This window comes from Pseudovibrio exalbescens DSM 16456 (assembly GCF_000422785.1).
Taxonomy (GTDB): domain Bacteria; phylum Pseudomonadota; class Alphaproteobacteria; order Rhizobiales; family Stappiaceae; genus Pseudovibrio; species Pseudovibrio exalbescens.
This window is the reverse complement of the sequence record NZ_AUGS01000014.1, coordinates 1-57,671: the sequence shown is the minus strand read 5'-3', so window position 1 is coordinate 57,671 and position 57,671 is coordinate 1. Positions and strand designations below refer to the sequence as shown.

Here is a 57,671-nt window from a genome sequence, read left to right as displayed (position 1 = left end):
AGAGAGATCCCCCTCACCAGCGCCGAGTTTTCGCTGTTGGCAGCATTCCTCTCCGCTCCAAGGCGTGTCTTGACCCGCGACCAACTTCTCGAGATCACCCGCGGACATGATGATCAAGTCTTCGACAGATCCATTGACGTCCTGATCCTGCGCTTGCGCCGCAAAATCGAGCCCAACCCTCATGCACCACGGTTTATCTGCACCAAACGAGGTGCAGGTTACATCTTCAATGCAGATGTCGAAACGCTTTGACCGGCAAGTACCTGCTGAACAACCTCCGCAAGCTCGTATTCGGCTACAGGTTTCTGTAGGCAGATAAAGGGCGTATCGCGCACTGCTCCTCGCTCTGCCGTGGTCAAAACCACCGCTATATGCGGATGAAGCTCAATCACACGTTGAGCAAGACTCACACCATCCCACCGCCCTGGCATCGCCACATCGGAGTAGAGCAGTTTGAAATCCGAGTCCCGCTCCAACAATGAGAGCGCCTGCTCGCCGTTGACCGCACAAACCACCTTGTAGCCCAAGCCGCGCAGTTGCTCGGCCGTCAGATCCAGAAGCTCCACATCATCATCAACCACTAAAATGCGTTCTCCATGCCCGTTCGTTGTCGCCAAGCCGCTGTCAGCCCGATCAACATTGCCCTCACCTGCCGGGAACCGCATGAAAACACTGGTGCCGAAGCCCGGCCTGCTGCGCACATCGATGGATCCACCGGATTGGGTGACAAAGCCATAGATCATGCTCAGACCCAAGCCGCTCCCTTTTCCCTTCGGCTTGGTGGTAAAGAAAGGCTCGAACACCTGAGCCAGAGCGGCCTGCGGGATACCCTCGCCGTTGTCGGTTACCTCCACCTCGATCTCTCCCCCACGTGTTTTGCGCGTAGAAATGATAATCCGACCACTGTCTGCTATGGCATCGCGGGAATTGATCGCCAAGTTCATCAGCGCGTTTTCCAATTGCCCCGGATCCACAACGACCTCCGGAAGCCCTTCTTCCAACCGGGTCTCCAGGATAATACGCCCACCAAGACTGGTATCGAGTAGATCCATTACCCCTTGTATCAACTGGTTCAAGTCAACCCGCTCGGGTTTCAACTCCTGTTGACGGGAAAACGAGAGCAAGCGTTCCACCTGTGCGGTCGCCCTGCCAGCCGCACTCAGCGCCTTGCCGACTCGATCATGCACAATGGGCAGGTCAACGGACTCGCGCTTGGCAATATTGAGATTGCCCAGAATCACCGCGAGGATATTATTGAAGTCATGGGCGATCCCGCCGCTCAACTGACCGACAGTTTCCATTTTCTGGGCGTGCCAGAGTTGCTCTTGTGTTGCCCGTTGTTCGGTCACATCCATATGGATCGAAACAAAGCCGCCCCCGGGAATAGGGTTGCTACGCAGCTCAATGACCTTGCCATTTGGAAACAGGATCTCGAAACGCTTCGCAAGTTCTCCGCGCCCCATGGCCATTTCACCCAAGGTTGTTTCTTCGTGCGTTGCCGAGAATACCCGCAGCCCTTTCTTGGCAAGTTCCTCGTGTACATCATCGATAGGAGTCCCAAGTGAGACCAAATCCTCATTCAAACCATAAAGGGAGAGAAACCTTGGATTCCACGCCACCATGCGCCCGCTCGCATCATGAACGGTAAAACCATCGTTCATGTTGTCGAAAGTTGCGACAAGCAACCGAGACTTCTGCGCCAACTCCCGATCCAGAAACTCCATACGGAACACCATGTCCTTGAACACGGTAAAAGCGCGGGCCAAGGCGCCAATCTCATCTTCACGCTCCACACCCGGCACTTCGGTATCCCGTTCTCCGCGTGCCAGTTTCGTCATGGCATCGGTGACGGCAGTCAAGTTCACATCGATGGGCCGCACGATAAACAGATAAGACAAGGCCGTCATGAAGGCCAAGATCAGCAAACTTCCGATAATGAACTGCCATGTTTGCCACAAGAAGAGATCACTCAGGTTATCGGTTACAGCGCTGAGAGAAGCACGATCAGCAGAAATCATTGCATCCACGGCCCTTTTGAGCGCAGCGGAAATATCACGCGTCGTAGATGTTGCTCCCTGAATATCGTCAATAACGCGTTGCTTTTGTGCTTGTAACTCGAACATGCCCATGGATGTGGTCTGGTTGGCCAGCACGGGCAGATGTACCGTAACCGCATCTTTCAAACCCAAAGGCAGTGACCCAACAGCGCTTTGGAGCTGCCTTAAGGCTCGTTCGTAGTGCCCCGCCTGAAGTGTTACTTCGCTGGCAATACTGGCCCGTTCCACCAAAAGTGCTTGGGTCATGGCGACACTGAGCAGCCGTTCCGTTGCTATCAGAGACTTCTGGCTTGAAAGCGCGGCCTCAAACAAAGGGTCAGGCGCGTCACTCTGGCGCTGAAGCATGGCATTAACGGCCAGAATAGACGGCCCAAGCGTTTGGCGTAGTTGATCCTGAACATCCAGAAGCTGGGTTCGCTGATTTTGTATCGCTCGAACCAACGTCGTTTCCGCATCAAGCAAACCGCGCAACCGGGATAACTCACCAACCAACTGCTCCGATAAAGCGGTGATCTGGGTCTCCAGCCTACCCTCCACAGGGAACCGGCTGCTTAGATACGCCGTTTCCTGCCGCAATACGGCGAGATCTGCGTCAATCTGAGCTTGGATCGCCTCCCGATCCCGCCTGGTCGTTGCGGCAACGAAGCTCTCGCCACGTCGTTGCAACCGCTCGCCTATGCGCGCAATCGTCAACGCGGACGCGGTCTTCGGCAATTCCTGTTCGGTGATATTGCTGACTTCCTGCCGGATCTCACGCATGGACCAAATCGCAGCAACACTGGCAGCCAGCACGGCACTGACTGCCAGACCAAGGATCATCAACAGCTTGGATCTGATCCGGCGCGGCTTCATGGTCCCACCTCCGCCAGCCCCATCAGGGCGCGATAGTGCCGCAACTGGCTCTCACGCCCCAGTCGATCGGTGATCTCGTCCCATTGAACTGCCGCTGTATTCAGGGCTTCATCGATGCTCGCAGTTCCCGCCAACACCGCACGCAATTGCGTATCCAAGGCACCCATATACGCCCGATAGCCGGGTACGCGCAGTTCATGGGCGACCTGCGGAGCACTCAAGCTATCCTTGAGCACATTCAAATATTGCTCGGCAGCCGCCTTACCCATCATTTCTCCCCACCCGACAGCATTGGTCAAATGAGTACTGCGATAAGGATTGATGCCGGTGGAGCCATCGCGCAGGTCTTCAAGACTGTTCGCAGGTGATCCGTACCAATCGACAAAAGCCCAAGCGCGCTCTTGATCGGTTGTAGACGCTGGCACCACAGCCACCCAGCCCCCGAGTGCCAGAAAAGGCACTGCGCGAGCGTGGCCCAACATATCCCAATTCTGCTGGTCCGGGTTCCATACACGGCGACTACCCGGCAGCTCGAAAAATCCCACATTGCCGGCAACGGCAGATGTTTCCGGATCTGTGGTTAAGACGCCAAGATCGCTCCAGTCGATCGCCATCGCGGCCTCCCCACTTGCAAACCGTTGGCGCACACTGTGACTGTCCAACGCATCCGCATCGGGCGGTCCGTAGCTTTTCAAGCGTACATATTCTTCCACGGCCCGTTTCCAAGCCGGTGAGTTGATCGTTGGCGCCATTGTTGTCGGATCAAAAAACAGATATCCGGGAAACTGTGGATGACTGGCATAAGGTACAGCGTGACTGATCAAGTACCACATCCGCTGCCCCCCTTCCGCGTAAGCCTCCAGGGTTCCGAAAATCCTTCGGCCGCTTTCATCGGTCTGCCCATCAAAAAAGCCGGCAATTTCGATATACTCAGCCCAGGTTCGCGGTGGCTCCAAAGGACGGCCATACTCCCTTGCGAAGGCCTGCTTAAATCTCTGGCTTTCAAATAGATCTTTCCGATAGGCTCCAATGTGAACGTCGCCATCGACTGTCATTGCCAGCCAACGCCCATCCCACTTCATCAACGGCTCCTTGTAGACGGGCTGGATGAGTGCGGTCGCCAAGGATTTCAGTTGGGCATCTGGGACTTCAGAAAGAAACGGCGCAAAGTCGGGAACCCATGCGGGCGGAATGATCAGCACGTCACCGGGGTGAGTACCGGTGACAAAACTGATCATGATTTCATCGTAAAGATTCTTGAATTGAAGTCGGCGTAGTTCAACCGGACTTCCCGTCAACTCCGAGAAGGTGCCGGCGTGACGAAATGCAGGGCCCGCGATCGGCGCTCCGTCACGGGTCACCACCACAAGGGGTTCGTCAGCCGCAACCGCGCGCGCGAGGCCCAGAGCGAATATTACAAAAATTACAAAAATCCGAGCGTAGTTTGACATCAACCAACAATCTCTCAGCCCTATCCTTTCCTTCAGAAATCGCAGAGTTCCAAGCGAAATACGTCGTTACGACGGGAGGAAAGAGTGGCGATCTTAAACGCTAACCTAATCAAATTACAGTCACGTGCGTCCACAAAGGATGAGGCAATCGATGAAGCCGTGGGCTTGCTGGTCAATGAGGGAAAGATTGATCAGCGTTATGGCGCTGCCATGCGAGAGCGCGAGACCGTTGCCAATACATTTCTGGGCAATGGCATTGCCATACCTCACGGGGTCCCAAGCGCGCGTGATCTCATCCACGATACAGCCATTAGCGTTGTTCAAGTTCCTGCTGGCGTGGATTGGGGTAACGGTGATCAGGCCCGTCTGATCGTGGCCATTGCCGCGAAATCCGATGAACACCTCGAGATCCTGGCAAACCTCACAGGCGTTGTGGGTGATGAAGTCCTTGCTGAAAAGCTCATCGCAACCAAAGACAAGCAGGAAATCCTTGCAGCTCTTACCGGTGCAGAAGCCCAAGGCACCGAGGCACCGATAACAAGCACCACGCCCCCAGCACCCCTTGAAGGATTTCCCGAGAGCTTTGAGGCCGTCATCACAGGCGCTCACGGCCTGCACGCCCGGCCTGCAACAAATCTCGTGAACCTCGCCAAAGGGTACTCCTCCCAAATCCGCGTCTCTTTCGGCGACAAGGTGGCCGATGCAAAGAGCCTGATTTCTTTGCTCAAGCTGGGGGCGGGTCATGGCGCTGACATCAGGGTTTCTGCGAAGGGTGAAGATGCGCTAGCCGCCCTTGCGGCCTTGCAGCAAGCCATCGCAACTGGTCTTGGCGATGAAGAAGAAGGAGAAGCTCCAAAAGCTGCCGAGGACACCGTGTCCACGGGTAGCATGACAATGCGCACTTGGGAGGGGGCCGCACTGGAAGGCGTTGCCGCCTCTCCGGGGCTTGCTGTCGCGCCCGTGCTTCAGTTTGGACGGGAGAAGCTCGTTTATTCTGACACCGCAGAAAACAGCGAGTATGAACGTGCAAGCTTGACCAAGGCAATTGAAACAGCGCGCGAACAACTGGAAGAACTTTATGCCGACGTATCGAAATCTTCCGGCGTCAAGCATGCTGAAATCTTCAAAGCCCACCAGGAATTTCTAGAAGATAGTGACCTTCTGTCTGCTGTCGACGCTCTCATCTCGTCAGGCAAAAGCGCCCCGGCTGCCTGGGACGCCGAAATAAACGCACAAGCAGATCAGTTGGCAGCCATGGACGACGCACTTCTGGCTGCACGCGCGACAGACATGCGTGACGTGGGGCGCCGAGTACTCAAACTCCTCGCCGAGCGGGTAGAAGCCTCATCCAACCTGCCAACCGAACCCTGCATCATTGTTGCCGAAGACCTCACCCCTTCGGAAACTGCAGAGCTTGATCCAAGCCTCATTCGCGGCCTTGCCATGGCAGCAGGCGGCCCAACCTCCCACACTTCCATCATCGCGCGGTCATTGGACATTCCTGCGGTTGTGGGCGTTGGCAAAAGCATCTTTGATCTGCCCGAGGGCAAAACCATCCTGCTGGACGGCACGCAGGGGCAAGTGGTGACAAGCCCAAGTGAGGCGGATCTGAAAGCCGGGCAGGCTGCAATATCTGCTCGCGAAGATGAACGCGATGCCCAGAAGAGGGATCGTTTCAAACCCGCGTTGATGCGCGATGGATCGCGCATTGAGGTTGTTGCCAATATCGGCGAGGCATCCGAAGCCGCCAAGGCTGTTGACGCAGGGGGAGAAGGTGTAGGTCTGCTGCGCACGGAAATTCTGTTCGTGAACAGGGAAAGCGAACCTACAGAAGATGAACAGGCGGCCACCTACACTCAGATGGCCAGAGCGCTGAATGGCCTGCCGATCATCATTCGCACGTTGGACGTCGGCGGTGACAAGGAGATCCCTTACCTAACCATGCCGCAAGAGGATAACCCGTTTCTCGGTGAACGCGGCATCCGCTTTTGTCTGGCACGTCCCGAATTGTTCCGCAGCCAACTGCGGGCCATTTATCGCGCTTCCGCCCACGGCTGTGTGCGCATCATGTTCCCCATGGTCTCTCAGTTGTCAGAGCTTCTGGAAGCCAAGAAAATAGCCGAAGAAGTGCGCCTTGAAGTCGGTGCGGATCCGGTCGAAATCGGCATCATGATCGAGGTTCCCTCAGCTGTCGCCATGGCCTCGGTCTTTGCCCAACACGTCGACTTTTTCTCGATCGGCACAAATGACCTGACACAGTACACACTGGCGATGGACCGCCTGCATCCGCTGCTTGCCAAGCAGGCCGACGGGCTGGATCCAGCGGTGTTGCGCTTTATTGACCAAACCGTGCGGGCCGCAGATGCCGCAGGCATCTGGGTCGGGGCCTGTGGCGGGATAGCTGGTGATCCACTGGGGGCAACACTGTTGACCGGTCTTGGCCTTAAAGAACTCAGCATGTCGATCCCAACCATTCCCGAGATCAAGGCGCTCTTGCGTTCACAAAGTCTCGCCGACAACAAGCGTCTTGCGCAAAAGGCCCTCGAGCAATCCAGCGCTGCTGATGTGCGTGCTTTGATGGGAGGTGCCCCATGAGTCCCAAAAATCCTCGCGTTGCCACCATCACCTTGAACCCCGCGATCGACCAAAGTGTCATTGCACCAGGCTTTACCATAGACGCGGTTAATCGTGCGCAGAGCTCGCAAAAGGATGTGGGAGGAAAAGGCATCAACGTCGCCTCATTCCTGAACATCATGGGGCATGAGGTCGCCGCAGCCGGTTTGTTGGGCGCCGATAATGACGGCTTGTTCAGACGGCATTTTGAGGCAACTGGCATTGCTGACATATGTACACGGGTACCCGGTGAAACGCGCACGAACATCAAGATACTGAGCCCGGACACCAATCAGGTAACGGACCTCAATCTGCCCGGCATCACAGTCGCACCGGCTGAGCTGGAGCGGGTTAAGCTGGCGGTCGAAACAATGAAGCCTCAAGGCCTCCAATGGCTGGGGTTGTGCGGCAGCCTGCCAAAGGGGCTGCCAGATACCACCTACCGCGATCTGATCCGTTGGGCGCATGATCATGGCCTTCGGACGGTACTCGATGCCAGTGGCCGCAGTCTCGAAGTCGCTCTCAATGTGCGCCCGGACATCATCAAGCCCAACAACCACGAACTGGGCGAAATACTGGGCACGCCTTTGACCACCCGTGATGAAGTGGCACGGGCAGCCCGAGACCTCGCGTCTGACGGCATCCGTTTGGTCGCCGTTTCCATGGGAGCCGACGGGGCCGTTCTGAGCACCCGAAACGCAACGGTTCATGCGCAGGCCCAAGCCCCCAATGTGATCAGCACCGTAGGGGCCGGCGATGCCATGGTCAGTGGACTGGTGATCAGTCAACTGGAGGAGCTTTCGCTGGAAGAAACCGCCCGTCTGGCCACCGCCATGTCACTGGGAGCACTGGGCGAAACTGGACCGCGCCTGCCTGCACCTGAACGTATTTGGGAGCTGGCAACCACCGTCACCGTGACAGCCCTTTAAGAACACGCATGCCTTCTCGGAGAGAAAAGCCATGACAAAAATCGTTGCTGTTGTCGCCTGCCCGACAGGCATCGCGCACACCCATCTTGCAGCTGAAGCTCTGCAGGAAGTCGCCGCCCGCAAAGGCATCCAGATCGCAGTCGAACGGCAGACCTCGCAAGGGGTCATGAACACCGTGACGCCTGAGCAGATCGCTGATGCTGATGTGGTTCTGATAGCGGCAGACATTCACGTCGACCCGGCCCGGTTTGGGGGAAAGCACATCCTCACCACGACGACACGAGAAGCAATTCTCAACACGTCGCAGGTGCTGGATGACACGCTGGGCCTAATTGCGGAGGAAGTACCATCCATGTCTGACCAAGTCGTCAAAGACACTAACGCCACACAAAACCTGAGGATTGTGGCCATAACTGCCTGCCCTACGGGCATTGCTCACACCTTCATGGCAGCAGAAGCGCTGAAGAAGACCGCTACGTCACTGGGGCATGAAATCAGCGTCGAAACCCAAGGGTCCGTCGGATCCAAGACCCCACTCAGTGATGAGGACATCGCGGCAGCGGATCTGGTTATCATTGCAGCGGACACTTATGTGGACGACAGCCGCTTCAAGGGTAAGAAGGTTTACAAGACCGGCGTGGGAGATGCCGTGAAACGAGCTCAGGCAGTCATTGAAGAAGCCCAAGCACACGGCGAGGTTCTCGGTGGCGGCGCGGCTGGTGGTTCCAGCTATGAAGAAAACATCGCGGCTGCCAAAGCCGCGAAGAAGTCTCAGCTTTCCGGCGCTTACAAGCACCTGCTCACCGGGGTGTCCTACATGCTGCCGCTGGTAGTGGCCGGTGGCCTTATGATTGCCCTGTCCTTCGTGTTCGGAATCGAGGCTTTTGAACAGGAAGGCACGTTGGCCGCAGCACTGATGTCGATCGGCGGTGGCGCGGCCTTCGCGCTGATGGTACCGATCCTCGCCGGCTTCATCGCCTTCTCAATCGCAGACCGTCCCGGCTTGGCGCCCGGTCTCATTGGCGGCATGTTGGCGGTCAACCTGGGTGCCGGCTTTCTTGGCGGTATCGTTGCCGGTTTCCTTGGTGGCTACGCTGCCAAATGGGTACGCGACTACATCCACCTGCCTGGCCATCTGGATGGGTTGAAGCCGGTTCTTGTCATCCCGCTCTTGTCATCGCTGGTGGTTGGTCTTCTGATGATCTACGTGATTGGCGCTCCGGTCGCTGCAATCATGAGCGCATTGACTGAGTTCCTGCAAGGCATGGGCACCCAGAACGCGGTTCTGCTCGGCATCCTGCTTGGCGGGATGATGGCCGTGGACATGGGCGGGCCAGTGAACAAGGCCGCATACACTTTCGCCGTTGGCCTTTTGACCTCCGAAACATATGCGCCAATGGCCGCCGTAATGGCTGCCGGCATGACGCCGCCGCTCGGATTGGCCATCGCAACCTTCATTGCAAAAAACCGGTTCACCGCAGATGAGCGTCAGGCAGGCAAGGCAGCCGCAGTACTTGGCCTGTCCTTCATCACGGAAGGAGCCATCCCCTTCGCGGCTAAGGACCCACTGCGGGTCATCCCGTCCATCATTGTGGGCTCTGCGGTAGCTGGTGGTCTCTCCATGTTCTTCGGTTGTCAGTTGTTGGCACCTCATGGCGGGATCTTCGTGCTGGCCATCCCTAATGCCGTCGTACACGTGGGCATGTATGCAGTTGCTATCGCCATCGGTACCGCAGTGACCACTGCCATGCTGGTTGCCTTGAAAAAGCCGGTTGAAGTCGAAGCGCTACCAGCCTGAACAGCGCCAGACCCATAACCTCCAAACAGGGCCCCGGATTAAACGTCCGGGGCCCTTTGGCATGCCATCTACTCGTTCAACAGATTGAATGCCCCAGTCGACAACGTCACGCAGACGTGATCGCACCATGGTTGATGTGTTTGTGGAACGGTTGACGACATCCACAAGCCGGCCCATCTCTAGCCAAGTCGTGGGCATGCACTTGCGCTGTTTACGGGCCATGGCGCATGACACGCAACATAAATGAATTTTTCTGGTTTAAACGCTGGCTTCTGCGCGTTTTACGGGTATGGTTTCACCCCTGAATTTGGGATTGGCGTCTACGAAAAGACGCCAGTTCGTGCGACAGACACACCGCGTTTGTAAAAGGAGATCGGGCGACCATGAGCGAAAAAAGCGAGTACCAGCCGCCGAAAGTCTGGGTTTGGGAACAAGGCGAAGGCACTTGGGGTAGCATCAACCGGCCGATTTCCGGGGCAACCCACGAAAAGGAATTGCCGCGCGGCAAGCATCCTTTTCAGCTTTATTCCCTCGGCACACCCAATGGCCAGAAGGTCACCATCATGCTCGAAGAGCTGTTGGAACTGGGCGAAACCGGTGCAGAATATGACGCATGGTTGATCAAGATTGGCGATGGCGATCAGTTTAGTTCCGGTTTTGTTGAGGCCAATCCAAACTCCAAGATCCCCGCCATGTGGGATTATTCCGGAGACAAGCCGATCCGGGTGTTCGAGTCCGGCAACATCCTGCTTTATCTTGCAGAGAAGTTCGGCCTGTTTCTGCCGACAACACCAGCAGAGCGTACTGAAACGTTGAACTGGCTGTTCTGGCTACAAGGGTCCGCGCCATATCTGGGTGGTGGTTTCGGCCATTTCTATGCCTACGCCCCGGAAAAACTTGAGTACCCCATCAACCGTTTTGCCATGGAAGCCAAACGGCAGATGGATGTGCTGGACCGCCGGCTCGGTGAAAGCCGGTTCCTGGGCGGCGATGATTATACCATCGCCGATATCGTCACCTGGCCATGGTATGGCAATCTGGTTCTCGGCAAACTCTATAGCGCCGGTGAGTTTCTTGATGTGGGCTCTTACAAGAACCTCTTGCGTTGGGCCGAAGAAATCAAAGAACGCCCTGCGGTTCAGCGCGGGCGCATTGTGAACAAGACCTCCGGCGAGCCCAGCCAGCAATTGCACGAGCGTCATGACGCCTCGGATTTCGAGTTGCGCACGCAAGACAAGATCGGCGCTGACAACTAAAATCGACTTCTCAAATGGAAGGCCCCAGACCCGGGGCCTTCCTTTTTGGTTCACCTCACGCGAGTGAAGAAGAAATCATCGACAAGATCGTCAAGGTGCCAATGAGTTCTTCATGACTGGCAGCCAGGAACCGAACGGTATGCGCACTGGATCTTTCTACCGTGGGCACCATGACAGCAGCATCCGAGAAGGCCTGCTTGTTGAAATCAACGACCACCTCCAGCGGCGCCTTGCATGGAAATTCCACTGGGGCTGATTTGGCCGCAGCAACTGCCTCTGTCACTTCCGCTTCGATCAACTCACGGGCTGATTGAGGCGACAGGCTGTTTGCCGTGTGCACACCCAGAGCCTGCTTGACGACAATCCGCCGTGTTGAGGGAAATTGTACCGCGATTTCGCTGGCCAGTTGATCGTCACCACTCACGGCCAGTAGGGGCACCCCAAGTTCGGCTGCAAACCCGCCAAACAACGTCGGTTCGCCTACCTGAACACCGCCAATCTCGATGCGCCGAAACGCCATGCCATTGATTGTATGAGCCAGAACGCCCTGGTGATCAGCGGAAGCATGGTAACCAATGAAAACAGCCCCATCGCACTCGGCAGTTAGCCCCTGCCCCATGGAATGAGGTCTAGGCCGACCCGAGACGATACGGGCGCGCGGATCCAAATCCTCTGCGATCATGTTGCGCAACGGGCCGTGTGAGTCCGCCACGATCACCTCGGTCGCCCCACCGGCAAACGCGCCGCGAATGGCTGCGTTCGTTTCCTGTGTCATCAGGCGTCGCGCCACCTCATATTCGGGATTCCCGCGTTGACCCTGCAACGCTTCTGTTACACCCGCAACGCCTTCGATATCGGCGGAGATAAAAATACGCATAGGTCTCTCACAGTTTCGAGGAATTTCCGCTCAGCCAAGCGCATGGGACGCACCCCAACCTGACAAATCGGCGGATAAGACGTGATTGACCTCAGGCTAGGTCATTCAGTGCATGGACGCATCCCCCACCTACACCCATGCACTGAAGTTTTTTCCTCATATTGCTGAGCTTATGGGTTGCGGCGCGTCCTCAACCGGAGCCAGTTTGGCCTGCGCGTGATATTGGCTCAGAAACACCTCTCCGCTCAACTCCTCCAGAAAATGTGAGCGTTTCAAACGATCCATCACCGGCCCCTTGACCTCAGAAAGATGCAATTTCAAACCCATGTCCGAGAGGCGATGGTTGATTGCCTCCAAGGATTCAAGAGCGCTCATGTCCACCTCGTTCACAGCAGAACACATGAACACGACGTGTTTAAGCGCATCGTCCCCCACAACCCGATCGTATACATAGTCTTCGAGGAACCGCGCATTGGCAAAATACAGGCTTTCATCAATGCGAATGGTCAACAACGCAGGATTTGTGAGCACCTTGTGCCGATTGATATTGCGGAAGTGCTCGGTTCCCGGCACAAGCCCCACCTCGGCGATATGCGGCCTGGAGGTCTTGAACAAAAACAGCAGCACAGACAGAGCAACCCCAGCGGAAACCCCGACTTCGACACCGAACCCTAGTGTCAGGATGATGGTCGCTGCAACTGCCGTGAAGTCCTTGCGGGAATACCCCCATGTACGGGTGAGAATGCTGAAGTCTACCAGTGAAAGCACCGCAACGATGATCGTTGCAGCCAGCGTTGCCTTGGGCAGGTAGAAAATCAATGGCGTCAAGGCAACAGCCGCAATCGCCAGACCCACGGCCGTGAATGCCCCTGCAGCAGGTGTTTCTGCGCCAGCATCAAAATTCACCACAGAACGCGCAAACCCGCCGGTAACAGGATATCCGCCTGTAAACGCGGCACCAAGGTTTGCAGCCCCCAAACCGATCAGCTCCTGGTCCGGATCGATGCGTTGCCGTTTTTTCGCTGCCAAGGTTTGCGCCACGGACACCGACTCCACAAAACCAATAATGGAGACCAGAAGGGCAGGAACAGCCAATGTCGTCATCAGATCAAGCGAAAACGACGGTAATGTCAGCGGCGGCAAGCTCTGGGGCACTTCGCCCACAATTGCCACCTGTTGCTGATCCAAACCCAGTGCCCAAACCACGACCGTTGTTGCAACAACGGCAGCAACAGGACCCGCCTTGGTTATGACGTCTGCCGGACGCGGGCCAAGCCCAAGGCGCTTCAGCAATGGTTTCAAACCCTTGCGAACCCAGAACAAAAAGAGGGTCGCGGCGACACCAATAACAAGCGTGACAGGATTGGTTTCCGGCAAATGCCGGACCAACGAAACAACTATCTCCCAAAGGGTGTGGCCATGCGCGTCCACGCCGAGAATGTGCTTGAGCTGGCTGGCTGCAATCAGCACCCCCGAGGCAGTAATAAATCCGGCGATGACAGGATGGGACAGGAAGTTAGCCAGAAAACCGAGTTTAAAAACGCCCATCATCAACAACATGGCACCGGACAGCATGGCCAATGTCAACGCGGCCATGGCATAGCCCATGCTGCCTGCCTCCGCGACTTGTCCAATGGCGGCTGCGGTCATCAACGAGACCACCGCCACCGGTCCAACTGCAAGCGCACGACTGGTGCCAAAGATCGCGTAAAGCACGATGGGCAGAATAGAAGCGTATAGCCCCATCTCTGGCGGCAACCCGGCCAACAGGGCATAGGCCAGGGACTGGGGTATCAGCATGATGGTGACGATGATCGCGGCGATCATGTCATTGGAAAACTGGTGCTTGTTGTAGGTCCTGCCCCAATCGAAAACAGGAATGTAGCGACGCAGCATGGAGGAAATCATTGCGGAGCCTTTATGTGCATGAAGCGAAGAAGGCTGGCAGGCGCTGTCGTGCCTGCCAGTCTCCCATCAGGTAGAACCCAAGGCATGGGTTATTGGTTGGACGCAGGAGAAGCGCTCACCTTCTCCGGTTTCGCCAGCCATTCCTTGCCGCGCAGCATGGCTTTCCAGTAGATCGGCGGCAGGATCTGCTCTTTCAAAAGCCACGCAAGGCGGGTGGGTTTCTTGCCGTTCACCAGCCATGAGGGAAAGCTGGGGAGCAGCGTACCGCCATAACCGAATTCGGCCAGAACAATCTTTCCTCGCTCAACCGTGAGAGGGCATGAGCCATAGCCATCATATTGAGCAACGGGCGATTGGCCTTTGATATCGGCGATGATGTTCTCGGCAACGACCGGTGCCTGTTTGCGGGCAGCAGCCGCTGTCTTGGCATTGGGAGCATTCATGACATCTCCCAGTGACCAGATATTCTCGTAGGTCTTGTGGCGCAGGGTAGCCTGATCCACATCGACCCATCCGGCGGCATCTGCCAGAGGAGAAACGCGAATGAAATCAGGCGCAGTTTGCGGAGGACAAACGTGAATCATGTCAAATGACATCTCGACGCGTTCTTCCGGTTGGTCCGGCTTCTTGACGTCAAACCACGCCTTTTTGGCAGGCCCGTCGATGGCAACCAGATTATGGAAGAAATCCAGATTGGCACCGTACAGGTCGATGTACTTTTCGAGAGCAGGAACGTAGTCCTTGACACCGAACAGAACACCTCCCGCATTGCAGAAATGAATGTCGATGTCCTGCAATACGCCTTCACGCCGCCAATGGTCCGCAGATAGGTACATGGCTTTTTGAGGAGCCCCGGCGCATTTGATGGGCATGGGGGGCTGTGTGAAGATCGCCCTTCCCTTCTTCAGGCCTTGCACCAACTGCCATGTGTAGGGCGCAAGGTCATAGCGATAGTTGGAGGTGACGCCGTACTTGCCAAGCGTTTCAACCAGCCCTTCCACCTTGTGCCAGTCCAGCTTCAGTCCCGGACACACAACCAGACGGTCGTATTTGACAACGCGGCAGCCGTCCAGAATAACGGCATTATCTTGCGGCTCGAACGCCGCGACAGCTGATTTGAGCCAATGAACTCCCTTGGGGATCAACGATCCCATGGTCTTTGCGGTTTGCGCCGGCTTGAAGATGCCGCCACCCACCATTGTCCAACCCGGTTGGTAATAGTGAATGTCTGCCGGATCAATCACGGCAATCTCAAGATCAGACTGACGGGATTTCAGGCTGGCCGCAACGGCGATGCCGGCCGCACCACCGCCGATGATCACAACATCATAAGAGGCATCCGGCCGATCCGTTGGCGTTTTACCGCCATTGGCAATGCGCCGGACAACACCCGCCATGTCATAACCAGCCGCTTTTGTTGCCGCCAAAATATCGGCAACACTCAGCTTTTCAGCTTGGCTAAGAGACCACAAGGTGGCGCAGCGCGTGCCGGTTCGGCAGTATGCAAAGGCCGGTTTTGGCACCTCCTGCATGATCTTGCCGAACTCGCTCGCATCTTCGTCCCGTACCTTTCCGGAAACCACCGGCTGGTATCGCACTTCAAGCCCAAACTGCTTTGCCGCCGCTGCAATTTCGTCAAACCCAGGCTGATCAGAACCTTCCCCATCCGGCCGATTGCAAATCAGGCTGCGGAAGCCCATGTCGGCAATCTGTTGCACATCATCGGGTGAAATCTGGCCGCTGACAGACAGCTTGGCCGAGATGCTCTTGATTTCCATGTGGTCTCCTCCCCCTCATTTTTCTGTTTTGGCGTGTGGCCTACAGTTTGTTGATCGGCACCTTCAACATCGGGTTGCCGTCTTTGTCCTTGGGAACGTCTCCGGCTCGCATGTTCACCTGAAGGGAAGGAATGATCAGCTTTGGCATGCTCAGCTGCGCATCACGCTCGGTTCGGAACTTGATGAAATCTTCACGAGAACGCCCTCCACCGACGTGGATGTTATGTTCCTTTTCATCGCCAACGGTGGTTTCCCATTGGATCTCACGGCCGTTGGGCCCGTAGTCGTGGCACATGAACAGGCGCATGGCATCGGGCAGCGCCAAGACTTTCTGAATGGAGTCGTAAAGCTCACCCGCATCCCCACCGGGGAAGTCGGCGCGGGCCGATCCACCATCCGGCATGAACAGGGTATCGCCAACAAACGCTGCATCACCAATGACATGAACCATACATGCAGGGGTGTGGCCCGGGGTGTGCATGGCGAACGCAGTCATGCCGCCAATGGTGTAGGTGTCTCCATCGGTAAACAGCTGATCGAACTGGCTGCCGTCGCGCTGAAACTCGGTGCCTTCATTGAACACCTTGCCAAAGGTGTCCTGAACGACCTTGATCTTCTCACCAATGCCGATCTTGCCACCCAGTTTCTCTTGAATATACGGCGCACCCGACAAGTGATCGGCGTGGACGTGGGTTTCGATCAGCCACTCCAGCTTCAGATCATTTTCCTGAATATGGGCGATGATCGCATCCGCGCTTTCGTAGGAAATGCGACCAGCGGCATAGTCAATGTCCATCACCGAGTCCACCACAGCACAGGCGCGGGACTCTGGGTCCTTGACCACATAGCTGATGGTGTTGGTTGCAGAGTCGAAAAACGCCTTCACCTGCGGCTTTACAGTCATGTCGACAGGATAGGTAGTCATGAGTCCCTCCCGTGGTTCTCGTGGGCTAGCGGGTAAGCTTGATCAGGTCCGGCAGGTTTTGAACCCGAACAGGGCATAAAGCGGACAGAAGCGCGTTGCTGCCACCACAAGCATGATGCAGCCAAGCGCAACCGAACCGTAGCGATACAAAGGCTCGGCAAACAGGGCGAGTGCACTGGTGAACGGCGCCACGATCAGCACAATACCAATCAGGGCGCGAACGAGTCGATCAATGGTTCCAACATTCGTAGTCATCTGGCAATCCTCCAAATACGGTTTGATACCGATAGCCCTTTGGGAAGATCGCTTCAGTGACGAAGTCACCAAACATCGAATTATGATGGATTTTGGCAGGAATTAACGAGAACAGGTCTTTGAACTTGACCTATCGCCTCATGACTCGGTCGCGGCCAACTTCTCAAGTGCCGCGCGATCGATGATCTCTATTGCTCCGCGAGATTGGGTTATCCAGTCTCGGCGTTGAAACTCACGGAGCTGGCGTGAAACGACTTCCCTTGCAGTACCGAGTTCGGCCGCCATTTGTTGATGGGTCGCGCTGATCGCGCCACCAGTTCCGGCCAGTTGCAGCAGCTTGTGAGCAAGGCGAATGTCGACCCGCTGAAAAGCGATTTCTTCAATCACCATGAACAGATCGGTGATCCGACGCGAGTAGGCCGAAAACACAAAGCGCCTGAAGGTTTCGGATTGGGCAATCAGATCATCAAACACGGCACGAGGTATGGCTGCCGCCTGAACATCCGTTTCCGCAATTCCTTCCGCAGAGTAGTCTTCATAGGCAAGCAAACAGGCCGTTGTCAGCACGCAGCTTTCGCCCGCATGTACCCGGTACAATACAATTTCCCGGCCGTTCTCAGAAAGTTGCTGCACTCTGACAACACCCTGCAGCAGAAGAAGAAGATGATCAGGTGCCTTGCCCGGCCCAAAAATGATCGTATCCTTGGGCACCGAAACAACGGTGCTGCGATTGGTAAGAATATCCCTTATCGGGGCCTCCAGTTTTGAAAGCCCTTCGAAGCGGTCAATCCAGTTCATTGTTTCAGCTGTCATTTCGATGATCCCTCCCAAGGGTGGCAAGGCTAGCCCCAACTGGAGATCTTGAAAAGGAAAAAGCAAGAACACCGCAAACCCGCTCTCACCCTTTTGTCAAACCAGTTCGGAAAAACAAATCTGCGTTTTTTTCCGGATTGGCTGCCAGTTCTGCAACACGTTACCCCACAAAGGTCGCAAGCCCTCATGAAAGGACAAGACATGCGCACGATCAAGTTTGGCTCCCAACGCTCCGTTCCTGTCTTGGGGATGGGTACATGGATGATCGGAGAAGGACGGGCTGATCGCAGCGACGAGATTGCAGTCCTCCAGGAAGGGCTTGAGCATGGTCTTGAGGTGATCGACACAGCCGAAATGTACGGCGACGGCCGCTCTGAAGAACTGGTGGGCGAAGCCATCAAAGGACAGCGCGACAGAGCCTTTCTTGTTTCCAAGGTTTATCCATTCAATGCCTCCTTCGATGGCGTACTTGCTGCGTGCGAGCGATCCTTGCGCCGCCTCGGCACTGACCACATGGACCTTTATCTGCTGCACTGGCCCGGAAGCGTGCCGCTGCAGGAAACCATCGATGCCTTCCAGTGGTTGCAAGAGCGAGAGTTTATTCGCGACTGGGGGGTAAGCAATTTTGATCCCATGGATATGGAAGAGGTCTGGGCTTGCGATGGCGGCAGTGCCTGCGCCACCAACCAGATACTGTATAATTTGACGCGCCGCGGACCGGAGTTCGACTTGCTTCCTCTAATGGAAGAAAAGAAAACGCCGGTCATGGCCTACTCACCGATAGAACAGGGGCGCCTCCTCCGTGACAGTCGTTTCTGCGATGTTGCAAACGCGGTTGGCATGACCCCGGCCCAACTTGGTTTGGCTTGGGTGCTGCGCCAGTCCAACAGGCTTGCGATCCCAAAGACCAGTCACGTAAGCCGCTTGCGCGAAAACATCGCCGCGCTGGAGTATCCTCTTGGCGACGACGTGCTCGCCCGACTGAATGAACTGTTTCCCGCGCCCACGCAGCCCCAATCGCTTGAAATGCTTTAATTCCCCTGTTGATGAGACTTGCCCTCATCTCAACCATGCGCACGTTCCCGGCACGGGCCCGCCCAAATAGCCGGTGCTGTCTGCACATGGAAAGCCTTTGTTAACCAGGCTATCGAACTGACGAAAAAACCTAGGGATACAGCCACCTAATAAATTCATCAGTAATTTTATCAGCCGCATAACTATCGAGTTGAATAGAAACACACTGGTATCGGGATTGTCCGTGCGAATGATGACGCTGGATGAAGGCTGTATTGCCTCACCACAGACTGGAACACACCAGATTGCGGTTTCCCTGGGAACCGTAGAAAACCTCAATGTGTCTATCCGTCAAAACTGGGCAGATGTGCGCAGCGACTGGCAAGCCATGCAGGCACGGTCCCAAACTTGCCCGTTTCAAGATACACGCTGGAAGGATGCTTGGTTTCACACGGGCGGTACATCCCGAAACGCATGCAGCTTGTTTGTTTTTCTCCATGAGGGCCCCGACCTGGTGGGGCTACTACCGCTCTACAAACGGAAGTTTGCTGGGCACAGTGTGCTGGCCTGGCAGGGCGATGATGTGAATGACTACTGCGTCCCTCTCCTAGCGGCGCATCTTCAGAAAAAGTTGTCACCAGAGGCTTGCTCGGAAATCTTGCGCCGGACTTCTCAGCATGTAGGGGGCGTTCATGCCTTATTACTACGCAGCCAGCCAGCCCTTGTCCGGGGTAGTCAGAATCCATTTGCACAAACTGGCTGTTATCAGGATACGGGCATTGCCCACCATGTTTCACTAGCAGGGCCATGGCAGCACTTCTACGCGTCACTGCGAGGCAAGAATACCCGGAGGCGCCTTAGCCAAAAGCTGCGGAAACTGAAAACCCATGGGACTGTTCGCTTCAAAGGGCTTCGGCGAACTGACGATCGGCTGAAGGCCCTCGACCTCATGTTGACATGGAAGACCACTCAACTTGATGAGCGCGGCAGCAGAAATCCCTTTCGCACGACAAGGGGTGAGAAAACCATTTTGACACGCCAGTTGGAGACGGTGGTCGGCAAGCCAGAAAGCTGCTCATCCGTACGCCTCTATGGTCTGTTCGTTGCGGACCAGATGATAGCGGGATTTCTGTGCCTCACCCAGAACAGAGACTTTTCCGTGCTTATAAATGCCTATGATAAAGAGGCTCATTCCGAACACTCCCCCGGGCAGCTTCTTCTTGTTCAAACCATGGAACTAGCCACGCGCGCTGGCATGACAAGTTATGACCTGATGCGCGGAGATGAACCCTACAAGCGCGAATGGGCCCGAGATCACACCATTTTGAAAGACAGCATGGTTCCTCTAACCTTCCGTGGCAAAGCGCTGAAGAAGCTCCACCACCTGATCCAAGGCGGCAAGCGTGCGGCTCTGCAACGACCGCGCATTATGGCGTTCTTGCACGCGGCAAACAGAAGGCGTGGCCGGTTAATTCGCTTCTTTTCAGACAATAAGAGGTGCTCATGAACCTGCCGCTTTCCTCGGGCTTTTGGGGGCCTCTTCCAAGCAGGGCAAAACTGCTTTTTGCAGGACTGCTTATTGGTTTTCCCGGCTCATTGCTTGGCGCAGTCTTCCTGCAGCCGTGGGCGGAGCCCAAATGGATGTTCCTTGATGCACTCACAGCAGCGGAACTCTCCGGTGATTGCTGCCATGTCTACTATGGCTTCATCTCCAATCTGGGCATCATGCTGTGGTCGGGCACGGCAGCGGTGTGCCTCATCGCCGCCCTCTGTCTTTTCAAGGGAAAAGCGCCGCGTCAGGCCCTGCGCTTTACTGCATCCGCCTGCGTTCTGACCGGATGGTTGGCGCTCGACGACGCATTCCTGTTGCACGAGTTGGTATTACCTTCTCTTGGCCTGCCGCAACCCGTGGTCCTTGCTGCAACCGCTGCGCTGGCGCTGCTTTATGGGGCAATGAACTGGCGATTGATCTTCTCGCAGGAGTGGTGGGTGCTCGGTCTGGGCGCGTTCGGTCTTGCACTGTCTCTTGGCGTGGACCAGGTGTTTCACAGCCTCTCACCGGGACTGGTTTATCTCGAGGACAGCGCCAAGTTCTTCGGCATTGTGTGTTGGGCGGGCTTTCACCTGATGACGGTTTATCTGTTGCTTGTGGATCTTTTCCAAACCAAAGCAGAGGACGCAGATGATTGAGAAACAACGGATTCTGCTACTTGGCAATTACCGGCCAACGTTAACGCTGGTGCGCACACTGGGCGCTGCCGGGCACCACATGATTGTGGGGTTGGAAGGTAGTGATGGCGGTGCCGAGTTCAGCCGGTTTTGCCGCGAAAGCTGGGACCACCCGCCACTTGAAAAAGACGAAGATGCATTTCTAGCCGCGCTTGGAAGGTATGTAGATCAAAATCAGGTGACGCTGCTCTATCCAGTCTCTGAGGAGTTCGTTACCTGCTTCGTGCGCCACCGCAGACGAGTGGAAGCACTTGCCCCTATTGCCATGATGGACCCGGAAATTGTCTCTGCCTGTCTGGACAAGGTTGGCATGATGCAGCAGTGCCTGCGCCTCGATGTGCCGTGTGCGCCCTTTGCCCTTGCCCATTGCGAGCAAGACTTGCGAGACGCCGCAGCTCAGCTTGGTTTCCCGCTGGTTGTACGGCCTGAACACTCCACGAAGCGACTTGGCGGCAAGAAAGCCGTTACCTTGACCAGCCCCGAGGCGCTGGACGATGTGCTCACGCTCTGGCAGAACAGAACCAGCGCATTGGTACTGCAACAGCACTTTAGTGGGCGGCGCTACAACCTTTACTTTGCTGCTGAAAACGGCAAGCTGACCCGTCATGTACAGGCGGTGGTCCTGCGCACGGACAGCCCGGATGGCACGGGGCTCGCTGTTGAGGGCGAGACCATTACACCGTTAATGCCTTTGCGCAGCTACACCGAGCGCCTTGTGGCTGATTTGGCCTATGACGGCATCGGGTGCGCCCAGTATCTGGTCGATGAGACCACGGGAGCAATCAGTTTTCTGGAAATCAACGCCCGTATTGCTGGCAACCTGAATGTGCCAGAGAGAGCGGGCCTGGCACTCGGCCCCTTGCTCATGGAAAAAGCACTGGGAGTGCCGGTGGATACGCAGCCCGTTGAGGGGCGCAGAGGCATCCGCTACCTCTGGGTGTCGGGGGAGGTGCTGGCAGCCATTGTGGCACAGATGCGGGGTGAGATCGGCATTGGCACCATGCTGAAGCGCTTTGGCACCGCCCTGGCCAGTGTATTTCGCGGAAATCTTCACATGATCTGGAGCTGGAAAGACCCCCTGCCGGCTTTAGTCACATGTTGGCGCATGTTGCCTTCGCTATCCGGCATCAAACGACGATTAAAGCATGCGCTTCGACGACAGAGACAGACAACCGAAACTGATCGGGAGGCACGTTCATGAGTTCCGTTGCCTTGCAAACCGTGCAGGCGCTTCCTCAGGACAGTGCCATAGAACTGTCAGAGGTCTGTCCATCCGAATGGGATGCCCTTCTTGGCACCTTCGAAGATGCCTTGCATGAGCAGTCCTCTGCGTTTCTCAAGGCCCGTTGGGGCGCAGAACGTTGCACCTTTTTTAAGGTCGTAGAGGGCGAAACAACCCTCGGCGGCGCGGGCGTGGTCCTCTTGAAAATGCCGGTAATTGGCAGTGGCCTAGCGATCATGAAATGGGGGCCGGTTTGGCGCAAACCGGGTGAAACCGCAGACCCAGCGCGGCTTGCCGCCATCCTCACCGCGCTTCGGGAAGAGCTGTGTGACCAGCGTGGTCTGCATCTCACCGTGATGCCACGGGCAGAGCCCTTTTTGACGGATCGTACTGTTGAGACGTTGGTGCGGCTTGGCTTCGAGCGAGGGGAAAAGCTCCCTGCACCGGCGCGCTACTTTGTGAACGTCGATCAGAGTCTTTACGACCTGCGCCAATCGCTTTCGCAGAAATGGCGCTACAATCTAAAGAAGGCCGAAAAGAACCCCTTTAGCATTCATGTAACCAGGGCAGAAGAGGGCCTTGCACCCTTCATGACGCTTTATAAAGAAATGCTGTCTCGCAAAGGCTTCGCAGACCACTCGGCCATTGCCACATTGCCCGCGTTCTGCAAGGCCGCACCGGCAACACTACAACCCATGTTTGTGCAGGTGGCCCACAAGGGAAAGCTCTGCGCTGCAGGTATCATCCACCACTGCGGCGACACCGCTGCTTATCTTTACGGTGCAACAAGCGACGATGCATTGTCATTGCGCGCTGGTTATGCGCTCCACTGGGCGGTGGTGGCACAGCTTTGCGCCGACCCCAAGGTCAAATGGTATGACCTTGGCGGCAACGACCTTGATGCAGGCCTTCATCAGTTCAAAAGCGGTTTCATTGGCAAAACGGGCGCGTTGCTTGAGTGCCCGGAGGACCATCACTTCAGTGCTGGCATTAAGGCCGCCCTTATAGCAAAGGGCATTTTTGGTTTGCGACGGGCCAAGCAGCGGTCAGATCGAGCTCTGTCTGTCATCAGATCGCGAATTGGGCGCTAGATAATGAGCCTCATCACTTTGTTGCAGCGTTTCGGTTCGCTTTTCACTCTGCGCCTTATGGGCTCGGTGTTGATGTTCGCTGCCAATCTGGTAATAGCCAGAGTGTGGTCTGGCGAGGTGCTGGGCCTCTTCTCCGTACTGCTTGCGGCCAACGCGGTCATGGCCCAACTCATTGGCCTTGGGTTTGCGTCCATTGCCACGGTACTGTCCTCCCGGTTCAAGACAACCGATCACATCGCCAAGCTGTACGGCCTGTACCGGGAGACAAGCCAGCTCAGGGCTCTGATGACGGTGCTGGTACTTCCGCTTGGCGTTGCATATCTCTTCTGGGCCACACCTCTTTCGGGGGACAGTTTGTGGGTCACTGCATCGCTCTTGGCGATCTCAGCCTATTGCATTGCATCTGTCACGTTCTTTGGTGCGGTGTTGGTGGCATTTGATCAGCAAATCCGGGCTGCACTTCCCGAAGTGGCCCTGCGTCCTCTGCTCCTTACTGCAGGGCTACTATTGGCAGCAACCTTCGGCTGGCCGAACGGAGCGACAGGCTTGTTCGTTGTATATGCAGTTGCCAATGGCGTCGCACTGTTCACAAGCCTATGGTTCTTCCGCCGTTTTATTCCGATAGGCAACACTGTGCCCGATCTTTCGGAGAAGAAAGAGTGGCGCCGTTCCGCCCCACCGTGGGTCGTGACCACGCTGGTTTGGGACTTTTTTATCGAAGTGCAGATCCTTCTTGCAGGGCTGTTGCTGTTGCCGGCAAGACAAGTTGCGATGCTGCACATCTGCTTTCGTCTGCGCTCCCTAGCCGGGTTTGGGATGCGCGCCCTCTACATGCTTCTATTGCCTCGGATCTATGAAGACCACACCAAAGGCTTGAGCACCAAAAAGGGCATTTTGCAGATGCAAGGCCTTGGTGCGCTTTATGGCCTTGGGATTCTTTTCGGCTGCGCCCTTCTGGGTGAATGGGTGCTGGGTCTGTTTGGACCTGCGTTTGAAGAGGCTCTTTCGGTGCTCCTCGTGGTGTGCTCGGTAATTTTCTTTCGAGGTGTGTTCGGGCCAGCCTCAGCGCTGCTTGCCATGCACGGACAGCACCGTGCCCCATCTCTGGTTATGGTCGCTTGCCTCATCGGATCTGCAGCCACGGCCCCAGTTGCCGTTAATCACTGGGGCATGATGGGTATTGCCGTGGGTTACACTTTCTGGAGCGCTCTTGGAACGGCCCTTCTTTATGCACTCCTTGTCTGGTGCAGCGCTGAGGGGCGCTCTGAGGCCTTTTAAAACTTGCGATAATCTCAACCAATCGGGCTTGTGGTCGCATCTGCCGCTGATTATTCAGTAGTCATGGTCAAACCGGAGTGGGGGAAGAGTGCATGGCGAAGCAAAGCAGTAAAGACCGCGTCGCAGAGGCCGCCGCAGCAGTTGGGCTCAACATTACCATCACGCTCATGCCCGAGAGCACACGCACAGCCGAAGAAGCTGCCAAAGCTTGCAAGTGCACCGTCGGGCAGATCGTCAAATCACTCATTTTTCAGAGGGAAGACACCGAGGAACTGGTCCTGCTCCTCATTGCCGGAGATCGTCAGGCTGATCTGGAGGCTGCCGCGCAAATCGTCGGCGGACCGCTCACACGCGCCGATGCTCGACATGTTCGCAAGGTGACCGGGTTCGCAATCGGTGGCGTTGCTCCCCTAGGGCACCTCTCGCCGATCCCTGTGTACATGGACGCGTCTCTTCTCACACATGATCTGGTTTGGGCTGCGGCCGGAGCCCCCAATGCGGTGTTTGCGGTCAACCCGCAAGCGCTGAAGGAGGCAATCAGCGCCCATGTAATGGGCTAACAGGTCCCCTATTCGCTGATGAGCACCCAGCCTTTGCCAGTGAAGCCCTCCTTGGCCTTGATTTCCATGGTTTCTGTAGAGATCAGATAGCCGGGGACTTTGACCGTGCCGCCTTCATCCAGTTCGAAAACCTGATCCAGATTGAAGACACCACCCAACTTGCCAATCAAGGCCTGCCCACCGCCCTCAATACTACCGGAGGACACGAAAATCGTTGTCACCTTCGGGTCTTGTGCCAACGCGCGGCGGGCCGCGACATAGCTCAGCATGTATCCCAAGCCCTGTTGTGTCGGACTGGTGACCATGTATCCATCCTGTGCCCACATTTCCGGCGGCAATGTCACTTTCTCGGGCACGAAAATTGTCGCTGAATAACTTACCTTCGACGCAGGTTCAGCGCCATCAAACGCGCCGTTGAGGCCGTCAACTTCTTGGGTTACGACAAACTTGTGTTCACTGCTTTCAAAGGTCCATGGCATGGCGGCGAGCATCCTGTCCTGATTGGCGATTGACGGTTGGGTTCCAGTTGGCAAGACGCCGGCTCCCAGTCACTGTGAATGGTCACAGGTCAAGCCAAGCGCTTCCGCCCATAAAAAAGGGCACCAGCATGCGCTAGTGCCCCATCCGTTTTCACCCGTGCCAAACGCTCAAGCGACGGCTTTTTCCAAGATTTCCCGGGAGCGGTCCAGCGTGATTTCCTTGTTCTCGCCCAATGTCACCATGCCGTGGCGTTCCAGCTGTCCGACAATCCTGTCAATTGCAGCCGCCTTGTCGCCCTCATGTTCCACCAGTTGGGTCTTCACACCGAGGGCTTCATAGAACGCCTCAATGGCATCCACTGTGCGCTCGGCCAGGTCATCGCCTCCAGCAAGTTCAAACACACGCTGGCCCATTTGTTCCAGCTTGGCGCGTTTATGCTCCATCTGGTGACGCAAGAGAGAGGGCTGCACAATGGCAAGTGAGCGCGCATGATCCACGCCGTAAAGCGCGGTCAACTCATGACCAATCATGTGCGTTGCCCAGTCCTGAGGCACACCCGCGCCAATCAGTCCGTTCAGCGCCTGGTTGGCCGCCCACATCAGGTTCTCACGCCATTCATCACAGTCACGCGCATCGAAGTTGTCACCAAGGTGCTTCAATGTGCGCAACAGCGCTTCGGCATAGCCATCTTGAACCATCGCGCCGTGAGATCGGGTCAAGTATTGTTCGCAGGTGTGCACCCACGCATCCACCAGTCCGTTCACCAGTTGGCGCTCCGGCAACGTTTTCATCACATCCGGATCCATGACGGCAAATAGCGGCCGTACTGCCGGCGACATGAACGGCAGCTTGTCATGGGTTTCACCGCGGGTAATGACCGCGCCAATGTTGGACTCCGATCCAGTGGCCGGGATGGTCAGAACGGCACCCAAAGGCAGGGCATCACGCACCTTGTGCTTGCCCTCCAGAATATCCCATCCATTTCCGTCATATTTGGCCGCAGCGACCACGTACTTGGCGCCATCAATCACGGATCCACCACCGACGGCCAGAACAAATCCGACATTCTGATCCTTGCATAGCGCCACAGCCTTATCCAGGGTCTCCGCCCGAGGGTTTGGCTCCACACCGGCAAACTCGATCCAGTCGTGGTCTGCCAGTGCAGCAGTGACCTGATCATAAACGCCATTGCGTTTGATCGAGCCGCCGCCGTAGATGACGAGAACTTTCAGATCCTTGGGTACAGCTTTGGAAACACTGGCAATCTTGCCCTTCCCAAAATGAATCACTGTGGGATTTGAGTAGGAAAACTCCATTTTCGATATCCTTAGTTCTGAAGTGTGTCTCGATTTGCCCAGAGCAGAAAGTCGACAAATCCATGTGTGTAGAGAACTGGCGTGATGAACTGTATCATTTCTGCCAGGCACAAAATCTTTTTTTCATCCATACTGATTGAATGTTCCAGGAGGATACTTGTGACACCCCTGTTACAAAGCGTCCTTTTCTCACAATCTCCATGGAAAACCTAAATGATCCCCTCCGGAATCGCGATAGAGAATCCTGCCGTAGATTTGCACGATCCTGCCAACGCGGCCATTTTTATTGCAATTCTTGTTACGCCTGTGTCATCTCTGTATCTGAGTTGGAGATTTGTCCCCGTGATCACAAGAGCCCAAGAGCCATATTCCATCTTCGAGCAGGTCCAACGCGATGGCGCCCATCGCACACCGCTGGAGGGCGTATCGGTGTTTCGCATTTCCGAGGCACAGCAAAAGTCCCCCATGCTTTACGAAGTGGGTGTAACCTTTGTTTTGTCCGGACGAAAAGCAGGCGTGTTCAATAATGCCCGGTTTGAGTACGGACCCGATCAAGGCTTGTTGGTAGCCACCCCCTATCCCATAGCGTGTGAGGCGTTTTGCAGCCCGCAAGCCCCTTTGCGGGGCATTCATATAAGGCTCGATCTGGCGCAATTGCGCACATTGCTGGATGAGATGGATGCCCTGCCAGCTCAAGCCACCGCCAAGGCTGACGATCTCGGCGTCTCCACGTTTCCGATGACACCTCAAATCCGTAGTGCGCTGGATCGCTTGGCCGCAATCCTTGGAGAACCTTCCCACTGCCACATGCTCGGTGCAAGTCTGTTGCGCGAGATCTTCTACTGGATCCTGCACACGCAGGCCGGCAGCAATTTGCGCGCCTTTGCCACCCGCGATACGACAAGCAACCGACTGATGAAGGCCGTGGAGCACATCAATCATCACTACGCAGAGCGCATTCAGATCGAGGATTTGGCACATTTGTCCGGCATGAGCGTTTCTGCCTTCCATCGCGCCTTCAAGAAAACAGTGTCAGATGCGCCGCTGCAGTACATCAAAAAGGTACGTCTCACCAAGGCCAAGGCTCTGATCGTCCGTCATGGTGAGAGCGCCGGTCAGGCTGGTCTCAAGGTTGGATATGATAGCGCCGCTCAGTTCAGTAGAGAGTTCAAGCGGTTCTTCGGCGTCTCTCCCCGTGATGCCTCCCAGCTGTCCTATCAGGATTTCGAGTAGCCGCACCGACGTTCGCCGGCAGCGCCATCGCTGATCTCGTTATGGATCGCACCGGCAGCTGAATAAAGTCCGCGTTCCCGGCCAAAATCTGCCATTATCCGCGAAAACAGCCCAACGTGACCTTCACCTGTTCCACAGCCTGTGGTTTTATCTAGATCACATCGCCACCAACCACCGTGGATCCGCCCCATGCCTGACCGCACCCGCCCCCTCGCGTTTCGCACAAAAGGCCTCACCAAGGTCTATGGTGAGGGAGAGGCTGCCGTCCACGCGCTGCGCGGGGTTGATCTGGAAATCCCCAGCGGCGAGATTGTCGTGTTGCTTGGCGCATCTGGAAGCGGCAAATCCACCCTCTTGAACATTATTGGCGGCCTTGACCGCGCTACGAGTGGGTCAGCGTTCTTTGAAGCGGACAACCTCACCGAAATGAGTAATGCCGAGCTCACACGGTACCGGCGTGAGCATGTCGGTTTCGTATTCCAGTTCTACAACCTGATGCCCAGTCTGACCGCCTATGAGAATGTGGAGTTGGTGACGGAAATTGCCGAAGCGCCCATGGAACCGGAGGAGGCGCTCGCACTCGTGGGTTTGAGGGAGCGTGTGGACCACTTTCCCGCGCAGCTTTCCGGTGGTGAGCAGCAGCGCGTCGCCATTGCCAGAGCCATCGCGAAAAACCCACGGGTTCTGTTCTGCGACGAACCGACCGGTGCGCTGGACAGCACCACCGGGCGCACCGTTCTTGGTGTGTTGAAGGACGTGAACGAGAAGCTTGGTGCAACAGTGATGATCGTCACCCATGCAGCCAATACCGCCGCCATGGCGGACCGGGTCATCCATTTTGCCGACGGTGCCATTCGTGAGGTGGTTGAGAACACCCACAAGCTCACCCCCGCAGAGATTGAGTGGTAATGCGATGACGCCGCTGAACAAAAAGCTGGGACGAGACCTGTGGCGCATGAAAGGCCAAGCCTTCGCAATCAGCGCTGTCATCGCCACCGGCGTCATGTTGCTGGTGATGATGTCTGGCATTGTCACCTCGCTTGATCAGACCCGGCAGGCCTACTACGAGCGCAATCGGTTGGCCGATGTGTTCGCCCCCGTTGTCCGCGCTCCATTGCACAGCCTGCGTGATCTTCGAGCAGTTCCGGGCGTGTCCGCCGTTGAAGGGCGTGTCAACGGCTCTGCGTTGGTCGATATCAAGGGGCTGGACTTGCCCATTCGGGCGCAAGCACTCTCCCTGCCTGATACCGGCCCTCCGCGGTTGAACCTGCCGGACCTGACGGCCGGGCGTTGGCTGGCTCGCAATCGGGCCGATGAAATTCTCCTGCTCAACAGCTTCGCCAAGGCCCATGAGCTGGAACCGGGCGACACCCTGTCCGCCACAATGAATGGCGCCCGGCGAACCTTTCACATTGTTGGCCTCGTTCACTCGCCAGAATTCCTCTACACCGTCGCACCAGGCGAACTGATCTCCGACGACAGCCGCTTCGGGGCTCTTTGGATGAACGAGACGGCCCTTGCGGCGGCCTATGACATGAAGGGCGCTTTCAACGAAGGATTGTTGATGCTCTCGCGATCCGCCAATGAGACGGCAGTCCTCAACGCGGTCGACCGCATTTTAGAGCCCTATGGTAGCCGCGGCGCCTATCACGTGTCGGATCACACCTCCAACCGGTTCGTGATGGAAGAGATCAACGGCATGCGCTCTACAAGCGCGACCGTCCCGCCCCTGTTCATGGCCGTGGCCGCCTTCCTGCTCTACATCGTCATCTCGCGCATGGTCCAAGCAGAGCGCGAGCAAATTGGCCTGCTCAAAGCCTTTGGCTATTCCAGCTTTGAAGTAGCCCTGCATTACTTCAAGCTGATCCTCATCATTTCGGCGGGCGGGGCCGCCATGGGCTGCGTGTTGGGAACCATGGCGGGACGCGGCATGGTCAACATCTATCTGGAGTTCTACAAGTTCCCCATTCTCGTCTTTCGCGTCGAACCCGCTTCGTTTCTGATTGGCGTCGTCTCCAGCATTCTGGCAGCCTCTGCTGGAGGCTTCATCGTGTTGCGCGGCATCTTCACTCTCACACCGGCCGTAGCCATGCGCCCGCCAGCCCCTGCGGACTATAGCCGTACTGGTCGCATTGGGGCCTCCCTCAGCCGTATGCTTGACCAACCAAGCCGGATGGTTTTGCGCCGCCTCACCCGACAGCCGGGCCGCATGCTGGGATCCATTGTCGGCATTGCCTGCGGCATGGCTCTGGCGGTCGCCATGATCTCCCTGTTCGCCAGTTTCGAAAAGACGCTGAACCTCACCTTCAACGTGATCGATCGCAGCGACGTTACCGTGACCTTTACCGACCCGCTCTCAGATAGAGTGATCTATGACCTGCAACGCATGCCTCATGTCATTGAGGTCGAACCCACTCGGAGTGTATCTGCAACACTGCGACATGGCGTGGAAAGCTATCGCGGCGGTGTGAACGGTCTGGTCCCGGCGCCGCGCCTCAACCGTGCTGTCGACAAGAGTGAGGAAGCCATCACCATGCCGCGGGATGGTATTGTTCTGTCCCAGTCTCTGGCAACCGAACTGAAGGCTCAAGTTGGCGATACCATACAGGTCGATGTTCACGAGGGACGTCGCCCTACCCTATCCCTGCCAGTTGTGGGCGTCACGGAGAGCCTGCTGGGCGCCCCAGCCTACATGGAGATTTCCGCTCTGAACCGGGCGATGCGCGAACCGAGGCGTGTGTCCGGGGCGTACTTGCGCATCGATGCAGCGCACAGCGGCCCGATTTATCGAGCACTCAAGGACATGCCCTCCGTGGCAGGTGTCAGTCTCAAACAGGATGCTCGCGCTGCTTTTGTGCGCATGATGAATACGGGAGCCGGCTCCATGCGCTTTATCATGGCAGCCATTGCCGGCGTCATTACCTTTGGCATTGTTTACAATGCGGCCCGCATTGCTCAGGCGGAACGCGGCCGGGATCTCGCCAGCCTGCGTGTCATCGGATTCACCCGGAGCGAAGCCAGCTTTGTTTTGCTGGGCGAACTTGCAGTGGTCACTTTGCTGGCCCTGCCACTGGGCTCGGTGCTGGGCTATTATCTAACCTATGGTGTTGCGGCAGGGTTCAGCACCGATATCTATCAAATACCCGTTGTGTTTGCGCCGGGGAGTTATGGTGGCGCAGCACTGGCCGTATTGAGCGCGGCCTTTCTATCGGGCTGGCTGGTGAAACGCGACGTGGATCGGGCAGAAATCATCACTGCCCTGAAGACAAGGGAGTAAAGGCGTGGCGAAAAAGAAACGGTCGCGGCTCATTTTGACAACGGGCGCGCTGGTGGTGTTGGGCGCAGCACTCACCTATTCATTTTGGCCGCAGCCAACCCCGGTCGACATGGGAACGGCGGAACGCGGTCCGATGCGGGTCGCTGTTATTGAGGAGGGCAGAACCCGCGTCCATGATGCCTATGTGGTCTCAACACCGGTTGCAGGCCGGTTACTGCGTGTCGGGGTGTTGCCCGGTGATCCGGTGGTGCGCGGTGAGACCGTAGTGGCGCAAATGCTTCCCACCAACCCTTCCGCGCTGGATGTGCGCACCCGAGAGCAAGCCCGAGCGGCAGTCACCGCCGCAGAAGCTGCATTGCGCGTCGCACGCGCTGATCTGAACAAGGCCATCGCTGATCTGGAGTTGCGCGAGAGCGATCTGGAGCGTTTCAAAAAACTGAGTGATAGCGAAACCGTTAGCCGCGTTGCCTACGAGCGCACCCTCAGGGAAGCCCGGCTTGCCCACGCCACCAGAGATCGGGCGGAAGCAGCCATATCCATGCGCGAAGCAGAACTTGCCAACGCCCGCGCACGCCTGATCAATTTCAATGACCCCGCCTACGCAGCAAAAATCGATGCCTCGGAAGGTATTCCGCTATATGCACCAGCAACAGGGCGCATCTTGCAGGTAATGCAGAAAAGCGAAACCACTTTGCCCGTCGGCACGCCCATCATGGAAATCGGCGACGTGGAGAGCGACCTCGAAGTCGTGGTGGAACTCCTGTCAACCGATGCCGTTCAGGTTTCAAAGGGTGACCCGGTCATCATTGAAGCTTGGGGCGGCGTACGGTCCCTCAACGGGGTCGTGGACCGGGTTGATCCGTGGGGCTTTACCAAGTTTTCCGCGTTGGGAGTTGAAGAGCAGAGAGTCAATGCCGTCGTCCATTTCACCGATCCACCCGCCACACGGGAAAGCCTGGGTCATGGCTACCGCGTCGAGGCACAGATAATCACATGGGAAAATGAGAATGCCCTGAAAATTCCCTCAAACGCTCTGTTTCGCGAAGGCTCCGACTGGGCGGTGTTTACCGTGACAGACGGTCGTGCGCGGCTAACGCCCGTTGAGGTGGGACGAAACAACGGAATAAATGCGGAAATCCTCAAAGGGCTCGAAGAAGGCACCACCATCATCCAATATCCGGCCTCGGGTATTGAGGATGGCCTTCGGGTCACGCCGCGCCACATCGGAGAGTAAGGTCAGCAACGAAACGGAAAGGCCCGACACTGTCTCGGTGTCGGGCCTTTCTCATCTCGCGATGTTAATCACCGTGGAATTTGCAGGCGCTATGCATCAACCTTGATGTCAGCGCGCAACGTTCGTGCCGCGTTCACAAGGTGGGTGAGCGACGCCCGTACTTCTTCCCAGCCCCGCGTTTTCAAACCACAGTCCGGATTGACCCAGAGCTTCTCCGGACCAACCGCATCCACGGCCTTCCGCAGCAAGGCTTCCATCTCAGGTTGACCCGGCACGCGGGGAGAGTGAATGTCCCAAATGCCCGGTCCGATTTCGTTTGGATACTCGAAATCCGCGAAAACAGAGAGCAGTTCCATGTCAGAGCGCGATGTCTCGATGGAAATCACATCTGCATCCATCGCCGCAATGGACGGCATGATGTCGTTGAACTCGGAATAGCACATGTGTGTATGGATCTGCGTTTCATCCGCAATTCCCGAGGCGGACAGACGGAACGCCGTAACGGCCCAATCCAGATAAGCGGCATGGTCGCTGGTGCGCAGAGGAAGGCCCTCACGCAGCGCCGGTTCGTCAATTTGAATAACGCCAATACCGGCGGCTTCCAGATCCACGACCTCGTCGCGGATTGCAAGTGCAATCTGTCGGCAGGTATCCCGGCGTGGCTGATCATCTCGAACGAAGGACCACTGCAAGATGGTAACCGGTCCCGTCAACATGCCCTTCACCGGGCGCTCCGTCAGAGATTGCGCGTATTGGGACCAGGCAACCGTCATGGGTTCGGGACGAGAAACATCACCATAAATCAACGGTGGCTTGACACACCGCGACCCGTAGGACTGCACCCACCCATTGCGGGTAAAGGCAAAGCCATCAAGCTGCTCGCCGAAATACTCCACCATGTCGTTGCGTTCAAACTCGCCGTGTACCAGAACATCAACCCCGATCTCCTCCTGAAACCGGATCGCATCCCGGGTCTGATCTCGCAGGAACTGATTGTAATCAGCCTCGGAGATGTCTCCCCGGCGGAAAGAAGCGCGCGCCTTGCGTACGTCGGCGGTTTGCGGAAACGACCCGATTGTCGTGGTCGGCAACACCGGCAATTTCAACTTCTTCTGTTGCAGCTTGCGGCGATCTTTGAAGGGCGTTGCTCGAGCCTCGTCCTTTGCAGTGACGTTGGTCAAACGCTCGTGAACCGCCGCATTATGAATGCGCGGAGAAGCCTTTCGCGCTTTGCAGGCCGCATCGGATGCTGCCAACGCTTCTGAAACCGCGTCCCGTCCCTTTGTCAGGGCCGTGGAAAGCACCGCAACTTCCTCGATCTTCTGCTTGGCGAACGCCAACCAGGACTTCAGCTCATCATCAAGTTTGGTTTCATAGACAAGATCAATAGGCGTGTGCAACAGCGAACAGGACGGCGCGATCACCACGCGATCCCGGCCAAGTTTGGTCACGGGCCCTTCGATCCAGTCCAGCACGGATGACAGATCAGCGCGCCATACATTGCGCCCATTGATCACACCAAGCGAGATCACCTTGTTCGGCGCGGCCGCGACAACAGCGTCCAGATCGGACGGTCCACGAACCAGATCCAGATGCAGCCCCGCCACAGGCAAGGACAACGCCAAGTCCAGATTGTCGCCCAGCCGATCGAAATAAGGCGTGAGCATGAGATTGACCTCAGCTTGCGACAAGCGGGCATACGCACGCTGCAAGGCGTCTTTTTGTGCCGAGCTCAAATCCAGCGCCAAAATGGGCTCGTCAATCTGAACCCACTCTGCCCCTGCACTCGCCAGTGCCTTGAGCACCTGCGCATAAATGGGCAGGATGGCATCCAGATGGTCCAGCGGATCAAACCCCGCCTCCTTGGTCTTCCCAAGGGACAGCCAGGTCACAGGACCGAGCAGGACCGGGCGAGCCGTATGGCCCTGCGCCTTGGCTTCGCGGAACTCATCCAGCGGCTTGTTGCTTGCAAGATGGAACTCCTGGTTCCGCGTGAACTCCGGCACGATGTAGTGGTAGTTGGTGTCGAACCACTTGGTCATCTCCATGGCAGGCGCATCCTTGGTGCCCCGCGCCATGGCAAAATAGGTATCCAGTGACACGATTTCTTCGTTGGCCTCAAACCGCTCCGGCACGGCACCCAGCATCACGGTGGTATCCAGCACCTGATCATAGAAACTGAAATCGCCAGTAGGCACGCAGTCCAACCCGGCGTCGGCCTGAAGACGCCAATGGTCAGCTCTCAAGTTGGCGGCCGTCTGAAGCAGTTGGCCTGCATCCAATGTGCCTTTCCAATAACCTTCTACAGCCTTCTTGAGGTCTCGTCGGGCCCCGATACGGGGAAAGCCCAGGTTCACAGCTTGTGTCATATAGGTCTCCTTGTCACTGGACGACTCTCCTAGGCGAAAACTAACATGATAAAAAATGGTCTTTTTTCAAAGAACCATGAATGCTAGTCATACGTCATGATCGACACCCAAATCCTCTTGATCCTACGTGAAGTTTACCGGGGCGGCGGCGTTACCCCCGCTGCGGAAAACCTTTGCCTGACCCAATCCGCAGTCAGCCATGCCGTGCGCCGTTTTGAATCGCGGCATGGTGTGAGGCTCTGGGAAAAGGAAGGGCGTGGCATTCGGCTGACGCAGGCCGGAAGCTATCTGCTCACGCTCGCGGAACGCATCTTGCCGCAGCTTGATCACGCCGAACGGGTAATCGAAGACTTCTCCGGAGGTCGGCGCGGTGCTCTGCGGGTGGGCATGGAATGCCACCCCTGCCAGCAGTGGCTCATGCAGGTGGTGGATCCCTTCTTGCGGCAGTGGCCAGACGTGGATCTGGATGTGACAACAGCGTTCAGCTTCGGCGGCTTGGCGGCCTTGCTTGGGCATGAGATCGACATGCTGATCACGCCGGATCCGGTTGCCCGGCCCAAGCTGACCTATGAAGCAGTGTTTGATTATGAGTTGGTGCTGGTCGTGCCGCCCGGCCACGAGTTGGAACAGAAAACGATCCTCGCTCCGCAAGACCTTACAGGTGAAACGCTGATCACCTATCCCGTTGAACGAGAGCGGCTGGACATCTTCACACAGTTTCTGGGGCCAGCCGGCTGCCTGCCACGACGCCATCGAACAACCGAAACCTCCGAAATGATGCTGCGGCTTGTGCGCGCCGGACGTGGTGTCAGTGCGATCCCAAATTGGCTCCTGCACGAAATGGCAGATGCAAAAGGCTTGCACAGTCTCAAGATAGGTGAGCCTGGCATCGAAAAGAGCATTTATATCGGCGTGCGCGAGGAAGACCGCCCGACAGACTTTATTGAAGGTTTCCTGGCTATTGCGGCAGCGCAGCCCTTCACGGTGCCGGCCAACACGGACCCTGCCGGTCAGGTTTTCTAATCATCACCAACTTCCAGCCGCGCTTCCTGTGTTTGGGTCACCGGAGCCACAGGCTTCTGCTGGAAGCTGTTGAGGTGCACCTTGATACGCCACATATGATAGGCGACGCGGTGCAGCCACCGCAGCCCATCCAATCGAAGGGCCGCCTCTTCATCGTCGATTTCATCGGCAATCGCCGCCGAAATGATACGGTCACGGTGGCTTTTGCGCTGCGTGCGCATCAATTGACGGACCCGATCCAACTGGTCTTCGCAACGCTGTGGATCTTCACCCGAGTTGAAATGCAAAGCGGCGCTCAAGAGCACAGTGCGTAATCGGCTCAATCGCGCATCGTTTGAAAGTGCGTCGATGCGCTTCTCCTGATCACAGCGATAGAGCAATCGGGTCAGATGGTCGAGAACATGGAACAACGATCCTGTTGCCTGCTTTAAGTCCGGCTGATCCTTAGGCACGTCGATGCGGTTCAGATAATCCCGCGTTTCTGACAGGGCAGTTTCGAGACTTGAGCGATCATGGGGCTCTTCGTCCTCCGTCTCTTCTCCCAGCGTCTCGCTCAGGTGCGCAATCACTGCGGCATTTACCCGTTCGACTGCTGCGGATGCCAATCCAACCGCCGTCTTGGGATCACTCAGCACCATCGGATCGAGAGAACGCGTCAAACTGGCTCCCCTTTCGGGTACCAACCATTCAACAAGCCGGGCAAAGGGCTGCGCGAACGGCAAAATCAACAGCACTCCGAGAAGGTTGAAGGAACTGTGAAACGCGACCAGGGCGATTTGCGCGTTGCCGCCCGCCACCAAGGGCTCCACCATTACACTGAAGGGCACAACGATGAAAAACGCCATGGTGCCAGTCAACACATTATATATGACATGAGCGAATCCGGTACGCCGGGCCATTGTGCCCCCGCCCAGAGTTGCCAGTGCGGCGGTAAAGGTCGTACCCACATCCATGCCGATCACGAGCGCTGCGGCCTGCGGGTAATTGATAGCACCGGCTCCCAACGCCGCAAGGGCCGTTGCCACCCCCGCGCTGGACGATTGCGTGACGAGGGTAATGAGCACACCCAAGCCCACCAGTTGCAACCGTCCCAAGATGTCATCAGAGGGGAAGTCTGTTGGCGTCACCGTTCCCTGAAAGGCATCCAGTCCGTCCTTTAGGTGATCGATCCCGATAAAAAGCAAGCTGAAGCCGGCCAGTGCCTGCCCCGTCATCGCTACCCGGCCACGTCCCATCAAGGTCAACAGCGCGCCAACAAACACCAATGGCAACACCATTTCGCCCAGATCCAGTTTGAACCCCAAAATGGCGACAAACCAACCTGTGATCGTGGTGCCGATATTGGCGCCGAAAATGATGCCGAGCGCCTGCGGAAAGGTCAGAAGACCAGATGCCACAAACCCGACCGCCGCAACAGTGGTCGCACTGGAGGACTGGATGATCGCAGTGGTCACCGCACCTGTCGCCGCGCCAGACAACGGGGTGGCGGTAAACCGGCCCAAGGCGGAACGCAGGCTGGACCCAGCCAGCGCTTTGGTTCCACTGGTGAGCAGATGCATTCCCATCAGGAAAAGTCCAACGCCGCCAAGCGCAGACAATAAACTGAACATCATGACTGATCACCGCCTTCACGTCGGCGTCGCCAAGACACGTTGCCGGAACGGTATGGCGAGTATCCAACGCACAACGATCCTTGAGGCCTTCCATCCGAAGGCCTCTACACATGGCATACAGTCTATGCTCATTCTGTTGCCAGAATATTGCCTGATGGTATTAGCAGGCTAAAGAAGCGATGGGCTTGCGGTTCTAGTCCAAAGGACTGACGCGGATCAGGTGGCCGTCCGGATCTCGGATCATGAATGTGCGCCCGAAAACTTCTGTTACCGGCTCCAATACGACGTCCAGATCAAGCCGCTCCTGCCATTCGGCATAAAGGCGGTCCACGTCCTCTCCTGTTGGCACCATAATTCCGATCTCGCTATAGGCCGGCGCGCCGGGCTGAGGTGCTTCAGCACCGGACCAAAGCGCAAAGAGCGCCTTGCCTTCCACACCAAACGCGACATACCGGGGAACTTCCATCACAGGCTCATCGTTGAGGAGGTCCTTGTAGAACGCAGTGGAGCGCTCAATGTCGGACACATAGATCAGCTGTAGGTTTGCCTTGACTGTTGTAGCCACGTCCGGCCTCCAATACTCTGTTTTAAATTGAGAAGTCGGCGCTTGAGGCGCCGGTAGCAGGAAATGGGAGCCGCATTCTCCCTGCCACTCACTCTATCAGAAGTAGTGCTTCTTGAAAGATTGCAGCGCCGAAAAACTGTGAACAAATAGAGAACAAATTACCGCTCGCGACAGTGCGACCATTGCTTCACGGCAAAGCTAAGGAGATCCGCAAGGCAGCGAGTTAAGTCGCGTCGGCGTCCAATGCTCGCCGCAACCGCCTGAGGATCACACGGCGCGCCTTGTCATCCGGAGCCTCATGCAAAGTCTCCTGAAAGTCCAGAAGCAGTTCCTGAAACTCGTTGTTCCAATCGCCATGTCCAAGATAAATCGGATCGATGCGCGGTGGCGGCAGGTCCTCCAGCACCAGTTCGGGCCCCTCGTCGGTCAGGCGGAACACGGCATCCAGAGACGGCACCATAACACGGCCGGTGGGCAGAAACCGCTCAACGCGCTGTTTGAGACCAGAGATGGCTTGCGCCTCGCCATGAACCAGAAACAGCCCGCTGCGAATGGGTAGACGGTCTTTAACCCACGCCTCCAACTCAGGCGCATCCGCGTGGCCGGAATATAGGTCCAGCTTTTGAATGTGCGCCCGCACCGCAATTTCCTGCCCCTGAATGCGCACGGTGTTGGCACCATCCTCCAGAATCCGGCCCAGTGTCCCGGATGCCTGATAGCCGACGAGAAGCACGGTACCCTCGTCACGCCACAACCAGTTCTTCAACCGATGGCGTATCCGGCCTGCTTCACACATGCCACTTGCAGAAATCACGATGTGAAAGCCATGCATGTGATCCAGCGCCTTGGATTGCTCCACCGTTTCGGTAAAGCGCACATGATGCGCATTCATGGCCCGGCGAAGGATGTCGCCATGCTCAAGTTCACGGGCGTGATCGTGAAAGATCGCACTCGCGCGCGTGGCAAGCGGCGAGTCGATGATGATAGGCGCCTGCGGCACCTTGTTGTTCTCCATCAACCATACAAGATCAGCGAGAAGTTCCTGTGTACGTTCCACGGCAAAGGACGGAATGATGAGTGCGCCGTCAGGCTTGCAGGCTTCCTTGACAATCGCGCGCAACATGCCGCGGCGCTGGCTTTCCGTTACGCCAAACCGGTCCTCATCTCCATAGGTGCTTTCACAAATTACATAGTCCCAGCCCGCGGGCGCTTCCGGATCATATTGCAACAGCTTGTGGTTTGGCCCCAGGTCACCCGAGAACAGCAAACGTGTCCGGCTGCCATCGCAAATCACCTCCATCTCGACAGAGGCAGAGCCAAGCAGATGTCCCGCGTTCCAGAAGCGAACACGGATTCCTTCAGCCACGCCCACCCACGTCTCATAGGGCTGCGCCTCAAACTGGGTGATGGTGCGCATGGCATCGTGGGCCGTGTAAATCGGTTCCACCTTGTGGCGGCCGCGCCGACGATTGCGGCGATTGAGATGCTGAACTTCCATCTCCTGAATATGCCCGGAGTCCGGCAACATCACGGCGCACAAATCCCGCGTCGCGGTCGTTGCGTGAATCGGGCCTTCAAATCCGGCACGCATCAACTTTGGCAACAGCCCTGAATGATCGATATGCGCGTGGGTCAGAACCACGGCATCCAGCTTTGACGGGGTGAAGGGAAATGCCCGATAGTTCAATTCGCGCTCCGTCTTGGAGCCCTGAAACATGCCACAATCCACCAGAACGCGGGCTCGGTCGGTCTCAACCATCATGCAGGATCCCGTGACCGTTTGTGCTGCGCCAAAAAAGTGAAGTTTCGGCTTCTGTCCCATCAAGGTTTCTCCCGCATGATGCGCTGGTTGTCTGGTCGGCAAGTGATGTCCCCAGCCGCTCCACCTTCAAGCTTAGCACCGTTTTGAGGCGGCGCTGCACCTATCCCAACGACCAATACCCCTCCCTATGGTGACTTGGCAGACCTTTGCCAATTGGGCCATCATCCTGGACGAAGATCAATCTTAACGATCATCCGGCCATGATCTGAAAGGCCGCAGGAGGCAAAGCCATGAAGGCCATGGTTTTTCATCGCGAAGGGCAGCCGCTGAAATTGGAAACATGGCCCGATCCAGAGCCCGGCCCCAACGAGATTCGGGTTCGCATCGAGGCCTGCGCCGTCTGCCGCACCGACCTGCATGTTATCGATGGCGAACTGACCTCGCCCAAACTGCCGTTGGTGCCCGGACATGAAATTGTCGGCGTTGTGGATCGGCTGGGGTCCAACGTCACCACGCTTGCCGAAGGTACCCGCGTCGGCATTCCCTGGCTGGGTCATACTTGCGGTGCTTGCCCATACTGCCAGCGCCATGAAGAAAACCTGTGTGACGCCCCACAGTTCACCGGCTATACGCGAGACGGCGGCTTCGCCACGCACACCCTGGCGGATCCGGCCTACGCCTTTCCTCTGGATCCGCAAGCTGACCCGGTCGCACTTGCCCCGCTCTTGTGTGCCGGATTGATCGGCTGGCGAACGCTCAAGAAAGCGGGGCCCGCTCAAACTGTAGGGATTTATGGTTTTGGGGCCGCGGCCCACATCATCGCGCAGGTATGCCATTGGCAAGGCAAACAAGTTTACGCCTTTACTCGCCCCGGAGACACACAGGCGCAGGCCTTTGCGCGCCAGCTTGGCGCGACCTGGGCAGGCGCATCCACTGAAATGCCTCCGGTCCCATTGGATGCGGCGCTGCTGTTTGCCCCGGTTGGCGATCTCGTTCCGTTAGCTCTCAAAGCCGTACGCAAAGGCGGCCACGTGGTGTGTGGCGGCATCCACATGAGCGACATTCCAGCCATGCCCTACGCATTGTTATGGGAGGAGCGTCAGGTGATGTCCGTCGCAAATCTCACGCGTGCAGACGGGGAGGAGTTTTTCCCCATTGCGAGGAAAGCAGGCGTTCAAACTCACACGGTCACCTATCCGCTCCAAGCCGCCAATCAAGCGCTTGAGGATCTACGACATGGGCGCCTGTCCGGTGCAGCGGTTCTTGTGCCCCCAGTAGGCCCCCAGTAGGCCCCTAGTTCGCCGATGAACTCTTGCAACGACCCAACTGCACTTAAAACGCAAAGTTCCTCACATTACTTGCAAGTCACTGTCAATTACAGCTTGAGATTGCCGACAAAAATGATGTAGAGCGCATACGTTCCGGCGGTTTAAACCAAGATTGAAAGTGGACTCAAACACATGAAAAAGACCCTGACCGTAGCGTTTGTGGGCGCTGCCATGATTTCAAGTGCAGCATCGGCACAAAGCGCATTCCTGACGGACGCCAACGAGCTGTGCCTCAGCATCATTGAAGGTGCTTCCATCGAAGAAATGGGCTTCACCCCCTCGGCTGAAGCAACCGAAGTGCCATTCATGACCGAGGCTTATGAAGGCAAATTGACCGGGGTTGATGTGCGCATTGACCTTGGCGAACGTTTTGGCGCGCCCATGTGCGACGTCAACGCTCCTGAGGCAAGCGTTCAGGACTATGAAGCCATTCATGCTGATCTGGTCGACAATTTCGGCGTGCGCGGCGTGAACTACGACAACCCGTCGAGCTCCACCGGCTACCGTGGCGAGATCTGGGCTGACAAGGAAGCCATGTCTGGCCCAATCGAAGACATGCAGATCAACGGCACAGAGTTGACCTCCGTATTCGTTCAATACGCAAAGTCCGGTTTCATGCAGACCGGGGGCCGCGCTGGCGTCATTCTTTCTTATCAAGCCCGTTAAGGAGCCTCAGCCGGCTGGTATCATCCAAACCAGCCGGTTGCCCTCTCTTGAAACCGCGGCGCCAGACGCGCTTATGAATGTTCAGCTGCCATCATCTGCCGGAACTGCGCAATAGCATCAGTTGCCAGTCCAGCCGCTTCAAAAACAGCCGCCGTAAAACTTACAGGCGCTGTACCTGGTGCCGTTATCACGCCGTCAACACTCACAGCACCGGGGCCGCTCTCAAACAACGGGCCACCTTTATATGTGGGCGCGTTGTCTTTCAAGAAAGCGGGATCATTGGAGGTATGCGCGACTCGATCGAGCAAACCTGAACGTGCCAAGGCCAGTGTGCCTCCGCAAATGCCCGCCACGGCTGCACCCTGCTCCTTAGCCGCGGCTAGAACCTGCGAAATATCTGGCGCCTCTGGTGTCGCCCAGATCATACCGCCGACTACCACGACGACGTTCGGCTGCCATTCGGTGAGCACCTCAAGCCCATCCTTGACCTCTGCGGCCAGCCCACCCTGCGACGTAACCAACCCCGGTGTTACGGTAAAAAACCGGACTTCCAGCCCATAAAAAGGCGCACCGGTTCCTGCGATGAGCGAATACTCCCAATCAGCAAATCCGTTGGTGAGAACAATTGCAATCCGTGCCATTTAAAAACCCCGACTTGTGCGATGCATCACCCTATCCTTCTGGAGGATCAGCTTTTTCACGTTTTCACGCCTTTTGTGTTTCATGCACTGATATTTGGTGGACCCATGCGCTGATAACTGATTGCTGGTGCCCTTCAGCGCCCCTCGCGCAGATACAGGTAAAGCGCGCTGCCAGCGATGATCATGGCACCAAGCACAGTCAGGGAATCCGGATACTCCCCAAAGAAAAGCACTCCCGCCAGCGTTGCCCAAAGCAAGCCGGTATAATTAAACGGCATGATCATGGAGGCCGGTCCATAGGAAAATGCGGTCACAGAGCAATACTGCGCTAAACTGGACACCCCACCAATCGCCAGAATCATTAGCCAGCCCCCGAGGTCTGGTGAGACCCAAACAAACGGCAGCACCAAACACGACAGAGTGCCGCAAACCAGCCCGCTATGAAAAAGGACTGTCAGCGCCTCATCATGGCGGTGCGCAACACGCGTCAATATTGCACTGAATGCAAACGTGATGATCGAGCCAACTGCAAACAACGTACCCAAACCCAGTGATGTCACGCCCGGCTTGACGACAAGAGCCGCCCCCGCACATGCAACCGCAATACACCCCCAAGCGCGCCTGCCAACCCGTTCACCAAGGAGCGGCGCACAAAGCGCGGTCACGACCATTGGTGCAATCAGCCCCATGGCATGGAAGTCCGCCACGGGCATGAGTTGAAATGCAGCCACCGCCAAAGCAGTCGTCGCAAACACTATCAAAGCCCGCAGATAAATCACCCGGCGGTTCTTTGGCCGCAGAATGTGCTGGTGTCTGGGCACGACGAACACGCCCATCAGCATCAGATGAATAAAGAACCGCGCCCAGACGATCATCAGTACAGGATAGTCCTGCGTCATGGAGCGCGCCATACTGTCAACGCTGACGAACAGCATCATGCTGAGGGTCATCAAAGCCATGCCGCGTGCCGCTGACGGCTCCACGTGCAATGGCGAAATCTGCAATGCGGTCATTAAAGTGCCCAACGCCCAGGCGAAAACCGCGCATGGATTAGATAACCTCATCCATAACGCGTCATTTGCTCGTCTTCTCGAAAATGAAGCTTTGTCGCATTTCATAGCCCGGCGACAACGCTGCGGCAGGTATAACTATCTTTGAATTTGATTCAAGCATAAACGACTAACCGATTACGCGTGGACAGCTGATTCCACCTGCCGCTCTCAAACTCGCTGTGCACCAACCCAAAGGTCCGTTTGTTTCCGCATTGGTGAAAAGAAATTGAACAAGTTATCCAAGGTCATTTTATACAATCAGTCAGCGCACTCTTCAAAAAAACGCGCATATCGGGAGATCTGCCGTAGCGGCAAAAAAGTGCGTGACACCTTAGATTATCTCAACGGAATATTTAGGGCATGACGTCGCGTCTCGTTGCCATAATAACCTATTCCTGCCGAATTTTAACTTGAGGTTCCCTAGAAATAGGGGACAAACCTCCCAACGGGCCAAAGTACATTTTTGTACAAAAGTTTCGTGGAACCTCGATGTTTTTTAGAATAATTCTATCACTATTATGAATAGACATATCATCGGTGAGAATTTGCTTGCTATGTATCATTTCGTACAAATTTTAATTCCCTTGACTTTGATATACTTCACCGCAAGGATGACTTCGTGAAGCCAATTCATACTAACTTCGTGGGTTGTGAGATGCTCTGCACACAGCAGTATTACAACAGGATAAAGAACTCCGAAGTGCCTTGGCACGTGGACGATCGCACTGTTGCATACGATTTCCCTGCTCTTTAACCCGTCATGTCCGGGGTGGGCGTGGCACCCTTGTCAGGACATGAGGCTTAGCCCTGCAAACCGAGCCAGCTTCTGGGAGAAGCTTAGCCAGGCCGGTGGGGCCGACTACCTCAAAAAATTTGGAACCTTGCTGGTCACGACAGGCGTAATGTATTCAAGCATACATTCTCTGTATTTGATCAAACGGTATCAGTATAAACACGGCGACTAAATCTGACGCGGTGAACGCTGAAACTCAACCTGATGCAAGCTCAGTACAAACTGATCCAAATAGAACTGACATAAAAACGCCTCTTGTAAATTCGCTAAGAACAACCTTCATGTAGAAACAGCCGTTTCTACAAACAGTATACTATTGCCTGAAGCAAAGTAACTGTAACTATATATTATGTGAGGCTAAATACACTTTCGCTAATCCACAAAAATTGAAAACATACGCAGTAGATCCTACTTGAGTATTTCGCAATTTTTGTTCACATAGTCTCATGTAATTCACTTGCAGACGAAATAGAAAAACTTCTGATTTCGACTGCATTACATCAGATGCGGGAGGTTCGACACAAAGTAATATGAGGAATTACTTTGTGGAAAGCCAAACACATTTAAGTCGATCACTAGTGGGTACGTAAGGCCCATTCTAATAACTAGAGTATGTAAAGGACTTAGATATGAGCAAGAAGTTCCAGCCGGAGCCGTTCAAGATCAAAGCCGTTGAACCGATGTACTTCGTTGACGCAGAGCGTCGCGAGAAGGCTATCCAGGAAGCAGGTTTCAACACCTTCCTGATCAAGTCGCGCGATTGCTACATCGACCTGCTGACCGACTCCGGTACTTCCGCGATGTCCGACAAGCAGTGGGCCGGCCTGATGATCGGTGACGAAGCTTACGCCGGTTCCGAAAACTTCTACCACCTGGAAGAAGTTGTTCGTGAATACTTCGGCTTCAAGCACCTGGTTCCAACTCACCAGGGTCGTGGTGCGGAAAACATCCTGTCTTCCATCACCATCAAGCCAGGCGACTACGTACCAGGCAACATGTACTTCACCACCACACGTTTCCACCAGGAGCGTAACGGTGCAACATTCGTAGACGTAATCTGCGACGAAGCTCACAACCCAGACATGGACGGCGTTCCGTTCAAGGGTAACATCGACCTGAACAAGCTGCAGAAGCTGATCGACGAAGTCGGCGCAGACAAGATCCCTTACATCTGTCTGGCAGTAACCGTTAACCTCGCTGGTGGTCAGCCTGTTTCCATGGCTAACATCAAGGAAGTTAGCGAACTGTGTAAGAAGCACGGCATCAAGGTCATGTACGACGCAACCCGTTGCGTTGAAAACGCTTACTTCATCAAGGAACGTGAAGAAGGCTTCCAGGACAAGACCGTCAAGGAAATCCTCTTCGAAATGTTCTCTTATGGTGACGGCTGCACCATGTCCGGTAAGAAGGACTGCCTGACCAACAACGGTGGTTTCCTCTGCCTGAACGACGACGACCTGTTCCTTGAAGCTAAGGCAATGGTTGTTCAGTACGAAGGTATGCCTTCCTACGGTGGTCTTGCTGGCCGTGACATGGAAGCAATGGCTGTTGGTATTCGTGAATCCGTCGAATACGACTACATTGCACACCGTGTAAACCAGATCCGTTACCTCGGTGAGCGTCTCGACGCTGCTGGCGTACCAATGGTTAAGCCATACGGCGGTCACGCAATCTTCCTCGACGCACGTGCATTCCTGCCGCACCTGGACCAGGAACAGTTCCCGGCACAGGCTCTGGCAGCTGCAATCTACCGTTCTTCCGGTGTTCGTACCATGGAACGCGGTATCATCTCTGCAGGCCGTGACGTGAAGACTGGTGAGCACCACAAGCCTAAGCTGGAAACCGTTCGTCTGACGATCCCACGTCGCGTATACACATACGCTCACATGGACTACGTCGCAGACGCATGTATCGAACTGTACAAGAACGCATCTTCCATTCGTGGCCTGAAGTTCGAATACGAACCAAAGGTACTGCGCTTCTTCACCGGTCGCTTCAGCGAAATCTAAGTCTTGCAAGTCAAGCCGATACAACTGGCGACTTCTAAGGCCTGAAAAAGGGAGAGGGGCCGAAAAGCCTCTCTCCTTTTCTGATTAGAAGGTGGGAGACCTTCTGCGGCATGAGCAGCCGGGGCCAACCAAATGAAGACGTTCACGCGTTTCGTGCTTATTCAAACCGGAAACTCGATTTGTTCATAGGAACATTTTTTGCACTACGCAGAGTTGGGAGGCTCTAGATGACCGATGCAACTGCGAAAGCCACGAGTACCGCTCCTAAAAAAGAGGGCACTGTTTTAGGAGCAGCCGTTATTGCGGCAGGTACAGGTGTCGGGGCTGGCATCTTTTCACTACCGGTCGCCAATGCTGGCGTCTGGTTCTCCATTGCCTTGGTGGTAATGGTTGTTGTCGCTTACATCATGCATAGCGCGTCTATGTACATCATGGAAGCAACACTCCACTTCCCCAAGGATTCCAACTACGACAGCATTGCCAAGGGCACAATCGGTAATTTCGGGCGACTGATCAACGGCTTGTCAGTCGCATTTTTGTGTTACGTTCTCACATATGCGTACATTTCCGGCGGTAGCTCCGTTATTACCTACTCCTTGTCGCTTGTAGGCGATGGCATCACGATGTCCTCAGGGGTGGCAAGTTTCATCTTTGCTGCAGTTCTGATTTCAATCGTTATGGTCGGTGCCACAGCCGTTGACCGGGTCAACACGATCCTCATCGGCGGTATGGTCATCACCTTTGTCATGAGCCTGGGCGGCCTGATCACCAACTCATCTGCTGACATCCTGTTCCCACAGGTGCCGATGAGCGAACAGGTCCCATACGTTTTCTACACAATCAGCTTCATGGTAGCGAGCTTCGGTTTCCAAATCACGGTTCCGACGATCACCAACTACCTGGGTCTTGACCCGAAGAAGACCGGCCGCGCACTGATCTACGCCATGTTGATCGCAGGCTTCTTCTACTTCTGCTGGATGCTGGCTGTATTCGGAAACGTACCACGCGAACAGTTCCCGCAGATCATTGCTGAAGGCGGCAACATCGGCAACATCCTTGCAGCTCTGGCTGACAGTGGTGTGAGCTCCAACATCTCCACTGCCCTGCAGGTGTTTGGTAACATGGCCGTTGCAACGTCCTTCCTGGGTGTATCCCTCAGCTTGTTTGACTACATTGCAGACCTTTGCAACTTCAACAAACATTGCTGGATCGGTAAGCTCAAGACGGGCGCAATCGCATTCCTTCCGACCGTGATCCTGGCGATCGTATACCCAGACGGCTTCATCACCGCTATCGGCTTTGCTGGTGTGGTTCTGGTGATCTTCAGCCTTCTGTCCCCGATCATCATGGTTCGCATCGTTCGTAAGCGGAACCCAGATATGTACCAGGTTAAGGGCGGCGATCTCCGTCAGGCACTGGTATTCGGCTTTGGTATCCTGATCTTCATCGTTGCATTCCTCGAAATTGCTGGAATGCTGCCGATCTTCGGGAAATAAGTCTGGCAGGCGCGCCAAAGAGGCAAATGGTCTAATCCATTGAAATCCAAAGCGCGCTGCCCCGTAGTGATTAAACGATTTGTCCGCCGCGATGAGCTTTCATTGCGGCGGATTTCTTTTGTGCAATAAGGGTATATGCCAGTTTTAGCTATTCGCTGGGTGTCAGCGCAGACGCCAGACCGGCCCCTGCTCCTTCAAAGGCGATTCCGACCTCATCCCCGCCCAGCCAGCGGATCACGCCTTCGAAACGTTTGCCGCGCGACGCCACATTCACCACAACGTGGGTTCCTTGTTCCAGCCCACGCGGGTTTACGGAAATCCGGCATCCACCTTTGCCAACATCCTCGACAATGCAAGCCCTGTTAAAGGGTTGCGCCAACAAGACGGCAGGCCAACGGCATGCTCGGCGCGGATGACTTCGGTTTTCCATTTCGATTAAACGCGGCTTGGGCAACATGGCAGGTCTCGGCAAATCTGATGCAAGCTATAAATGAAGAGGTCTTTTGAAAACCCAAAGAGGCTTATCACACAAGGCGTTGAGGGACGCTTAACACCGGCGCGGATAGGCCGTTTGCCCTTCTCACCTGAAAATAGGTTGTTCCAAGGTGTCAATGCTCGCTTTATAGTCTCAATCCCGGCGCGCGGTGCGCCCGTCACTCAAAAGGAGGCCATGGATGACGTCCTCGGATCAGCAGCTTGAAGACCTGATGAAAGCACAAGCCTTGTGCGAAGAGTACACTCACCGCTTGGAACGGAACGATCTGGACCGGCTCATGGAATTGTTTACCAAAGAGGCGGTCGTCCAATCTCCCATCTTTGACGAGCAGCGTGCAAAGGACTTCTACACCTACGTCCTGACGCAGATCACCGGCCGCTCCATTCGCATCAAAAGCATCATGGTAAGCCCGTCGAATCCAACCCGCGCCTCAATCCATGCCCGCTATAACCGTCAGGTCACCGGGTCCTTGCCGCAAACCATCGATCTGGTAAATGTTTTCCGGCTCAACCCCACGCTCGACAGGATCGAAGAAGTCACCATCATCTATGACACAGCCAAGGTGCGGCAGGATTTCGACTTTCCCTCCTTTCCAACCAGTTGATCCGGTTGATCATCCGGGCGGCCGCATGAATGTTCGCATGGCAGGCCGCCTTGCGTTTCGGCAATGAAGGCCCCGACACGGGTCGTAATTTGCCATGTCAGGTTCGAACACGCTGAATTGTAACTATGGTCGTCCTCGACAAACAGAAACGAGATCGACGGGTTGAAACGGTACGTCCTGGCGACCTCTTCACCGCCGTAGGCATCGTTGCGCCCTTGAATGATCAAGGTTGGCACCTTCAGCTTGCGCAGATGATAAACCCGTGACAGGGCTGGACCTTCCTCCGGATGCTGGAAGGGGTAGCCGAACCCCACATGGCCCGACACCCGGGACTGTCGATCCAGATAGGTACCAACCCGCGCGCCCATAGAATGCCCCAATAACAAAAACCGCGCCGAGACCGGGAATTGATCCAGCATGGACTGCACCTCATCCCTTCTCTCGATCACCTGTGCATAGCTGGGTGACAGATAGTCCGCCCAACTCGGATAATAGCCAAAAACCTTGGGTATACAGCGGCTCACCGCGCTCGACATGGCCGTCATCATCGAGCTGCAGGCACTTCCATGAGAACCGGGAGGTATAGCAGCGCCCTCTTTGGGCGGCGTTGGTTGCGGCTCCAGTCGCCAAACCGCAAAGCCCCAATCCCGCATCTGCGCGGCCAGCCGGTCGATTTGAATGGACCGAAAAGATCGATTGCTTCGGCCAACCACCAGCACATTCCGCAGGCCGTCTGCATTGCCGGCAAGCAAACGCAGATGGCATCCACCACCATGCGAGACAACCAACCTATCCATGATCACGCCCGCCCGTTAAATATGATTGGCGAATTTTTGAGTACACGCCTCCCCTGGCCGCCCGTTTTGATAAACCCGTCTGATGGGTAACCCGTAAACCCACGGTTGTTCAGGATGGGTCTAACAGACTGACCCAGCAAGCATAAACGAGCCACCTCCCTAATAACCTAGGGGAACCAACTGGCTGAGCCATCCACAGACCACCACGCACCCACCAGAAACAGCGATATATTTCAAATAGATATGCTAGATTCCTGACATCCGCACATAAGGGAGGAGACGGCAACGCCTAAACGGGAGGATGCGTCGTCAACCCAATCTGCGGTGTTCCTTAGAACTGAATGCTTTGGTGAACCTTCCGCCGAAACCCTTTCGGGTGAACGGTATCGGCAGGGCTCACTGCAACTCGTGGGGTGGCGAATGCGAATTCTCTCAGGATCTATAGCCTCTGTAGTGCCCTTGCTGCTGGGCTTGTCTTCTGCGCACGCAGAACAGACACCGCAGCAATTGGTGGACGCGCTCAGCGCGATATCCGTCAAGTTCCAAGTGCTTGATAATCAGGCGGCAGAGGGCGGCGTTGACTGCTCATCGCTCGGCGCCGATTGGGGGGCGTGCAACACGGTCAACCTGACGCTGACCAATGGCGACACAGAGATTTCCAGTGGTGGTTGGGCACTGTATTTTCACAGCATTCGGCAGATCCTGAAGCTGGACAGCGACCAGTTCAAGATCACCCATCTCACGGGAGATCTGCATAGGCTGGAACCCACTGAAAAGTTTGGCGGTCTCCCCGCCGGGGCCTCCATCTCCCTGCCCTACACAGGCGAATACTGGCAGTTGTTTGACACAGACTTCATGCCCCGCTGGTACGCTGTGGCTGAGGGCGCAGAGCCCAAGGTGCTGGCGGCCACGGACACCGAAGATTTAAGCGCATTTCTGGCGCCAATCGACGGTGACAACTGGAAGCGCAACAACAACGACAACAATGCCTTGATGAAAGCAGAAACCCGCTTTGAAAAGAACAAGCGCGTTTCAGCCCTTGATGCCTCCACCTTGCGTGGCCAGATCATTCCAAGTCCTTTGAAACTGGATGTGAGTGCGGAAGATCTGGACATCTCCAATGGTTTGGCATTGTCCATTTCCGATCTTTCCGACGCGACACGTTCCGTTGTACGCGAGCAAATGGCCGCGGCAGGGCTGAATTTCAGCGGCGAAGGGGCCCCGATCATGGGCCGTGTTGACGTTGATGGTTTTGAAGGCGACCTTGCTAAAAGCGGCGCCTACCACCTCAACATCACATCCGAAGGGGTTGATGTGGTCGGCTATGACGAAGCCGGCCTGTTCTACGGCCTTCAATCCATGCTCTCCGTGCTGCCAGCTGACGGTAGCCTGACCCTGCCACACCTCAGTGTGGAAGATGCCCCGCGCCTCGCCTATCGCGGCGCGTTTCTTGACGTGGCTCGCAACTTCCACTCCAAGCAGGCTGTGCTGCGCCTCCTTGATCAGATGGCCGCCTACAAGCTCAACAAGTTCCACTTTCACCTCAGCGATGATGAAGGTTGGCGCATTGAGGTTCCGGGGCTTCCTGAACTAACCGAAGTGGGCAGCAAGCGCTGTCACGATCTTTCAGAGACCACGTGTCTGTTGCCACAGCTCGGCTCTGGCCCGTTTAGCGACAACTTTGGTTCAGGCCACTTCGCCCGCCCGGACTACATCGAGATCCTGAAATACGCCAAGGCGCGACACATTGAAGTCATCCCGGAAATCGATATGCCAGCCCACGCGCGTGCGGCGGTCGTCTCCATGGAAGCGCGTTATCAACGTTTCATGTCGGAAGGCAATGAGGAAGCGGCCAACGAGTTCCGTCTGCTCGACCCGACGGATACCTCCAACACCACCTCAGTGCAGTTTTACGGTCCCCGCAGTTATCTGAACCCTTGTCTGGATTCCTCCAAGCGGTTCGTCACCAAGGTTGTCGGCGAAATCGCCGCCATGCATGCGGAAGCTGGCACGCCGCTTACAACGTGGCATTTTGGCGGCGATGAGGCCAAGAACATTTATCTCGGTGGAGGCTATCAAGACCTCAACGACGATTTGGTGCCGTGGAAAGGTACCGTCGACAAGAGTGTTCAGGACAAGCCCTGGGAAAAGTCGCAGGCCTGTCAGGCCATGGTGGATGCGGGCACAGTTGGGGATGTGGACGAGCTATCAAGCTACTTCGCCACTGAGGTCAGCAAGATCTTGAAGGACAAGGGTATTCCCATCATGCAAGCGTGGCAGGACGGCCTGAAACACGCCGCCTCTGCCGCTGACTTTGCCACAGACACCGTGCGGGTCAACTTCTGGGATACTCAGTACTGGGGTGGCTTTGACAGCGCCCAAGACTGGGCGGCGAAGGGTTTTGAGGTCATTCTCTCCAATCCAGACTACCTGTATCTGGATATGCCGTATGAGGTGAACCCGGCAGAACGCGGCTACTACTGGGCCACTCGTTACAGTGATGAAGCCAAGGTCTTCAGCTTTGCACCCAATAACCTGCCGCAAAACGCGGAAACCTCTGTGGACCGGGATGGCAATTTCTTCACGGCAAAGAGTGACAAGCCGTGGCCGGGCGCAACCGGCATTTCCGCTCAGCTTTGGAGCGAAACAGTGCGTACCGACGCGCAGATGGACGCCATGATTTTCCCGCGCCTTCTGTCGGTTGCCGAACGGGCTTGGCACCGCGCCGCCTGGGAGCAAGACTATGAACCGGGCCGCGAATATATTGGCGGGGAAACCACCCATGTGGATCACGATGCCCTCAGGGCAGACTGGAACCATTTCGCCAACCTGGTAGGCAAGCGCGAGCTGGCGCGCCTTGACCGAGGCGGCGTTTCCTATCGCCTGCCTGTACCGGGAGCAACACTGGCCGATGGCAAACTGAAGGCCAATACAGCGCTTCCGGGCCTAGCGATCGAGTATTCCACTGATGGTGGCAGCTCATGGCAGACCTATGATGCGGCCACCCCGCCTGCAGTGGCAACACCCGTACACCTGCGCACCAAGTCTCCAGATGGCACGCGCACCAGCCGGGTTGAGATCCTCCAATAACACCCAAAGGCCGCTGGGTTTTCTCAGCGGCCTGTCTCTCTAAATGAGGCTACTAGTCTTCACGCATTTTGGGAGCAGTTCCCGCCAATCTGCAATGGCGGTAGGACCGGAAACGGACATGGGCAAACAGGGCGTAGATCGCCTCTGCAACGTGGCGCACGCCGGGCCAGGCCAGCATCGGCGCAAAACGGCGCCAGCCATCGATCTCATTCCAAATCAAGGCAAACGCGGCCACACCTTTATGAACGCGACCATCAGCGTCGACTGCGTGCAGGTAGCGCAGCGCATCGGCCTGCGACACGGCATACCCCTCAAGCATCTGAGGGTGGCTCGCCACATCCGCCCAGTTGAAACGGTCTGGTTGCGCAATCTTTCGATAGTGATTGATTTCGCGGGCACACAGACCGCATTTGCCATCGTAAAAAACCGTGATCATAATCCTTTGCCTTTCGTGAAGTTATAGAGGCAAAGCGGCACTGCGGTTCACCTGGAAAAAGGGAATGGTCTGGGTTGAGTGCCGGAGATCTCACAAGCGCTTCGGCGGTAAGAGCTTGCGAGGCCACTTTGCTTCTCCACCACTCCTTGGTCATCCCGGCCCTCGAGCCGGGATCCAGCCCGGCCTTTCCCCACACGCTAGTGCAAGCGGCTCTGGATACCGGATGTGCGCCTCGCGTTGCTCGTCTTGTCCGGCATGACAGTGGTCGTGTGTGGTGGTGCTGTCGGCCCACGAGTGCAGGGGTGGTCACAGATCGCAGAGCGAAGCTGCCGCTCCTGTAAAGACTTGGCTCTCCGCCGTCATCCTGCACGCTCGCCTCCCCTCCACCGTCATCCCGGCCTCCGAGCCGGGATCCAGTTGGAAGCCACTTCAGCCTTTGAGCGCGGCTGTCAGGTGGTCCAGAAAGAAACTCACCTTCGGCGACAAGTGCCGGTTGTGGGGGTAGACACCCCAAATGCCATCCTCCCGCTCCTGATAGGGTTCCAACAGGGAGACCAGCTCCCCTGCCTCGATGTAGTCCTTCACGTAATAGTCTGGCAGTTGGATCAGCCCCATGCCCTTCAGCGCGGCGTCCACCAGAGCCCACCCGCTGTTGCAGCGCAACCTGCCCTTCACCCGTACAGACCGGGCGCGACCTTGCTCTTGAAACCGCCACGTGTCCTGTGTGCCCAGCAGGCAGCGATGCTGATCCAACTCGGAAAGCGCATGAGGCTCGCCGTGTCGGGCCAGATAGTCCGGGGAGGCGCACACATAGAACGTGCGTGAGGTCAAACGCCGCGCCATCAGCGTTGAATCCTCAAGCTTGCCCAGCCGAATGGCAAGGTCATAGCCATCCGCCACAAGATCAACCATCTGGTTGGTCAGGTGCAACTGGGCCTCAACATCCGGATAGCGGCTCAGATAGTCATTCAGGATCGGCGCGATGGTACCCTCGCCATAAGTGACCGGGGCGGTCAGCCGCAGCAATCCACGCGGCGTGAGTTGCAGGTTGGTGACTGCCCGCTCTGCCTCTTCCAACTCATCCAGCGCGCGACGGCATTGCTGATAATAAAGCTGACCGGCCTCGGTCATCGAGACCTTGCGCGTCGTCCGGTAAAACAGTTTGGTACCCAAGCGATGTTCAAGTGCGCTCACCTGTCGGCTCACTTGCGCTGTGGAAATGCCCAGCCGTTTTCCCGCCACGGTAAAGCTGCTTGTTTCCGCAACTGCAGCAAACTCACTCACCCCTTCCAAAACCTGCATGCTCCATCCCTGCTCTGCGCCAAAGGCAACCTATTATTACCGTGTTGTAAAAGTAATTTGCATACCAGGCCGATTATCACAAGACGAGCATCAGTTATACTGCACCTCACGTAACAACGCGTAGACCTCTGCGCCCGCCGGCCATTAAGGCTGGCAGCGAACCGTGAACCAACGAGGATCCTCATGTCCGAACCGATCAAGTGCAAAGCCGCTGTTGCCTGGGGCCCCAAGCAACCTCTTTCCATCGAGGAAGTTGAAGTGATGCCACCGCAGCCGGGTGAAGTGCGCATCAAGGTGATTGCCAGCGGCGTTTGTCACACGGATGCTTACACCCTGTCCGGTGCGGATCCCGAAGGCGTGTTTCCCTCCATTCTCGGCCATGAAGGCGGCGGCATTGTTGAATCCATTGGTGAAGGCGTCACGACCGTGGCCGTGGGCGATCATGTGATCCCCCTTTACACGCCGGAGTGCGGCGAGTGTAAGTTCTGCAAGTCAGGCAAAACCAATCTCTGTCAGAAAATTCGGGCAACACAGGGCAAAGGCCTGATGCCGGATGGCACCACCCGCTTCAGCCAGAACGGCAAACCCATCTACCACTACATGGGCTGTTCCACCTTTGCCGAATACACCGTGCTGCCAGAAATTGCCGTCGCCAAGGTGAATCAGGACGCCCCACTGGAAGAGGTTTGCCTGCTTGGCTGCGGCGTCACCACTGGCATCGGCGCTGTCATGAACACGGCCAATGTGGAAGAAGGGGCAACCGTCGCCATCTTCGGTCTCGGCGGCATTGGCCTTTCCGCCATTATCGGCGCGACCATGGCAAAGGCGGGCCGCATCATTGCCATCGACATCAACGAGAGCAAGTTCGAACTCGCCAGGAAGCTTGGCGCTACCGACTGCGTTAACCCCAAGAAAGTGGATAAGCCCATTCAGGAAGCCATCATCGACATGACCGACGGCGGCGTGGATTACTCTTTTGAGTGCATCGGCAATGTCAACGTCATGCGTTCGGCGCTGGAATGCTGCCACAAGGGGTGGGGCGAGTCCGTCATCATCGGCGTTGCCGGCGCGGGCGAGGAAATCTCCACCCGTCCATTCCAGCTTGTCACCGGCCGCGTGTGGAAGGGCTCGGCTTTTGGCGGCGTCAAGGGCCGCTCTCAACTGCCAGATATCGTGGAACAATACATGCGCGGTGAGTTCAAATTGAATGATTTCATCACTCACACCATGTCGCTCAATGAAATCAACGAAGCGTTTGACCTGATGCACGAAGGCAAGAGCATTCGTTCCGTGATCCACTACGCGCAGTAATCACGCAACAGCGGGCACTGACGGGGAACCTCCGATACAGTGCCCGCCATTCTCAGTCCCACACCCAATTTTCAGGTGCTCCATGTCGTTCGAAAACATCTCCAGCTCTAAATCTTTTGGCGGCTGGCACAAGCAGTTTACGCACCAGTCCGGTGCGCTCAACTGTGAAATGCGGTTTGCAATCTATCTGCCCCCACAAGCCTTTGCTGGCGAAAAGGTGCCTGTGCTCTACTGGCTGTCCGGCCTCACGTGTACCGATGAAAACTTCATGCAAAAGGCGGGTGCACACCGCGCAGCTGCGGAGCTTGGCATTGCCATTGTGGCACCAGACACCAGCCCGCGAGGCGAAGCAGTTGCCGACGATCCGGGGTATGACCTCGGCACCGGTGCCGGGTTTTATGTGAATGCCACCCAAGCACCGTGGAACCGCCACTACCAGATGTACGACTATGTGTGTCTGGAACTGCCAAAGCTGATCGAGGAGATGTTCCCCGTTTCCCGCAAACGCGCCATTTCCGGGCACTCCATGGGCGGTCATGGCGCGCTCGTTCTGGGCTTGCGAAACCCGGAGGTTTACACCTCCATTTCCGCCTTTGCGCCAATCAGCAACCCCATGAATTGCCCTTGGGGCGCTAAGGCGCTGGAGACCTATCTGGGACCCGATCGCGCCACTTGGGAACAGTATGACGCCAGCAGATTGATGCGCAATGCAGATGTTCAGATCCCAGCGCTGGTGGATCAGGGGGATGCCGACCAGTTCCTCGCAGAGCAGCTCATGCCGGAAGCACTCCTCGCTGCTGCGCGGGAGAAGAACTACCCGCTCACACTCAACATGCGTGAAGGCTACGACCACAGTTACTACTTCATCGCCTCGTTCATTGAGGATCACCTGCGCTTCCACGCCGCGCATCTTAACAAGTAATGCATGTTAGTTTAAGTGTTTGGAAATAAGGTTGACTTGGAAGCTCAAGCAACAAAACACTTTTGAATTTTGGTCTGTTATTATTGTACGGATTACTTCACAGTTCCTGAACCGCATCGTAGAGGTATTATGTTAAGAGAAATGAATAATCGGCAAGACGTAAATACGGAGCATCTATCAAACATTGATCCGGTGTTTGTTGATTTGTTTGTTGTTTTCTCAAGATTCGAACATGCCCTTATTTTTGCGGATTACGTCCACCAAACACGTAGAGGTGCCGAAGTAAACTGGGACGCATTTTATCGACATATTGACCAATTGGACTTAGTGGAAATGCGCGAAAAATGCCCTACAATTGTTGAATACCCGCCCAAGGTGCTTCAAAAAGAAGAAGACAAACTTGTGTGGAAGATGAAGTTTGAGGAAATATCTAGCCAAAAAGACATTTTTAAAGCAGCAAAAGCTGTAAGAAACAACCTTTTTCATGGAGGAAAGACGACATACTCTAATCATGACGAATGGGAACGACAAAAAACTCTTGTGACTGAGGCTAAAAATCTTATTCTCTACATCGTCTCTAAAATGCCTGAAGTTAAAAAGATTTTTGAAGAGCCTCTTCCCTGACAGATTAGGGCCTGTTGACAAAGTGGGTTCCCAAATCAGCTGAACTGTGATTCAAGACTGTCTTTTAGGAGGCAGCCTTGGCACGTGGCGATTTGACAGACGCGGAATGGGAATTGATCGAAGCGTTGCTTCCGTCAGAGCGGGGCCGAAAGTCCCGTCCAGCTCAGGATAACCGCCGTTATCTGAATGGTATGCTACATGTGCTGCGCGTTGGCTGCCCCTGGCGCGACATGCACGAGCGCTACGGGAAATGGAATTCGGTCTATGTGCGCTTTCGCCGGTGGGCAGAGCAAGGCGTCTGGGATGGTCTGCTGGAAACGCTGGTG

General features: G+C 56.1%; 47 protein-coding genes (1 of these 47 running past the window's edge). 27 read left to right on the top strand and 20 right to left on the bottom strand.

All coding sequences use genetic code 11. The features are described from left to right. Positions 1 to 252 carry the final stretch of a response regulator gene (locus G512_RS0110665; RefSeq protein WP_028481707.1) on the top strand. The gene continues 471 nt to the left of window position 1, outside the view, so the window shows 252 of its 723 coding nt (coding positions 472-723); its start codon lies beyond the left edge, outside the window; the stop codon is at positions 250 to 252. On the opposite strand, the gene G512_RS20765 is transcribed toward G512_RS0110665, so the two are convergent. Next, positions 219 to 2,909: a PAS-domain containing protein gene (locus tag G512_RS20765; protein ID WP_036489519.1), complete on the bottom strand. Its 2,691-nt coding sequence runs from the start codon at positions 2,907 to 2,909 to the stop codon at positions 219 to 221. The genes G512_RS0110665 and G512_RS20765 overlap by 34 nt on opposite strands. After that, positions 2,906 to 4,360: an extracellular solute-binding protein gene (locus G512_RS0110655; RefSeq protein ID WP_028481706.1), complete on the bottom strand. Its 1,455-nt coding sequence runs from the start codon at positions 4,358 to 4,360 to the stop codon at positions 2,906 to 2,908. The genes G512_RS20765 and G512_RS0110655 overlap by 4 nt, the downstream gene beginning before the upstream one ends. A gap of 84 nt (positions 4,361 to 4,444) precedes the next feature. Here G512_RS0110655 and ptsP point away from each other — a divergent pair, with 84 nt between their 5' ends. The 4 genes from ptsP (at position 4,445) to yghU (ending at position 10,956) form a co-directional block, all read left to right on the top strand. Then, positions 4,445 to 6,955, top strand: a complete 2,511-nt coding sequence (ptsP, locus tag G512_RS0110650) for a phosphoenolpyruvate--protein phosphotransferase (protein ID WP_028481705.1) — start codon at positions 4,445 to 4,447, stop codon at positions 6,953 to 6,955. Beyond that, a complete protein-coding gene (gene pfkB, locus G512_RS0110645; protein WP_028481704.1) occupies positions 6,952 to 7,902 on the top strand; it encodes a 1-phosphofructokinase in 951 nt (316 codons plus the stop codon). The genes ptsP and pfkB overlap by 4 nt, the downstream gene beginning before the upstream one ends. A gap of 31 nt (positions 7,903 to 7,933) precedes the next feature. Next, a complete protein-coding gene (locus G512_RS0110640) occupies positions 7,934 to 9,700 on the top strand; it encodes a PTS fructose-like transporter subunit IIB (protein ID WP_028481703.1) in 1,767 nt (588 codons plus the stop codon). A gap of 383 nt (positions 9,701 to 10,083) precedes the next feature. Then, positions 10,084 to 10,956: a glutathione-dependent disulfide-bond oxidoreductase gene (gene yghU / locus G512_RS0110635; protein WP_028481702.1), complete on the top strand. Its 873-nt coding sequence runs from the start codon at positions 10,084 to 10,086 to the stop codon at positions 10,954 to 10,956. 55 nt (positions 10,957 to 11,011) lie between these two features. Here the strand turns inward: yghU and G512_RS0110630 are convergent, their stop codons facing one another. The 6 genes from G512_RS0110630 to G512_RS0110605 all read right to left on the bottom strand — a co-directional run bounded on the left by G512_RS0110630 (position 11,012) and on the right by G512_RS0110605 (position 17,512). After that, positions 11,012 to 11,833, bottom strand: a complete 822-nt coding sequence (locus G512_RS0110630) for a M55 family metallopeptidase (protein WP_028481701.1) — start codon at positions 11,831 to 11,833, stop codon at positions 11,012 to 11,014. Positions 11,834 to 11,989: 156 nt separating this feature from the next. Continuing rightward, positions 11,990 to 13,729 (bottom strand): SulP family inorganic anion transporter, encoded by a 1,740-nt coding sequence (locus tag G512_RS0110625; RefSeq protein WP_407636264.1) that lies wholly within the window; start codon positions 13,727 to 13,729, stop codon positions 11,990 to 11,992. A 101-nt stretch (positions 13,730 to 13,830) separates the two neighbouring features. Beyond that, positions 13,831 to 15,519 (bottom strand): bifunctional protein tyrosine phosphatase family protein/NAD(P)/FAD-dependent oxidoreductase, encoded by a 1,689-nt coding sequence (locus G512_RS0110620; RefSeq protein WP_028481699.1) that lies wholly within the window; start codon positions 15,517 to 15,519, stop codon positions 13,831 to 13,833. Positions 15,520 to 15,559: 40 nt separating this feature from the next. Beyond that, positions 15,560 to 16,444, bottom strand: coding sequence for an MBL fold metallo-hydrolase (locus tag G512_RS0110615; RefSeq protein WP_028481698.1), 885 nt, complete (start codon positions 16,442 to 16,444; stop codon positions 15,560 to 15,562). A 42-nt stretch (positions 16,445 to 16,486) separates the two neighbouring features. Further along, complete coding sequence (locus G512_RS0110610) at positions 16,487 to 16,699, bottom strand: YgaP family membrane protein (RefSeq protein WP_028481697.1); 213 nt, start codon at positions 16,697 to 16,699, stop codon at positions 16,487 to 16,489. Between the two features lie 138 nt (positions 16,700 to 16,837). After that, positions 16,838 to 17,512: a Crp/Fnr family transcriptional regulator gene (locus G512_RS0110605; RefSeq protein WP_028481696.1), complete on the bottom strand. Its 675-nt coding sequence runs from the start codon at positions 17,510 to 17,512 to the stop codon at positions 16,838 to 16,840. Positions 17,513 to 17,713: 201 nt separating this feature from the next. Between G512_RS0110605 and G512_RS0110600 the strand changes: the two genes are divergently transcribed. From G512_RS0110600 to G512_RS0110570, 7 genes are all read left to right on the top strand, one after another. Beyond that, entirely contained in the window at positions 17,714 to 18,547 is an 834-nt protein-coding gene (locus tag G512_RS0110600) for an aldo/keto reductase (RefSeq protein ID WP_028481695.1), read from the top strand. 229 nt (positions 18,548 to 18,776) lie between these two features. Next, a complete protein-coding gene (locus G512_RS0110595) occupies positions 18,777 to 20,033 on the top strand; it encodes a GNAT family N-acetyltransferase (RefSeq protein WP_028481694.1) in 1,257 nt (418 codons plus the stop codon). After that, the gene (locus G512_RS22140; protein ID WP_051269213.1) at positions 20,030 to 20,716 is read left to right on the top strand and encodes a hypothetical protein; all 687 of its coding nucleotides are present in this window, start codon (positions 20,030 to 20,032) and stop codon (positions 20,714 to 20,716) included. The genes G512_RS0110595 and G512_RS22140 overlap by 4 nt, the downstream gene beginning before the upstream one ends. Further along, positions 20,709 to 21,956, top strand: a complete 1,248-nt coding sequence (locus G512_RS0110585) for an ATP-grasp domain-containing protein (protein ID WP_028481693.1) — start codon at positions 20,709 to 20,711, stop codon at positions 21,954 to 21,956. The genes G512_RS22140 and G512_RS0110585 overlap by 8 nt, the downstream gene beginning before the upstream one ends. Continuing rightward, complete coding sequence (locus G512_RS0110580) at positions 21,953 to 23,068, top strand: lipid II:glycine glycyltransferase FemX (protein WP_028481692.1); 1,116 nt, start codon at positions 21,953 to 21,955, stop codon at positions 23,066 to 23,068. Before G512_RS0110585 ends, G512_RS0110580 begins: the two co-directional genes overlap by 4 nt. Before the next feature lie 3 nt (positions 23,069 to 23,071). Continuing rightward, positions 23,072 to 24,346: a lipopolysaccharide biosynthesis protein gene (locus G512_RS0110575; RefSeq protein WP_028481691.1), complete on the top strand. Its 1,275-nt coding sequence runs from the start codon at positions 23,072 to 23,074 to the stop codon at positions 24,344 to 24,346. A gap of 92 nt (positions 24,347 to 24,438) precedes the next feature. Continuing rightward, a complete protein-coding gene (locus G512_RS0110570; protein WP_028481690.1) occupies positions 24,439 to 24,906 on the top strand; it encodes a YbaK/EbsC family protein in 468 nt (155 codons plus the stop codon). Between the two features lie 8 nt (positions 24,907 to 24,914). On the opposite strand, the gene G512_RS0110565 is transcribed toward G512_RS0110570, so the two are convergent. Continuing rightward, positions 24,915 to 25,439 carry a hypothetical protein gene (locus G512_RS0110565; RefSeq protein WP_208974995.1) on the bottom strand — a complete coding sequence of 175 codons (525 nt, stop codon included), beginning with the start codon at positions 25,437 to 25,439 and terminating at the stop codon, positions 24,915 to 24,917. Positions 25,440 to 25,553: 114 nt separating this feature from the next. Beyond that, on the bottom strand, positions 25,554 to 26,702 hold the full coding sequence (locus G512_RS0110560; protein WP_028481688.1) for an iron-containing alcohol dehydrogenase: 1,149 nt from the start codon (positions 26,700 to 26,702) through the stop codon (positions 25,554 to 25,556). A gap of 342 nt (positions 26,703 to 27,044) precedes the next feature. On the opposite strand from G512_RS0110560, the gene G512_RS0110550 reads away from it, so the two are divergent. The 4 genes from G512_RS0110550 (at position 27,045) to G512_RS0110535 (ending at position 32,446) form a co-directional block, all read left to right on the top strand. Continuing rightward, positions 27,045 to 27,935 (top strand): AraC family transcriptional regulator, encoded by an 891-nt coding sequence (locus G512_RS0110550; protein WP_028481687.1) that lies wholly within the window; start codon positions 27,045 to 27,047, stop codon positions 27,933 to 27,935. A gap of 189 nt (positions 27,936 to 28,124) precedes the next feature. Beyond that, the gene (locus G512_RS0110545; RefSeq protein WP_028481686.1) at positions 28,125 to 28,844 is read left to right on the top strand and encodes an ABC transporter ATP-binding protein; all 720 of its coding nucleotides are present in this window, start codon (positions 28,125 to 28,127) and stop codon (positions 28,842 to 28,844) included. A 4-nt stretch (positions 28,845 to 28,848) separates the two neighbouring features. Further along, on the top strand, positions 28,849 to 31,212 hold the full coding sequence (locus G512_RS0110540) for an ABC transporter permease (protein ID WP_028481685.1): 2,364 nt from the start codon (positions 28,849 to 28,851) through the stop codon (positions 31,210 to 31,212). Positions 31,213 to 31,216: 4 nt separating this feature from the next. Continuing rightward, positions 31,217 to 32,446, top strand: a complete 1,230-nt coding sequence (locus tag G512_RS0110535) for an efflux RND transporter periplasmic adaptor subunit (protein WP_028481684.1) — start codon at positions 31,217 to 31,219, stop codon at positions 32,444 to 32,446. 89 nt (positions 32,447 to 32,535) lie between these two features. Here G512_RS0110535 and metE read toward each other — a convergent pair whose 3' ends face one another. Then, positions 32,536 to 34,815, bottom strand: a complete 2,280-nt coding sequence (metE, locus tag G512_RS0110530; protein ID WP_028481683.1) for a 5-methyltetrahydropteroyltriglutamate--homocysteine S-methyltransferase — start codon at positions 34,813 to 34,815, stop codon at positions 32,536 to 32,538. Between the two features lie 96 nt (positions 34,816 to 34,911). On the opposite strand from metE, the gene G512_RS20755 reads away from it, so the two are divergent. After that, entirely contained in the window at positions 34,912 to 35,838 is a 927-nt protein-coding gene (locus G512_RS20755; protein WP_051269210.1) for a LysR family transcriptional regulator, read from the top strand. Here G512_RS20755 and G512_RS20750 read toward each other — a convergent pair. The 3 genes from G512_RS20750 to G512_RS0110510 form a co-directional block, all read right to left on the bottom strand. Continuing rightward, complete coding sequence (locus G512_RS20750) at positions 35,835 to 37,451, bottom strand: Na/Pi cotransporter family protein (protein ID WP_036489514.1); 1,617 nt, start codon at positions 37,449 to 37,451, stop codon at positions 35,835 to 35,837. The two genes, G512_RS20755 and G512_RS20750, sit on opposite strands and share 4 nt — an antisense overlap. A 193-nt stretch (positions 37,452 to 37,644) precedes the next feature. Next, positions 37,645 to 38,016 carry a VOC family protein gene (locus G512_RS0110515; RefSeq protein ID WP_028481682.1) on the bottom strand — a complete coding sequence of 124 codons (372 nt, stop codon included), beginning with the start codon at positions 38,014 to 38,016 and terminating at the stop codon, positions 37,645 to 37,647. Between the two features lie 223 nt (positions 38,017 to 38,239). Further along, a complete protein-coding gene (locus tag G512_RS0110510; protein ID WP_028481681.1) occupies positions 38,240 to 39,838 on the bottom strand; it encodes an MBL fold metallo-hydrolase in 1,599 nt (532 codons plus the stop codon). A 230-nt stretch (positions 39,839 to 40,068) separates the two neighbouring features. Between G512_RS0110510 and G512_RS0110505 the strand changes: the two genes are divergently transcribed. Together G512_RS0110505 and G512_RS0110500 are read left to right on the top strand one after the other, a co-directional pair. Further along, a complete protein-coding gene (locus tag G512_RS0110505) occupies positions 40,069 to 41,067 on the top strand; it encodes a zinc-dependent alcohol dehydrogenase family protein (protein WP_028481680.1) in 999 nt (332 codons plus the stop codon). 171 nt (positions 41,068 to 41,238) lie between these two features. Further along, complete coding sequence (locus G512_RS0110500; RefSeq protein ID WP_028481679.1) at positions 41,239 to 41,772, top strand: hypothetical protein; 534 nt, start codon at positions 41,239 to 41,241, stop codon at positions 41,770 to 41,772. A gap of 71 nt (positions 41,773 to 41,843) precedes the next feature. Here the strand turns inward: G512_RS0110500 and G512_RS0110495 are convergent, their stop codons facing one another. Further along, complete coding sequence (locus G512_RS0110495) at positions 41,844 to 42,413, bottom strand: DJ-1/PfpI family protein (protein WP_028481678.1); 570 nt, start codon at positions 42,411 to 42,413, stop codon at positions 41,844 to 41,846. A 134-nt stretch (positions 42,414 to 42,547) separates the two neighbouring features. After that, positions 42,548 to 43,426, bottom strand: coding sequence for a DMT family transporter (locus G512_RS0110490; protein WP_051269209.1), 879 nt, complete (start codon positions 43,424 to 43,426; stop codon positions 42,548 to 42,550). A gap of 1,461 nt (positions 43,427 to 44,887) precedes the next feature. On the opposite strand from G512_RS0110490, the gene G512_RS0110480 reads away from it, so the two are divergent. Together G512_RS0110480 and G512_RS0110475 are read left to right on the top strand one after the other, a co-directional pair. Then, on the top strand, positions 44,888 to 46,267 hold the full coding sequence (locus tag G512_RS0110480; RefSeq protein WP_028481676.1) for a tyrosine phenol-lyase: 1,380 nt from the start codon (positions 44,888 to 44,890) through the stop codon (positions 46,265 to 46,267). Between the two features lie 227 nt (positions 46,268 to 46,494). Continuing rightward, positions 46,495 to 47,763: an amino acid permease gene (locus G512_RS0110475; protein ID WP_028481675.1), complete on the top strand. Its 1,269-nt coding sequence runs from the start codon at positions 46,495 to 46,497 to the stop codon at positions 47,761 to 47,763. Positions 47,764 to 47,911: 148 nt separating this feature from the next. Here the strand turns inward: G512_RS0110475 and G512_RS22135 are convergent, their stop codons facing one another. Continuing rightward, a complete protein-coding gene (locus tag G512_RS22135) occupies positions 47,912 to 48,220 on the bottom strand; it encodes a PilZ domain-containing protein (protein WP_051269208.1) in 309 nt (102 codons plus the stop codon). A 217-nt stretch (positions 48,221 to 48,437) separates the two neighbouring features. Between G512_RS22135 and G512_RS0110465 the strand changes: the two genes are divergently transcribed. After that, complete coding sequence (locus G512_RS0110465; protein WP_028481674.1) at positions 48,438 to 48,863, top strand: nuclear transport factor 2-like protein; 426 nt, start codon at positions 48,438 to 48,440, stop codon at positions 48,861 to 48,863. On the opposite strand, the gene G512_RS22130 is transcribed toward G512_RS0110465, so the two are convergent. Continuing rightward, entirely contained in the window at positions 48,806 to 49,660 is an 855-nt protein-coding gene (locus G512_RS22130; RefSeq protein ID WP_051269207.1) for an alpha/beta family hydrolase, read from the bottom strand. The genes G512_RS0110465 and G512_RS22130 overlap by 58 nt on opposite strands. 420 nt (positions 49,661 to 50,080) lie before the next feature. Here G512_RS22130 and G512_RS0110455 point away from each other — a divergent pair, with 420 nt between their 5' ends. Then, positions 50,081 to 52,750, top strand: coding sequence for a beta-N-acetylhexosaminidase (locus G512_RS0110455; RefSeq protein WP_036489509.1), 2,670 nt, complete (start codon positions 50,081 to 50,083; stop codon positions 52,748 to 52,750). Positions 52,751 to 52,802: 52 nt separating this feature from the next. Here G512_RS0110455 and G512_RS0110450 read toward each other — a convergent pair whose 3' ends face one another. Next, on the bottom strand, positions 52,803 to 53,186 hold the full coding sequence (locus tag G512_RS0110450; RefSeq protein ID WP_036489506.1) for a thiol-disulfide oxidoreductase DCC family protein: 384 nt from the start codon (positions 53,184 to 53,186) through the stop codon (positions 52,803 to 52,805). Between the two features lie 429 nt (positions 53,187 to 53,615). Then, complete coding sequence (locus G512_RS0110445; RefSeq protein ID WP_028481671.1) at positions 53,616 to 54,488, bottom strand: LysR substrate-binding domain-containing protein; 873 nt, start codon at positions 54,486 to 54,488, stop codon at positions 53,616 to 53,618. A gap of 195 nt (positions 54,489 to 54,683) precedes the next feature. Between G512_RS0110445 and G512_RS0110440 the strand changes: the two genes are divergently transcribed. From G512_RS0110440 to G512_RS0110425, 4 genes are all read left to right on the top strand, one after another. Next, a complete protein-coding gene (locus G512_RS0110440; protein WP_208974999.1) occupies positions 54,684 to 55,799 on the top strand; it encodes an S-(hydroxymethyl)glutathione dehydrogenase/class III alcohol dehydrogenase in 1,116 nt (371 codons plus the stop codon). 82 nt (positions 55,800 to 55,881) lie between these two features. Further along, positions 55,882 to 56,721, top strand: coding sequence for an S-formylglutathione hydrolase (gene fghA / locus G512_RS0110435; RefSeq protein WP_028481669.1), 840 nt, complete (start codon positions 55,882 to 55,884; stop codon positions 56,719 to 56,721). Positions 56,722 to 56,850: 129 nt separating this feature from the next. Continuing rightward, on the top strand, positions 56,851 to 57,345 hold the full coding sequence (locus tag G512_RS0110430; RefSeq protein ID WP_143181416.1) for a hypothetical protein: 495 nt from the start codon (positions 56,851 to 56,853) through the stop codon (positions 57,343 to 57,345). A 77-nt stretch (positions 57,346 to 57,422) separates the two neighbouring features. Then, the coding region (locus G512_RS0110425) for a transposase (RefSeq protein WP_028481667.1) at positions 57,423 to 57,671 on the top strand (249 nt) is incomplete at its 3' end.

What these genes read in the sequence shown, in the direction of transcription:
- G512_RS20765 (WP_036489519.1), bottom strand. Translation starts at nt 2,909, where the DNA reads ATGAAGCCGCGCCGGATCAGATCCAAGCTGTTGATGATCCTTGGTCTG.
- G512_RS0110655 (WP_028481706.1), bottom strand. Translation starts at nt 4,360, where the DNA reads ATGTCAAACTACGCTCGGATTTTTGTAATTTTTGTAATATTCGCTCTG.
- pfkB (WP_028481704.1), top strand. Translation starts at nt 6,952, where the DNA reads ATGAGTCCCAAAAATCCTCGCGTTGCCACCATCACCTTGAACCCCGCG.
- G512_RS0110640 (WP_028481703.1), top strand. Translation starts at nt 7,934, where the DNA reads ATGACAAAAATCGTTGCTGTTGTCGCCTGCCCGACAGGCATCGCGCAC.
- yghU (WP_028481702.1), top strand. Translation starts at nt 10,084, where the DNA reads ATGAGCGAAAAAAGCGAGTACCAGCCGCCGAAAGTCTGGGTTTGGGAA.
- G512_RS0110630 (WP_028481701.1), bottom strand. Translation starts at nt 11,833, where the DNA reads ATGCGTATTTTTATCTCCGCCGATATCGAAGGCGTTGCGGGTGTAACA.
- G512_RS0110625 (WP_407636264.1), bottom strand. Translation starts at nt 13,729, where the DNA reads ATGCTGCGTCGCTACATTCCTGTTTTCGATTGGGGCAGGACCTACAAC.
- G512_RS0110620 (WP_028481699.1), bottom strand. Translation starts at nt 15,519, where the DNA reads ATGGAAATCAAGAGCATCTCGGCCAAGCTGTCTGTCAGCGGCCAGATT.
- G512_RS0110615 (WP_028481698.1), bottom strand. Translation starts at nt 16,444, where the DNA reads ATGACTACCTATCCTGTCGACATGACTGTAAAGCCGCAGGTGAAGGCG.
- G512_RS0110610 (WP_028481697.1), bottom strand. Translation starts at nt 16,699, where the DNA reads ATGACTACGAATGTTGGAACCATTGATCGACTCGTTCGCGCCCTGATT.
- G512_RS0110605 (WP_028481696.1), bottom strand. Translation starts at nt 17,512, where the DNA reads ATGACAGCTGAAACAATGAACTGGATTGACCGCTTCGAAGGGCTTTCA.
- G512_RS0110600 (WP_028481695.1), top strand. Translation starts at nt 17,714, where the DNA reads ATGCGCACGATCAAGTTTGGCTCCCAACGCTCCGTTCCTGTCTTGGGG.
- G512_RS0110595 (WP_028481694.1), top strand. Translation starts at nt 18,777, where the DNA reads ATGATGACGCTGGATGAAGGCTGTATTGCCTCACCACAGACTGGAACA.
- G512_RS22140 (WP_051269213.1), top strand. Translation starts at nt 20,030, where the DNA reads ATGAACCTGCCGCTTTCCTCGGGCTTTTGGGGGCCTCTTCCAAGCAGG.
- G512_RS0110585 (WP_028481693.1), top strand. Translation starts at nt 20,709, where the DNA reads ATGATTGAGAAACAACGGATTCTGCTACTTGGCAATTACCGGCCAACG.
- G512_RS0110580 (WP_028481692.1), top strand. Translation starts at nt 21,953, where the DNA reads ATGAGTTCCGTTGCCTTGCAAACCGTGCAGGCGCTTCCTCAGGACAGT.
- G512_RS0110575 (WP_028481691.1), top strand. Translation starts at nt 23,072, where the DNA reads ATGAGCCTCATCACTTTGTTGCAGCGTTTCGGTTCGCTTTTCACTCTG.
- G512_RS0110570 (WP_028481690.1), top strand. Translation starts at nt 24,439, where the DNA reads ATGGCGAAGCAAAGCAGTAAAGACCGCGTCGCAGAGGCCGCCGCAGCA.
- G512_RS0110560 (WP_028481688.1), bottom strand. Translation starts at nt 26,702, where the DNA reads ATGGAGTTTTCCTACTCAAATCCCACAGTGATTCATTTTGGGAAGGGC.
- G512_RS0110545 (WP_028481686.1), top strand. Translation starts at nt 28,125, where the DNA reads ATGCCTGACCGCACCCGCCCCCTCGCGTTTCGCACAAAAGGCCTCACC.
- G512_RS0110540 (WP_028481685.1), top strand. Translation starts at nt 28,849, where the DNA reads ATGACGCCGCTGAACAAAAAGCTGGGACGAGACCTGTGGCGCATGAAA.
- metE (WP_028481683.1), bottom strand. Translation starts at nt 34,815, where the DNA reads ATGACACAAGCTGTGAACCTGGGCTTTCCCCGTATCGGGGCCCGACGA.
- G512_RS20755 (WP_051269210.1), top strand. Translation starts at nt 34,912, where the DNA reads ATGATCGACACCCAAATCCTCTTGATCCTACGTGAAGTTTACCGGGGC.
- G512_RS20750 (WP_036489514.1), bottom strand. Translation starts at nt 37,451, where the DNA reads ATGATGTTCAGTTTATTGTCTGCGCTTGGCGGCGTTGGACTTTTCCTG.
- G512_RS0110510 (WP_028481681.1), bottom strand. Translation starts at nt 39,838, where the DNA reads ATGGGACAGAAGCCGAAACTTCACTTTTTTGGCGCAGCACAAACGGTC.
- G512_RS0110505 (WP_028481680.1), top strand. Translation starts at nt 40,069, where the DNA reads ATGAAGGCCATGGTTTTTCATCGCGAAGGGCAGCCGCTGAAATTGGAA.
- G512_RS0110500 (WP_028481679.1), top strand. Translation starts at nt 41,239, where the DNA reads ATGAAAAAGACCCTGACCGTAGCGTTTGTGGGCGCTGCCATGATTTCA.
- G512_RS0110495 (WP_028481678.1), bottom strand. Translation starts at nt 42,413, where the DNA reads ATGGCACGGATTGCAATTGTTCTCACCAACGGATTTGCTGATTGGGAG.
- G512_RS0110490 (WP_051269209.1), bottom strand. Translation starts at nt 43,426, where the DNA reads ATGACCGCATTGCAGATTTCGCCATTGCACGTGGAGCCGTCAGCGGCA.
- G512_RS0110480 (WP_028481676.1), top strand. Translation starts at nt 44,888, where the DNA reads ATGAGCAAGAAGTTCCAGCCGGAGCCGTTCAAGATCAAAGCCGTTGAA.
- G512_RS0110475 (WP_028481675.1), top strand. Translation starts at nt 46,495, where the DNA reads ATGACCGATGCAACTGCGAAAGCCACGAGTACCGCTCCTAAAAAAGAG.
- G512_RS22135 (WP_051269208.1), bottom strand. Translation starts at nt 48,220, where the DNA reads ATGTTGCCCAAGCCGCGTTTAATCGAAATGGAAAACCGAAGTCATCCG.
- G512_RS0110465 (WP_028481674.1), top strand. Translation starts at nt 48,438, where the DNA reads ATGACGTCCTCGGATCAGCAGCTTGAAGACCTGATGAAAGCACAAGCC.
- G512_RS22130 (WP_051269207.1), bottom strand. Translation starts at nt 49,660, where the DNA reads ATGGATAGGTTGGTTGTCTCGCATGGTGGTGGATGCCATCTGCGTTTG.
- G512_RS0110455 (WP_036489509.1), top strand. Translation starts at nt 50,081, where the DNA reads ATGCGAATTCTCTCAGGATCTATAGCCTCTGTAGTGCCCTTGCTGCTG.
- G512_RS0110450 (WP_036489506.1), bottom strand. Translation starts at nt 53,186, where the DNA reads ATGATCACGGTTTTTTACGATGGCAAATGCGGTCTGTGTGCCCGCGAA.
- G512_RS0110445 (WP_028481671.1), bottom strand. Translation starts at nt 54,488, where the DNA reads ATGCAGGTTTTGGAAGGGGTGAGTGAGTTTGCTGCAGTTGCGGAAACA.
- fghA (WP_028481669.1), top strand. Translation starts at nt 55,882, where the DNA reads ATGTCGTTCGAAAACATCTCCAGCTCTAAATCTTTTGGCGGCTGGCAC.
- G512_RS0110430 (WP_143181416.1), top strand. Translation starts at nt 56,851, where the DNA reads ATGTTAAGAGAAATGAATAATCGGCAAGACGTAAATACGGAGCATCTA.